This window comes from Escherichia sp. E4736, from assembly GCF_005781225.1.
Classification (GTDB): Bacteria; Pseudomonadota; Gammaproteobacteria; order Enterobacterales; family Enterobacteriaceae; genus Escherichia.
Map to the genome: position 1 here is coordinate 1 of NZ_VATT01000008.1, position 57,671 is coordinate 57,671.

50 protein-coding genes and 1 pseudogene (1 of these 51 running past the window's edge) are annotated in these 57,671 nt (G+C 51.7%); 37 read left to right on the plus strand and 14 right to left on the minus strand.

Translation table 11 applies throughout. The features are described 5' to 3' along the window. Window positions 1-21: 21 nt before the first annotated feature. The 3 genes and pseudogenes from FEK46_RS06175 to yqhD form a co-directional block, all read right to left on the minus strand. A pseudogene (locus FEK46_RS06175) lies at window positions 22-555 on the minus strand (YbjP/YqhG family protein); the annotation flags it as partial. Window positions 556-754: 199 nt separating this feature from the next. Next, a complete protein-coding gene (gene dkgA, locus FEK46_RS06185) occupies window positions 755-1,582 on the minus strand; it encodes a 2,5-didehydrogluconate reductase DkgA (RefSeq protein ID WP_135559841.1) in 828 nt (275 codons plus the stop codon). A 103-nt stretch (window positions 1,583-1,685) separates the two neighbouring features. Next, on the minus strand, window positions 1,686-2,849 hold the full coding sequence (yqhD, locus tag FEK46_RS06190; RefSeq protein WP_131162515.1) for an alcohol dehydrogenase: 1,164 nt from the start codon (window positions 2,847-2,849) through the stop codon (window positions 1,686-1,688). Between the two features lie 193 nt (window positions 2,850-3,042). Between yqhD and yqhC the strand changes: the two genes are divergently transcribed. Next, the gene (gene yqhC, locus FEK46_RS06195) at window positions 3,043-3,942 is read left to right on the plus strand and encodes a DNA-binding transcriptional regulator YqhC (protein WP_138158408.1); all 900 of its coding nucleotides are present in this window, start codon (window positions 3,043-3,045) and stop codon (window positions 3,940-3,942) included. 39 nt (window positions 3,943-3,981) lie between these two features. Here yqhC and yghB read toward each other — a convergent pair whose 3' ends face one another. Both yghB and metC read right to left on the minus strand, forming a co-directional pair. After that, a complete protein-coding gene (yghB, locus tag FEK46_RS06200) occupies window positions 3,982-4,641 on the minus strand; it encodes a DedA family general envelope maintenance protein YghB (protein WP_064529651.1) in 660 nt (219 codons plus the stop codon). A gap of 138 nt (window positions 4,642-4,779) precedes the next feature. Continuing rightward, window positions 4,780-5,967, minus strand: a complete 1,188-nt coding sequence (gene metC / locus FEK46_RS06205; protein WP_130208039.1) for a cystathionine beta-lyase — start codon at window positions 5,965-5,967, stop codon at window positions 4,780-4,782. Window positions 5,968-6,218: 251 nt separating this feature from the next. Here metC and exbB point away from each other — a divergent pair, with 251 nt between their 5' ends. Beyond that, window positions 6,219-6,953: a tol-pal system-associated acyl-CoA thioesterase gene (gene exbB, locus FEK46_RS06210; RefSeq protein ID WP_130208037.1), complete on the plus strand. Its 735-nt coding sequence runs from the start codon at window positions 6,219-6,221 to the stop codon at window positions 6,951-6,953. Between the two features lie 6 nt (window positions 6,954-6,959). After that, complete coding sequence (exbD, locus tag FEK46_RS06215; protein ID WP_130208035.1) at window positions 6,960-7,385, plus strand: TonB system transport protein ExbD; 426 nt, start codon at window positions 6,960-6,962, stop codon at window positions 7,383-7,385. Window positions 7,386-7,543: 158 nt separating this feature from the next. On the opposite strand, the gene yghA is transcribed toward exbD, so the two are convergent. Continuing rightward, on the minus strand, window positions 7,544-8,428 hold the full coding sequence (gene yghA / locus FEK46_RS06220; protein WP_131162512.1) for an NADP(+)-dependent aldehyde reductase: 885 nt from the start codon (window positions 8,426-8,428) through the stop codon (window positions 7,544-7,546). A gap of 190 nt (window positions 8,429-8,618) precedes the next feature. Between yghA and FEK46_RS06225 the strand changes: the two genes are divergently transcribed. Further along, on the plus strand, window positions 8,619-9,113 hold the full coding sequence (locus tag FEK46_RS06225) for a TIGR00645 family protein (RefSeq protein ID WP_000439331.1): 495 nt from the start codon (window positions 8,619-8,621) through the stop codon (window positions 9,111-9,113). 39 nt (window positions 9,114-9,152) lie between these two features. Here FEK46_RS06225 and gpr read toward each other — a convergent pair whose 3' ends face one another. Further along, a complete protein-coding gene (gpr, locus tag FEK46_RS06230; protein ID WP_135410457.1) occupies window positions 9,153-10,193 on the minus strand; it encodes an L-glyceraldehyde 3-phosphate reductase in 1,041 nt (346 codons plus the stop codon). A 156-nt stretch (window positions 10,194-10,349) separates the two neighbouring features. Here gpr and yghX point away from each other — a divergent pair, with 156 nt between their 5' ends. The 10 genes from yghX to hybG all read left to right on the plus strand — a co-directional run bounded on the left by yghX (window position 10,350) and on the right by hybG (window position 18,377). Continuing rightward, the gene (gene yghX / locus FEK46_RS06235) at window positions 10,350-11,237 is read left to right on the plus strand and encodes a YghX family hydrolase (RefSeq protein WP_130259446.1); all 888 of its coding nucleotides are present in this window, start codon (window positions 10,350-10,352) and stop codon (window positions 11,235-11,237) included. A gap of 118 nt (window positions 11,238-11,355) precedes the next feature. After that, window positions 11,356-11,643: a DUF2623 family protein YghW gene (gene yghW, locus FEK46_RS06240; protein WP_001059136.1), complete on the plus strand. Its 288-nt coding sequence runs from the start codon at window positions 11,356-11,358 to the stop codon at window positions 11,641-11,643. 188 nt (window positions 11,644-11,831) lie between these two features. After that, window positions 11,832-12,950 (plus strand): hydrogenase 2 small subunit, encoded by a 1,119-nt coding sequence (gene hybO / locus FEK46_RS06245; RefSeq protein WP_130208025.1) that lies wholly within the window; start codon window positions 11,832-11,834, stop codon window positions 12,948-12,950. A gap of 2 nt (window positions 12,951-12,952) precedes the next feature. Continuing rightward, entirely contained in the window at window positions 12,953-13,939 is a 987-nt protein-coding gene (gene hybA / locus FEK46_RS06250) for a hydrogenase 2 operon protein HybA (RefSeq protein ID WP_001081870.1), read from the plus strand. Beyond that, on the plus strand, window positions 13,929-15,107 hold the full coding sequence (hybB, locus tag FEK46_RS06255; RefSeq protein ID WP_000017694.1) for a Ni/Fe-hydrogenase cytochrome b subunit: 1,179 nt from the start codon (window positions 13,929-13,931) through the stop codon (window positions 15,105-15,107). The genes hybA and hybB overlap by 11 nt, the downstream gene beginning before the upstream one ends. Further along, the gene (gene hybC / locus FEK46_RS06260) at window positions 15,104-16,807 is read left to right on the plus strand and encodes a hydrogenase 2 large subunit (protein ID WP_000083065.1); all 1,704 of its coding nucleotides are present in this window, start codon (window positions 15,104-15,106) and stop codon (window positions 16,805-16,807) included. The genes hybB and hybC overlap by 4 nt, the downstream gene beginning before the upstream one ends. Next, window positions 16,807-17,301 carry a HyaD/HybD family hydrogenase maturation endopeptidase gene (locus FEK46_RS06265; RefSeq protein WP_001221940.1) on the plus strand — a complete coding sequence of 165 codons (495 nt, stop codon included), beginning with the start codon at window positions 16,807-16,809 and terminating at the stop codon, window positions 17,299-17,301. The genes hybC and FEK46_RS06265 overlap by 1 nt, the downstream gene beginning before the upstream one ends. Further along, window positions 17,294-17,782 (plus strand): hydrogenase-2 assembly chaperone, encoded by a 489-nt coding sequence (hybE, locus tag FEK46_RS06270; RefSeq protein ID WP_000134014.1) that lies wholly within the window; start codon window positions 17,294-17,296, stop codon window positions 17,780-17,782. Before FEK46_RS06265 ends, hybE begins: the two co-directional genes overlap by 8 nt. Continuing rightward, window positions 17,775-18,116, plus strand: coding sequence for a hydrogenase maturation nickel metallochaperone HypA (gene hypA, locus FEK46_RS06275; protein ID WP_135559840.1), 342 nt, complete (start codon window positions 17,775-17,777; stop codon window positions 18,114-18,116). The genes hybE and hypA overlap by 8 nt, the downstream gene beginning before the upstream one ends. A 12-nt stretch (window positions 18,117-18,128) precedes the next feature. Further along, a complete protein-coding gene (gene hybG / locus FEK46_RS06280) occupies window positions 18,129-18,377 on the plus strand; it encodes a hydrogenase maturation factor HybG (RefSeq protein ID WP_000334896.1) in 249 nt (82 codons plus the stop codon). 131 nt (window positions 18,378-18,508) lie between these two features. On the opposite strand, the gene yghU is transcribed toward hybG, so the two are convergent. Next, on the minus strand, window positions 18,509-19,375 hold the full coding sequence (gene yghU, locus FEK46_RS06285; protein ID WP_131162508.1) for a glutathione-dependent disulfide-bond oxidoreductase: 867 nt from the start codon (window positions 19,373-19,375) through the stop codon (window positions 18,509-18,511). A gap of 204 nt (window positions 19,376-19,579) precedes the next feature. Between yghU and gss the strand changes: the two genes are divergently transcribed. Next, the gene (gss, locus tag FEK46_RS06290; protein ID WP_130208023.1) at window positions 19,580-21,439 is read left to right on the plus strand and encodes a bifunctional glutathionylspermidine amidase/synthase; all 1,860 of its coding nucleotides are present in this window, start codon (window positions 19,580-19,582) and stop codon (window positions 21,437-21,439) included. 302 nt (window positions 21,440-21,741) lie between these two features. Continuing rightward, entirely contained in the window at window positions 21,742-23,241 is a 1,500-nt protein-coding gene (gene pitB / locus FEK46_RS06295; RefSeq protein ID WP_130208021.1) for an inorganic phosphate transporter PitB, read from the plus strand. Between the two features lie 47 nt (window positions 23,242-23,288). On the opposite strand, the gene FEK46_RS06300 is transcribed toward pitB, so the two are convergent. Beyond that, window positions 23,289-23,981 carry a dTMP kinase gene (locus FEK46_RS06300; RefSeq protein ID WP_130208019.1) on the minus strand — a complete coding sequence of 231 codons (693 nt, stop codon included), beginning with the start codon at window positions 23,979-23,981 and terminating at the stop codon, window positions 23,289-23,291. Window positions 23,982-24,154: 173 nt separating this feature from the next. Between FEK46_RS06300 and FEK46_RS06305 the strand changes: the two genes are divergently transcribed. From FEK46_RS06305 to lptG, 7 genes are read left to right on the plus strand one after another with little or no spacing between them, the layout of a single operon-like run. Further along, window positions 24,155-24,868: a dTMP kinase gene (locus tag FEK46_RS06305; RefSeq protein WP_135559839.1), complete on the plus strand. Its 714-nt coding sequence runs from the start codon at window positions 24,155-24,157 to the stop codon at window positions 24,866-24,868. 31 nt (window positions 24,869-24,899) lie between these two features. Further along, a complete protein-coding gene (locus FEK46_RS06310) occupies window positions 24,900-25,658 on the plus strand; it encodes a hypothetical protein (protein WP_135559838.1) in 759 nt (252 codons plus the stop codon). A gap of 46 nt (window positions 25,659-25,704) precedes the next feature. Then, entirely contained in the window at window positions 25,705-27,057 is a 1,353-nt protein-coding gene (locus tag FEK46_RS06315; protein WP_130223985.1) for a lipopolysaccharide biosynthesis protein, read from the plus strand. Beyond that, window positions 27,054-27,878: a hypothetical protein gene (locus FEK46_RS06320; protein WP_130218126.1), complete on the plus strand. Its 825-nt coding sequence runs from the start codon at window positions 27,054-27,056 to the stop codon at window positions 27,876-27,878. Before FEK46_RS06315 ends, FEK46_RS06320 begins: the two co-directional genes overlap by 4 nt. A gap of 11 nt (window positions 27,879-27,889) precedes the next feature. Then, the gene (locus FEK46_RS06325; RefSeq protein WP_130259458.1) at window positions 27,890-28,447 is read left to right on the plus strand and encodes a YtfJ family protein; all 558 of its coding nucleotides are present in this window, start codon (window positions 27,890-27,892) and stop codon (window positions 28,445-28,447) included. A 30-nt stretch (window positions 28,448-28,477) separates the two neighbouring features. Continuing rightward, a complete protein-coding gene (gene lptF / locus FEK46_RS06330) occupies window positions 28,478-29,548 on the plus strand; it encodes an LPS export ABC transporter permease LptF (protein WP_135559837.1) in 1,071 nt (356 codons plus the stop codon). Further along, on the plus strand, window positions 29,545-30,624 hold the full coding sequence (gene lptG, locus FEK46_RS06335) for an LPS export ABC transporter permease LptG (protein WP_135559836.1): 1,080 nt from the start codon (window positions 29,545-29,547) through the stop codon (window positions 30,622-30,624). Before lptF ends, lptG begins: the two co-directional genes overlap by 4 nt. A gap of 36 nt (window positions 30,625-30,660) precedes the next feature. Here lptG and FEK46_RS06340 read toward each other — a convergent pair whose 3' ends face one another. The 4 genes from FEK46_RS06340 to FEK46_RS06355 are packed head-to-tail and all read right to left on the minus strand — an operon-like array spanning window position 30,661 to window position 34,745. Beyond that, window positions 30,661-31,833, minus strand: a complete 1,173-nt coding sequence (locus FEK46_RS06340) for an aminotransferase class I/II-fold pyridoxal phosphate-dependent enzyme (protein WP_135490353.1) — start codon at window positions 31,831-31,833, stop codon at window positions 30,661-30,663. Further along, a complete protein-coding gene (locus FEK46_RS06345) occupies window positions 31,833-32,081 on the minus strand; it encodes an acyl carrier protein (protein WP_001697422.1) in 249 nt (82 codons plus the stop codon). The genes FEK46_RS06340 and FEK46_RS06345 overlap by 1 nt, the downstream gene beginning before the upstream one ends. A gap of 31 nt (window positions 32,082-32,112) precedes the next feature. After that, window positions 32,113-33,027: an NAD-dependent epimerase/dehydratase family protein gene (locus tag FEK46_RS06350; RefSeq protein ID WP_135559835.1), complete on the minus strand. Its 915-nt coding sequence runs from the start codon at window positions 33,025-33,027 to the stop codon at window positions 32,113-32,115. Next, complete coding sequence (locus FEK46_RS06355; protein WP_214251105.1) at window positions 33,024-34,745, minus strand: fatty acyl-AMP ligase; 1,722 nt, start codon at window positions 34,743-34,745, stop codon at window positions 33,024-33,026. Before FEK46_RS06355 ends, FEK46_RS06350 begins: the two co-directional genes overlap by 4 nt. A gap of 371 nt (window positions 34,746-35,116) precedes the next feature. Between FEK46_RS06355 and yghO the strand changes: the two genes are divergently transcribed. Beyond that, window positions 35,117-36,259: a protein YghO gene (gene yghO, locus FEK46_RS06360; RefSeq protein WP_171021371.1), complete on the plus strand. Its 1,143-nt coding sequence runs from the start codon at window positions 35,117-35,119 to the stop codon at window positions 36,257-36,259. A gap of 6 nt (window positions 36,260-36,265) precedes the next feature. On the opposite strand, the gene glcC is transcribed toward yghO, so the two are convergent. Continuing rightward, on the minus strand, window positions 36,266-37,030 hold the full coding sequence (gene glcC, locus FEK46_RS06365) for a transcriptional regulator GlcC (RefSeq protein ID WP_135559834.1): 765 nt from the start codon (window positions 37,028-37,030) through the stop codon (window positions 36,266-36,268). A gap of 250 nt (window positions 37,031-37,280) precedes the next feature. On the opposite strand from glcC, the gene glcD reads away from it, so the two are divergent. The 13 genes from glcD to gspF all read left to right on the plus strand — a co-directional run. Beyond that, on the plus strand, window positions 37,281-38,780 hold the full coding sequence (gene glcD, locus FEK46_RS06370; RefSeq protein ID WP_135559833.1) for a glycolate oxidase subunit GlcD: 1,500 nt from the start codon (window positions 37,281-37,283) through the stop codon (window positions 38,778-38,780). After that, window positions 38,780-39,832 carry a glycolate oxidase subunit GlcE gene (gene glcE, locus FEK46_RS06375; RefSeq protein ID WP_135559832.1) on the plus strand — a complete coding sequence of 351 codons (1,053 nt, stop codon included), beginning with the start codon at window positions 38,780-38,782 and terminating at the stop codon, window positions 39,830-39,832. The genes glcD and glcE overlap by 1 nt, the downstream gene beginning before the upstream one ends. A 10-nt stretch (window positions 39,833-39,842) precedes the next feature. Beyond that, the gene (gene glcF / locus FEK46_RS06380; RefSeq protein ID WP_135559831.1) at window positions 39,843-41,066 is read left to right on the plus strand and encodes a glycolate oxidase subunit GlcF; all 1,224 of its coding nucleotides are present in this window, start codon (window positions 39,843-39,845) and stop codon (window positions 41,064-41,066) included. 4 nt (window positions 41,067-41,070) lie between these two features. Then, window positions 41,071-41,475 carry a GlcG family protein gene (locus FEK46_RS06385; RefSeq protein ID WP_000853256.1) on the plus strand — a complete coding sequence of 135 codons (405 nt, stop codon included), beginning with the start codon at window positions 41,071-41,073 and terminating at the stop codon, window positions 41,473-41,475. 21 nt (window positions 41,476-41,496) lie between these two features. Continuing rightward, complete coding sequence (gene glcB / locus FEK46_RS06390) at window positions 41,497-43,668, plus strand: malate synthase G (protein WP_135559830.1); 2,172 nt, start codon at window positions 41,497-41,499, stop codon at window positions 43,666-43,668. A 355-nt stretch (window positions 43,669-44,023) separates the two neighbouring features. Then, window positions 44,024-45,706 carry a glycolate permease GlcA gene (gene glcA, locus FEK46_RS06395; protein ID WP_130207997.1) on the plus strand — a complete coding sequence of 561 codons (1,683 nt, stop codon included), beginning with the start codon at window positions 44,024-44,026 and terminating at the stop codon, window positions 45,704-45,706. Between the two features lie 495 nt (window positions 45,707-46,201). Further along, a complete protein-coding gene (gene sslE / locus FEK46_RS06400) occupies window positions 46,202-50,746 on the plus strand; it encodes a lipoprotein metalloprotease SslE (RefSeq protein ID WP_135559829.1) in 4,545 nt (1,514 codons plus the stop codon). 193 nt (window positions 50,747-50,939) lie between these two features. Then, window positions 50,940-51,749, plus strand: a complete 810-nt coding sequence (pppA, locus tag FEK46_RS06410) for a prepilin peptidase PppA (RefSeq protein ID WP_135559828.1) — start codon at window positions 50,940-50,942, stop codon at window positions 51,747-51,749. A 65-nt stretch (window positions 51,750-51,814) separates the two neighbouring features. Further along, entirely contained in the window at window positions 51,815-52,225 is a 411-nt protein-coding gene (gspS2, locus tag FEK46_RS06415; RefSeq protein ID WP_001324279.1) for a type II secretion system pilot lipoprotein GspS-beta, read from the plus strand. Window positions 52,226-52,240: 15 nt separating this feature from the next. After that, window positions 52,241-53,200 (plus strand): type II secretion system protein GspC, encoded by a 960-nt coding sequence (gene gspC / locus FEK46_RS06420; RefSeq protein WP_135559827.1) that lies wholly within the window; start codon window positions 52,241-52,243, stop codon window positions 53,198-53,200. A gap of 29 nt (window positions 53,201-53,229) precedes the next feature. Next, window positions 53,230-55,290 carry a type II secretion system secretin GspD gene (gene gspD, locus FEK46_RS06425; protein ID WP_000498829.1) on the plus strand — a complete coding sequence of 687 codons (2,061 nt, stop codon included), beginning with the start codon at window positions 53,230-53,232 and terminating at the stop codon, window positions 55,288-55,290. Continuing rightward, entirely contained in the window at window positions 55,290-56,783 is a 1,494-nt protein-coding gene (gspE, locus tag FEK46_RS06430; protein ID WP_000249355.1) for a type II secretion system ATPase GspE, read from the plus strand. Before gspD ends, gspE begins: the two co-directional genes overlap by 1 nt. After that, window positions 56,783-57,671, plus strand: the 5' portion of a protein-coding gene (gene gspF / locus FEK46_RS06435) for a type II secretion system inner membrane protein GspF (RefSeq protein ID WP_135559826.1). 335 nt of this gene lie beyond the right edge of the window; the window shows 889 of its 1,224 coding nt (coding positions 1-889); it begins with the start codon at window positions 56,783-56,785; its stop codon lies beyond the right edge, outside the window. Before gspE ends, gspF begins: the two co-directional genes overlap by 1 nt.

Here is a 57,671-nt window from a genome sequence, read left to right on the forward strand (position 1 = left end):
CTGTTTTCAGGGAGGAGATCAAAACAACTCGGCGACATAGGCTTCAGGCTGCTCTTTTTGCAGCGATGCCAGTAGCGCCAATATTTTTTCATTCTCACCATTAACCGACTGCCAGACGCTGCCATGATTGCTGACAATATCATCAATCACCCAACGACCATTTTCTGCCACCATTTTCAGTGTTTGCGTGGTCTTTTCTTTATCGTCTTTATAGGGACGAAAGCGCACAAGGGCATCTACGTGATCGGCATCCGTTTGAGTAACCGCGACATTTTCTAACACCAGATCGCCGTAATCCTGACAATCGCAAACCGGATCGTAATCCAGCCAGCCAATATTACCCGGCAGTGTGAGATTGTCATTCAAGGTTAGTGCCTTTTGCATTCGCGTTGATGTTATTGCTTGCTCACTGTTATCAGCGAAATAAGGAACGCTAGCCCCACCGGTATAGTGTTGATAAATCTGCCTGACTGTTTGTTCAGCGGTTAGCGAGGGGGATTGCGCCTGGAGGGTAAAACTTAAAAAGGCTGCCAAAAACAGAACCATTATTTTCATCTGTTTTTCACCTCTCCATCGCGTTTATCCCTGGTGTAGATGAGTTGTTCCTTTAAGAGCTTCCAGCTCCGCATGATGATGTCCTTACATCTGGTGTTCCTGAACAGGGGAGAGTAACAACGGGCGGGAGGCTAGGGGAATAAATGATTTCTGAAAAGTCCGGTAGCGGAACATTACCGCTACCGGGAGAATTTGTGCGTTAGCCGCTGAACTGGTCGGGATCGGGGCCGAGGCGTTTACCCTGGTCGAGTTTTGCAATGTCACCAAGTTCGTCTTTGTCGAGACGGAAATCCCAGACATCGAAGTTTTCAGCAATTCGTGAAGGGGTGACCGATTTCGGGATTACGACCAGTCCGCTATCCAGATGCCAGCGGATAACAATCTGTGCCGGGGTTTTGCCATACTTATCTGCCAGATCGCGAATGATTTTCTGATCGAATACGCCTTTCCCGCCCTGGGCTAATGGGCTCCAGGATTCGGTCTGGATTTTGTGTGTGGCGTTCCAGGCATGCAACTGACGTTGCTGCATCAGCGGGTGAAGTTCTATCTGGTTAATAACAGGCGCCACGCCAGTTTCATCAATCAGGCGCTGAAGATGGTGGATCTGGAAATTGCAGACGCCGATACTTTTGATTAATCCCTCTTTTTGCAGCTCAATCATTCCTTTCCATGCTTCGACATAATGGTCGATTGCGGGAACGGGCCAGTGCATTAAGTAGAGGTCGATATAATCAAGCTGGAGTTTTTTCAGACTGTCGAGTAGGGCTTCGCGAGGGCGCTTGTGGTTGTCGTTCCACAGTTTAGTGGTGATGAACAGATCTTCTCTGTTACGTGCGGAATTTTTCAGGGCTTTGCCGACACCTTCTTCGTTCTTGTAGGCTGCGGCGGTATCAATCGAACGATAACCCACTTCTAACGCTTTTTGAATAGCGGTGATAACTTCCTCATTACTTGCTTGCCAGACGCCCAGTCCCAGCTGGGGCATGACATTGCCGTCCTGTAGCTTAATAACGGTTGGATTAGCCATACGTTCCTCCTTATATGAACTCACCGGAGCAGGCCCCGGTGAGATGTTGTGAACTTAAGTCTGGACGAAATGCCCGAAAACGAAAGTTTGAGGCGTAAAAAGCTTAACGGGCGGCTTCGTAGATGCGGCGGCTGACTTCCAGTGTAATGTCATGATTTTCGCCCAGTTGGGTCATGCCGTGTTCTTCCAGTTTTTTCAGCAATGCCGGGATAGAGCTGCCGTCCAGACCGTAGTCGGAAAGATGCGTCGGCACGCCTAATTGCTCGAAGAAGTTACGGGTAGCGGCAATCGCGGCGTCAATGCGCTCGTCGTCGGAACCTTCGGTGATGTTCCAGACGCGTTCAGCGTATTGCAGCAGTTTCGCACGCTTGGTGTCGCGTTTTTCATTCCACAGAGCAGGCAGGACGATAGCCAGAGTTTGTGCGTGATCCAGACCGTGCATAGCGGTCAGTTCGTGGCCCAGCATATGCGTTGCCCAGTCCTGAGGTACGCCAGCGCCGATCAAACCGTTCAGCGCTTGGGTCGCCGCCCACATAACGTTGGCGCGCACATCGTAGTTTTCTGGTTCTTTCAGGGCCTTCGGACCATCTTCGATCAGCGTCAGCAAAATACCTTCTGCGAAGCGATCCTGGATTTTGGCATCAACCGGTTTGGTCACATACTGTTCTACGGTGTGCACAAAGGCGTCCACTACGCCGTTAGCCACCTGGCGCGGCGGCAGGGTATAGGTATAAACCGGATCGAGTACGGCAAATACCGGCTGAACATGGGCAGAATGGAACGCCTGTTTGTCGCCAGTGGTTTTACGGGAGATAACCGCGCCCGCGTTAGATTCAGAACCGGTCGCTGGCAGCGTCAGCACACAGCCCATCGGGATAGCGCTTTTAATCTCTTTACCGCCCGTTTGCAGAATGTGCCACGGATCAATATTTTCCGGATAGTTAGCCGCTGCGGCGATAAATTTGGTGCCATCCAGCACGGACCCGCCGCCAACCGCCAACAGGAAAGTCACTTTCTGTTCGCGAACCAGTTTTACGGCGTTCATCAGCGTTTCATAAGCCGGGTTTGGTTCGATACCGCCAAACTCCAGTACGTCCATACCTTTCAGTGCATCCAGAACTTGATCGAGGACGCCGGTTTTTTTCACACTACCACCGCCGTAGGTAATCAATACGCGGGCACCATGAGGAATTTGCTCGCGTAAACCAGCGATAGCGCCTTTACCAAACAGAATGCGGGTTGGGGTGTGCAGATTAAAGTTGTTCATTACTTGCTCCCTTTGCTGGGTCAATATGAGGGCAGAGATCGGTCTGCCTGATGTTTTTCATTGTGGTCGCCTGCGTCGTGGCTCTCAATGCTCATTTCTGTCAATGTCTTGCCTATTTCTCCAGGGTACTGGAGAAATGGTACAAAATTGCGCACAATCAAATTGCCGCATTATTCCTAAGAAATTACGCGATATGAAACGTGAAGAGATATGCCGCCTACTGACGGATAAAATTAATAGACTGAAAGATAAAGAAAATAGTTTGTCAGATATGTTGCCTGATGTGCGCTTATTGTATGGCGAGAACCCCGGTGCGCGTACGCCAGTGATGTATGAACCTGGCATCATAATTCTCTTTTCCGGGCATAAAATCGGTTATATCAATGAACGCGTGTTTCGCTATGACGCCAATGAATACCTGCTGCTGACGGTGCCCTTGCCGTTTGAGTGCGAAACCTATGCCACGCCAGAGGTGCCGCTGGCGGGGGTGCGTCTCAATGTCGATATTTTGCAGTTACAAGAGCTATTGATGGACATTGGCGAAGATGAACATTTCCAGCCGTCGATGGCTGCCAGCGGTATAAATTCCGCTACATTGTCCGAAGAGATTTTATGCGCGGCGGAGCGGTTACTGGATGTGATGGAACGACCGCTGGATGCGCGCATTCTCGGTAAACAGATTATCCGCGAAATTCTTTACTATGTGCTGACGGGGCCTTGCGGCGGCGCGTTACTGGCACTGGTCAGTCGCCAGACGCATTTCAGCCTGATTAGCCGCGTGCTGAAACGAATTGAGAATAAATACACCGAAAACCTGAGCGTTGAGCAACTGGCAGCAGAAGCCAATATGAGCGTTTCGGCGTTCCACCATAATTTTAAGTCTGTCACCAGTACCTCGCCGTTGCAGTATCTGAAGAATTACCGTCTGCATAAGGCGCGAATGATGATAATCCACGACGGCATGAAGGCCAGCGCGGCGGCGATGCGCGTCGGCTATGAAAGCGCGTCGCAATTTAGCCGTGAGTTTAAACGTTATTTCGGTGTGACGCCGGGAGAAGATGCCGCCAGAATGCGGGCGATGCAGGGGAGTTAAATGCGTTCCCGGCATGGCCACCGGGAACGGAGGAAATCGTCAGGCACTAGAGTACTTTTTTTTAATCACCACGAACAGCGTGCCTAGCAAGCCAGCGGTTAGCAAGGCAATCGGCAGGATCATCAGGAACGTCATCACCTGATCTTCATGGCGTTTTACAAACGGGATCATGCTTAAGGCATAGCCAAAACTGGTTACCACGCTGACCCATAACAACCCGCTTAACCAGTTGAAAAACTGGAAGCGGCGGTTTGGCAGTCCGGAAATCCCCGCCATGGTTGGCAGCAGCGTGCGGACAAAGGCGAGAAAACGTCCAGCAAGCAGCGCCAACAGACCGTGGCGGTCAAACATACAGGTGGCGCGCTGGTGATATTTGGCCGGAAGCTGTGCCAGCCAGCCTTTCACCGTTTTGGTATTACCCAGCCAGCGCCCCTGAATATAACTCAACCAACAACCCAGGCTGGCTGCGGCAGTCAGAATCGTGATTGTTGGCAGAAAATCCATAACCCCCTGGGCAATCAATGCGCCAGCCAGAATCAACAAGCTGTCGCCAGGCAAAAATGAGGCGGGCAGCAGGCCGTTTTCTAAAAACAGCGTGGCAAACATGACAAAGTAAACAACGCTAACAATGTGAGGGTCCGCCAGCGCGGCAAAGTCATGTTGCCAGAGCGCAGCGATAATATCTTGAATAACAGCCATGGACTTTCCTGTGGAACAGCGTTTAAGCCTTAATTTGACTATTGTACTCCTGAATCGTCCGGGACGCCTTGATCCCGGACGCAACAATTTAAGACTATTCACAATTAAATGTCTGCAAAATTGTCCAAATTGGCAACGTTACACAATTCGCGCGAAGCCGGCGTCCAGATCGGCAATCAGATCGTCGACGTTTTCCAGACCAATATGCAGGCGAATCAAGGTGCCGCTAAAATCGATCTTACCTTGTGGGCGGATGGCGGCGAGATGTTCTGGCTGGTTCGCGAGGATCAAGGATTCATACCCGCCCCATGAGAAGGCCATGCTGAATAACCTGAAGTTATCCAGATAGTTCGCCAGTTCTTCATCATTAAGTTTTTTCTTCAGTACAAAGGAAAATAGTCCGCTGCTACCTGTAAAGTCTCGTTTCCAGAACTCATGGCCTTTACTGCCTGGCAGAGCAGGGTGGTTAACTCGCTCAACCTGCGGATGTGCGGCCAGCCATTCTGCCACTTTCAGGCTGCTTTCATGATGTTGGCGCAGACGCACGCCCAGTGTACGCAGGCCACGACTGGTCATATAGGCGGTATCGGCGTCGACCATCTGCCCCATCAGATAGGCATTTTCCCGCAGTTGCTCCCAGCAACGGGCATTGCACACAGCAGTGCCAATCATCGCATCCGAATGCCCTACCAGATATTTGGTGGCGGCCTGAATAGAAACATCAATACCAAAATCAAGAGCTTTGAACAGCACTCCGGCAGCCCAGGTGTTATCGATCATAATGATGGCGTCCGGCACCACACTGCGTACGGCGGCAACAATCGCCGGAACGTCGTGGACTTCCATGGTGATGGAGCCTGGCGATTCCAGAAACACGATTTTAGTGTTTGGCTGCAGATGTTTAACGATATCGGCACCAATCAGCGGATCAAACCATGATGTCGTTACGCCCAACTTGCTGAGGATTTTGCTACAGAAATCCTGGCTCGGCTCGTAGGCGGTATTGGTCATCAACACATGATCGCCCTGTTCAACAAAAGCAAGAATGGAATTGGCAACCGCTGCCGCCCCGCAAGGAAACAGCGCGCAACCTGCGCCACCTTCCAGTTCGCACATCGCTTCTTGTAAGGAGAAATGGGTTAACGTTCCGCGCCGTCCATAGAACAACTCGCCATTGGCGCGATTGCGCGTCGCATGTTTTTTGGCTTCCACACTGTCAAAAACCAGCGAAGAGGCGCGCTGAATCACGCTATTTACCGCGCCGAGAGTGTATTTTTTGCTGCGTCCTGCATTGACCAGTTGAGTATCAAGTTGTTTGTCTGCCATGTTGGGATTCCTGTTTTTATACGTCTGGATGTCTAAACTAGCACGAATGAGGTCATGCGCATCCTGAAGAATTGGCATAAAGCAGAAAAATTTCGCAAAAGGTGTACTGGTGACTTTTTTACTGCGTAAACGCAAAGAAAAGAAAGCAAAGGTACGGCAGTATGCAAATAGTAATGAGAACGACTATCAATTCGACGTCGTTTTGATATTATTGTGCGCAGATTTTGTGACTTGCGTCCTGGAGATACACAGTGGGTAATAATTTAATGCAGACGGACCTTTCCGTCTGGGGTATGTATCAGCACGCCGATATTGTGGTTAAGTGCGTGATGATTGGGCTTATTCTGGCCTCCGTAGTCACCTGGGCAATCTTTTTCAGTAAGAGCGTAGAGTTCTTCAACCAGAAGCGTCGCCTGAAGCGCGAGCAGCAACTGCTGGCTGAAGCACGCTCTTTAAACCAGGCCAGCGATATCGCCGCTGATTTTGGTAGCAAAAGCTTAAGCCTGCATTTGCTCAATGAAGCGCAGAACGAGCTGGAACTGTCAGAAGGCAGCGACGATAACGAAGGTATTAAAGAGCGTACCAGTTTCCGCCTTGAGCGTCGGGTCGCCGCAGTAGGTCGTCAAATGGGCCGCGGTAACGGTTATCTTGCTACCATCGGCGCAATTTCGCCGTTCGTTGGTCTGTTTGGTACGGTCTGGGGCATCATGAACAGCTTTATTGGTATCGCGCAAACGCAAACTACCAACCTGGCAGTGGTTGCACCGGGTATTGCAGAAGCGTTGCTGGCAACGGCAATCGGTCTGGTGGCAGCGATTCCGGCGGTCGTTATCTATAACGTATTTGCACGCCAGATTGGCGGCTTTAAAGCGATGCTTGGCGATGTCGCAGCGCAGGTATTGTTGCTGCAAAGCCGTGACCTGGATCTGGAAGCCAGCGCCGCTGCGCATCCGGTTCGTGTTGCACAAAAATTACGCGCAGGATAATGTCCGATGGCAATGCATCTTAACGAAAACCTCGACGATAACGGCGAAATGCATGATATCAACGTGACGCCGTTTATCGACGTGATGTTGGTTCTGCTGATTATCTTTATGGTGGCGGCACCGTTAGCGACGGTAGATGTGAAGGTGAACTTGCCTGCTTCTACCAGCACGCCGCAGCCGCGCCCGGAAAAACCGGTTTATCTGTCGGTGAAGGCGGACAACTCAATGTTTATCGGTAACGATCCGGTCACCGATGAAACGATGGTTACGGCGCTGAATGCGTTAACCGAAGGTAAGAAAGATACCACCATCTTCTTCCGTGCAGATAAGACCGTCGACTACGAGATGTTGATGAAGGTAATGGATAAGCTGCATCAGGCAGGTTACCTGAAGATTGGTCTGGTCGGCGAAGAAACTGCCAAAGCGAAGTAAAGCGAATTGCCTGATGCGCTACACTTATCTGGCCTACAAAATTTATCGCAACGTGTTGAGTTTTCATGAGTTTGTAGGTCGGATAAGGCGTTTACGCCGCATCCGGCAAGGTTAAAAGCACAATGATGCCCGGTTGCTATCACACAACCGGGTATTTTTTAGCCTAAATGTTCGCCGCCACACACGCCGTGCACTTCTGCGGTGACATAGCTCGACTCCTGACTTGCCAGATAAACATATACAGGGGCCAGCTCCGCCGGTTGCCCCGCACGTTTCATCGGTGTTTTCTGACCAAACTGCGGGATCTTATCCTGCGTCTGTCCGCCGGAAATTTGCAGTGCTGTCCAGATAGGGCCTGGCGCGACAATATTCACCCGAATACCTTTCTCCGCGACTTGTTTTGCCAGGCCACGGCTGTAGTTCAGAATCGCCGCCTTCGTAGCCGCATAGTCCAGCAAATGCGGGCTTGGCTGGTAGGCCTGGATTGACGAAGTGGTGATGATACTGGCGCCTTTCGGTAGCAGGGGAATTGCTTCCTGGGTTAGCCAGAACAGCGCGAAAACGTTAATGGCAAAGGTCTTTTGAAACTGTTCGCTGGTGAGGTCTGCAATATCAGGAATGGCAACCTGTTTCCCGGCGACCAGCGCCATAATATCCAGCCCGCCTAATGCCTTATGCGCGTCGTGAACCAGCGAACGGGCAAATTTCTCATCGCTTAAATCGCCCGGCAGCAGAATGGCTTTGCGTCCGCATTCTTCAATGATCTTTTTCACATCCTGAGCATCTTCTTCTTCCACGGGAAGATAACTGATCGCCACGTCAGCCCCTTCACGGGCGTAAGCGATGGCGGCAGCGCGACCGATTCCGGAATCGCCCCCTGTCACCAGTGCTTTACGATCTTTCAGGCGACCGCTACCGACATAGGTTTTCTCGCCGCAATCTGGCACGGGCGTCATCTTCGCCTGGATGCCGGGCGCTGGTTGTTTCTGTTTGGGATATTCACCAGTGTAATACTGTGTGGTCGGGTCTTTTAAATGAGACATCGCTTTTCTCCCTTCAGGTTCAACGTCCTTTAAGGGTAGACGCACGCGCCACGGTAATCAGGGAACCAGGAAGATCCCTAAACCTCGGATTTATGCGATAACGGGTTAACGTATATGTTGATTTGCTGTTGCGTGCTGTTAACTCAATTGCGATATACTGTTGCCCGTTTTAACTACACGACAGGAATGTATGGAACGTTTTCTTGAAAATGCAATGTATGCTTCTCGCTGGCTGCTTGCCCCCGTGTACTTTGGCCTTTCGCTGGCGCTGGTTGCCCTGGCGCTGAAGTTCTTTCAGGAGATTATTCACGTCCTGCCGAATATCTTCTCAATGGCAGAATCAGATTTGATCCTCGTGTTGCTGTCGCTGGTGGATATGACGCTGGTTGGCGGTTTGCTGGTGATGGTGATGTTTTCCGGTTATGAGAATTTCGTCTCGCAGCTGGATATCTCCGAGAACAAAGAGAAACTGAACTGGCTGGGGAAAATGGACGCAACGTCGCTAAAAAACAAAGTGGCAGCGTCGATTGTGGCAATCTCTTCCATTCACTTACTGCGCGTCTTTATGGATGCGAAAAATGTCCCGGATAACAAACTGATGTGGTACGTCATTATCCATCTGACGTTTGTGCTTTCTGCATTTGTGATGGGCTATCTTGACCGACTGACTCGTCATAATCACTGATCTTATTCGGGCGCGGTTCTCGCGCCCGGTATGAACTTGTTATTTATCGGAAGATGCTTGCCACAGGTTTAGCTCGCCATCGGCAATATGCTGGTCAATCTGCGCCAGTTCTTCGGCACTAAACGCCAGATTATTCAATGCCTGCACGTTCTCCTCCAGTTGCTCTGGACGACTGGCACCAATCAATACCGACGTCACTCGCTCATCTTTCAGCAACCAGCTTAACGCCATTTGCGCCATCGACTGACCGCGCTGCTGCGCCATTTCATTCAATAACCGCAGGCTGTTGAGGTTAGCGTCGGTGAGCATTTTCGGTGTCAGGCCGCGCACTTTATGACCTTCGCGATGCATCCGTGAATCTTCAGGAATGCCGTTGAGATATTTTCCGGTCAGCAATCCCTGGGCCAGTGGAGTGAAGGCAATGCAGCCCACGCCGTTATTTTGCAGGGTATCCAGCAGGCCACTTTTATCCACCCAGCGGTTCAGTAAATTGTATGAAGGCTGATGAATTAACAGCGGAATTTTCCACTCGCGCAGCAACTCGACCATTTTTTGCGTCCGCTCTGGCGAGTATGAAGAGATCCCAACATACAGCGCCTTACCACTTTGCACCGCATGGGCAAGCGCAGAGGCGGTTTCTTCCATTGGCGTATTTTCATCGACGCGATGAGAGTAAAAGATATCGACATACTCAAGCCCCATACGCTTCAGGCTTTGGTCGAGACTGGCAAGCAGGTATTTACGCGATCCGCCAGAGCCGTAAGGGCCGGGCCACATATCGTAGCCAGCTTTAGTGGAGATGATTAATTCGTCACGATAAGCAGCAAAATCTTCCCGCAGCAGGCGGCCAAAGTTCTCTTCTGCACTGCCTGGAGGCGGGCCGTAGTTGTTGGCTAAATCAAAGTGCGTAATGCCCAAATCAAACGCTTTACGCAGAATCGCACGCTGTGATTCCAGCGCGTTAACGTGACCGAAATTGTGCCATAAACCGAGCGATAACGCGGGCAGGCGTAATCCGCTTTTTCCGCAATAGCGGTACTGCATTTGCCCGTAACGTTCGGGATTCGCTAACCAGACCATGACATCTCCTTTCCACCATTCAATTTCGAAACAATGTTTCTAGTCTAGCGATTTACCAGGGCGTATCCCGTAGCATCGCTCACAGAGTGACGAAAAACTGGGCAAAAACACACGCTTATGCTTTGCTTAAAAAAACAACAGTTGAGGAATAAAACGATGCCGCGTTTGACCGCCAAAGATTTTCCGCAAGAGTTGCTGGATTACTACGACTATTACGCTCATGGGAAAATATCAAAACGTGAGTTTCTCAACCTGGCAGCGAAGTACGCGGTGGGCGGGATGACGGCGTTAGCGTTGTTTGATTTGCTCAAGCCAAATTACGCGTGGGCGACCCAGGTGGAGTTTACCGACCCGGAGATTGTCGCTGAGTACATCACATATCCTTCGCCAAATGGTCACGGCGAGGTTCGTGGTTATCTGGTGAAGCCTGCGAAGATGAGCGACAAAACACCCGCTGTGGTGGTCGTGCATGAAAATCGTGGGCTGAATCCGTATATCGAAGATGTAGCACGGCGGGTGGCTAAAGCGGGATACATCGCTCTGGCACCCGACGGTTTAAGTTCCGTTGGTGGTTACCCGGGAAATGATGATAAAGGCCGCGAACTGCAACAGCAGGTTGATCCAACCAAACTGATGAATGATTTCTTTGCCGCAATTGAGTTTATGCAACGCTATCCCCAAGCCTCGGGCAAAGTTGGCATAACCGGATTTTGCTATGGCGGTGGTGTCTCGAACGCGGCTGCCGTGGCGTATCCGGAACTGGCCTGCGCGGTGCCGTTTTATGGTCGCCAGGCACCTACTGCCGATGTGGCGAAGATCGAAGCGCCTTTACTGCTCCACTATGCTGAACTGGACACCCGAATCAATGAGGGCTGGCCCGCTTACGAGGCGGCGTTGAAGGCTAATAACAAAGTCTATGAAGCGTATATTTATCCGGGGGTTAACCATGGATTCCATAATGATTCCACGCCACGTTATGACAAATCAGCCGCCGATCTTGCCTGGCAAAGGACGCTGACATGGTTCGATAAATATCTTTCCTGAAGTGTTTATCCCTTAAAGGATAACGTCCTACATGTGCAGGAAAAAATAGCGTGCGTAAAAGTCGGAGTTTGCCTAAAATATCGCTATATATACTGATATATAACGTTTGAGGTAAACGATGAATAACCATTTCGGTAAAGGCTTAATGGCGGGATTAAAAGCAACGCATGCCGACAGTGCAGTTAATGTGACTAAATTTTGCGCCGATTATAAACGTGGTTTTGTATTAGGCTACTCGCACCGGATGTATGAAAAGACCGGCGATCGCCAGCTCAGCGCCTGGGAAGCGGGTATTCTGACGCGCCGTTATGGGCTGGATAAAGAGATGGTAATGGATTTCTTTCGTGAGAATAATTCCTGTTCTACGTTGCGCTTTTTTATGGCGGGTTATCGCCTCGAAAATTGATCAAACATACGTATTATCTTGCTTTAATTAATTACACTAATGCTTATTCCCTTCGTTTTAGCGCCCCGCCGCAGTATCATTGTAATGATAACCATAATAAATGTGTGGTAAATGGCGCATCGATCGCATTATTGATTTTGCGGTTGAGGCAAAATATATGCCAGGTCTTCGCAACGGAATAACTATAAATGACTGGAGATAACACCCTCATCCATTCTCACGGCATTAATCGTCGTGATTTCATGAAGCTTTGTGCAGCATTAGCCGCCACCATGGGGTTAAGTAGCAAAGCCGCCGCAGAGATGGCCGAATCGGTCACTAACCCGCAGCGCCCGCCGGTTATCTGGATTGGCGCGCAGGAATGCACTGGTTGTACGGAATCTCTGCTTCGTGCGACGCATCCAACGGTAGAAAACCTCGTGCTGGAGACTATCTCTCTGGAGTATCACGAAGTGCTTTCTGCCGCCTTCGGCCATCAGGTTGAAGAGAACAAACACAACGCGCTCGAGAAATACAAAGGGCAGTATGTGTTGGTTGTGGATGGTTCCATCCCATTAAAAGATAACGGTATTTATTGCATGGTTGCCGGTGAGCCGATTGTGGACCACATCCGCAAAGCGGCAGAAGGCGCAGCAGCCATTATCGCTATCGGTTCCTGCTCCGCGTGGGGCGGCGTCGCCGCTGCCGGGGTTAACCCGACTGGCGCGGTCAGCCTGCAAGAAGTTCTGCCAGGCAAAACCGTTATTAACATTCCAGGCTGCCCGCCGAACCCGCACAACTTCCTCGCGACCGTTGCGCACATCATCACTTACGGTAAACCGCCGAAGCTGGATAACAAAAACCGCCCGACCTTCGCTTATGGTCGTCTGATTCACGAACATTGCGAACGTCGTCCGCACTTCGATGCTGGTCGTTTTGCCAAAGAGTTCGGCGATGAAGGCCACCGCGAAGGCTGGTGCCTGTACCACCTCGGCTGTAAAGGGCCAGAAACTTACGGCAACTGCTCAACGCTGCAATTCTGCGACGTTGGCGGCGTGTGGCCGGTGGCAATTGGTCACCCATGCTATGGCTGTAACGAAGAAGGTGTCGGCTTCCATAAAGGCATCCATCAGCTTGCCAACGTCGAAAACCAGACGCCGCGTTCACAAAAACCGGATGTCAACGCTAAAGAAGGCGGCAACGTCTCTGCGGGCGCTATCGGTTTGCTCGGCGGTGTGGTTGGGCTGGTTGCCGGTGTCAGCGTGATGGCGGTGCGTGAACTGGGTCGTCAGCAAAAGAAAGATAACGCTGACTCACGGGGAGAATAACCGTGAACAGACGTAATTTTATTAAAGCAGCCTCCTGCGGGGCATTGCTGACGGGCGCACTGCCGTCTGTCAGTCATGCGGCTGCTGAAAACCGCCCGCCAATTCCGGGATCGCTGGGTATGTTGTACGACTCGACCTTGTGCGTAGGCTGTCAGGCTTGCGTCACCAAGTGTCAGGATATCAACTTCCCTGAACGTAACCCGCAAGGGGAACAGACCTGGTCGAACAACGACAAACTGTCGCCGTATACCAATAACATCATTCAGGTGTGGACCAGCGGCACGGGCGTCAACAAAGACCAGGAAGAGAACGGCTACGCGTACATTAAGAAACAGTGTATGCATTGCGTCGATCCGAACTGTGTCTCCGTGTGTCCGGTTTCTGCACTGAAAAAAGATCCGAAAACCGGCATTGTCCATTACGACAAAGATGTGTGCACCGGCTGCCGTTACTGCATGGTTGCCTGTCCGTACAACGTGCCGAAGTACGACTACAACAACCCGTTTGGTGCGCTGCATAAGTGCGAACTGTGCAACCAGAAAGGTGTGGAACGTCTCGATAAAGGCGGTCTGCCTGGCTGCGTAGAAGTATGCCCGGCGGGGGCGGTGATTTTTGGTACGCGTGAAGAGCTGATGGCGGAGGCGAAAAAACGTCTGGCGCTGAAGCCTGGCAGCGAATACCACTATCCGCGTCAGACGCTGAAATCTGGCGACACTTACCTGCATACGGTGCCGAAATATTATCCGCATCTGTACGGCGAGAAAGAGGGCGGCGGTACTCAGGTTCTGGTACTGACGGGTGTGCCTTATGAAAATCTCGACCTGCCGAAACTGGACGATCTTTCTACCGGTGCGCGTTCCGAAAATATTCAACACACCCTGTATAAAGGCATGATGCTACCACTGGCTGTGCTGGCGGGCTTAACCGTGCTGGTTCGTCGCAACACCAAAAACGACCATCACGACGGAGGAGACGATCATGAGTCATGATCCACAACCGCTGGGCGGCAAAATCATCAGTAAACCGGTCATGATTTTTGGACCGTTAATCGTCATCTGTATGCTCCTGATTGTGAAGCGTCTGGTGTTCGGTCTGGGCTCTGTCTCCGACCTGAACGGCGGCTTCCCGTGGGGCGTGTGGATCGCGTTTGACCTGTTGATCGGCACCGGCTTTGCCTGTGGCGGCTGGGCGCTGGCGTGGGCGGTATACGTCTTTAACCGTGGGCAATACCATCCGCTGGTGCGTCCGGCGCTGTTGGCAAGTCTGTTCGGTTATTCACTGGGCGGCTTGTCGATCACTATCGACGTGGGTCGCTACTGGAACCTGCCGTACTTCTACATTCCGGGTCACTTCAACGTGAACTCGGTTCTGTTTGAGACGGCGGTCTGTATGACCATCTACATCGGCGTGATGGCACTGGAGTTTGCTCCGGCACTGTTTGAACGTCTGGGCTGGAAGGTTTCTCTCAAGCGTCTGAACAAGGTGATGTTCTTCATCATTGCACTTGGCGCGCTGTTGCCGACCATGCACCAGTCTTCAATGGGGTCGCTGATGATCTCGGCGGGCTACAAAGTGCATCCGCTGTGGCAAAGCTATGAAATGTTGCCGCTGTTCTCGCTGCTGACGGCGTTCATCATGGGCTTCTCGATTGTCATCTTTGAAGGTTCGTTGGTGCAGGCGGGTCTGCGTGGCAATGGTCCAGATGAAAAGAGCCTGTTCGTCAAGCTGACCAACACCATCAGTGTGTTGCTGGCGATTTTCATCGTGCTGCGCTTTGGCGAGCTTATCTATCGCGACAAGCTGTCGTTAGCGTTTGCCGGTGACTTCTACTCCGTGATGTTCTGGATTGAAGTCCTGCTGATGCTCTTCCCGCTGGTGGTTCTGCGTGTGGCGAAGCTGCGTAATGATTCCCGCATGCTGTTCTTGTCGGCACTGAGCGCGCTGTTAGGTTGTGCAACCTGGCGTCTGACCTATTCGCTGGTGGCATTCAACCCGGGCGGCGGTTACGCCTACTTCCCGACCTGGGAAGAACTGTTGATTTCTATTGGTTTTGTGGCTATTGAGATTTGCGCTTACATCGTACTCATTCGTCTACTGCCGATACTTCCTCCTTTAAAACAAAACGATCATAATCGTCATGAGGCGAGCAAAGCATGAGCCAGAGAATTACTATTGATCCGGTAACCCGAATTGAAGGGCATTTACGCATCGATTGCGAAATCGAAAATGGCGTCGTTTCGAAAGCATGGGCTTCCGGTACCATGTGGCGCGGCATGGAAGAGATCGTGAAAAACCGCGATCCGCGCGATGCATGGATGATTGTGCAACGTATCTGTGGCGTATGTACTACCACTCACGCGCTGTCTTCCGTTCGTGCGGCAGAAAGTGCGCTGAATATCGACGTTCCGGTTAACGCGCAATACATCCGTAACATCATTCTGGCTGCGCACACCACGCATGACCATATCGTTCATTTCTATCAGCTTTCGGCGCTGGACTGGGTGGACATCACTTCTGCACTGCAAGCTGACCCAACCAAAGCCTCCGAAATGCTGAAAGGCGTTTCGACCTGGCATCTGAACAGCCCGGAAGAGTTCACCAAAGTTCAGAACAAGATCAAAGATCTGGTTGCCAGCGGTCAGTTGGGTATTTTCGCCAATGGCTACTGGGGTCACCCGGCGATGAAACTGCCGCCGGAAGTGAACCTGATTGCGGTAGCGCACTACCTGCAAGCGTTGGAGTGCCAGCGTGACGCTAACCGCGTCGTGGCACTGCTGGGCGGTAAAACGCCGCACATTCAGAACCTGGCGGTAGGTGGTGTTGCGAACCCGATCAACCTCGACGGTCTGGGTGTGCTGAACCTTGAGCGCCTGATGTACATCAAGTCTTTCATCGACAAGCTGAGCGACTTTGTTGAGCAGGTTTACAAGGTTGATACCGCAGTTATCGCCGCGTTCTACCCGGAATGGCTGACGCGCGGTAAAGGTGCGGTGAACTACCTGAGCGTGCCGGAATTCCCGACCGACAGCAAAAACGGCAGCTTCCTGTTCCCGGGCGGCTACATTGAGAATGCGGATCTGTCCTCGTATCGTCCGATCACTTCCCATTCCGATGAATACCTGATCAAAGGGATTCAGGAAAGCGCGAAGCACTCCTGGTATAAAGACGAAGCGCCGCAGGCACCGTGGGAAGGCACCACCATTCCGGCTTACGACGGTTGGTCTGACGACGGTAAATACTCCTGGGTGAAATCGCCGACTTTCTACGGCAAAACGGTAGAAGTGGGTCCGCTGGCTAACATGCTGGTGAAACTGGCGGCAGGTCGCGAGTCTACCCAGAACAAACTGAATGAAATCGTTGCGATTTATCAGAAACTGACTGGCAACACGCTGGAAGTGGCGCAGCTGCACTCCACGCTGGGCCGTATTATTGGTCGTACCGTTCACTGCTGCGAATTGCAGGATATCCTGCAAAACCAGTACAGTGCACTGATCACCAATATCGGCAAAGGAGATCACACCACCTTTGTGAAGCCGAACATTCCGGCAACGGGTGAGTTTAAAGGCGTTGGCTTCCTCGAAGCGCCGCGCGGTATGCTCTCTCACTGGATGGTGATCAAAGACGGTATCATCAGCAACTACCAGGCGGTTGTTCCATCAACCTGGAACTCCGGTCCGCGTAACTTCAATGATGACGTCGGTCCTTACGAGCAGTCGCTGGTGGGTACACCGGTTGCCGATCCGAATAAACCGCTGGAAGTGGTGCGTACCATTCACTCCTTCGACCCGTGCATGGCCTGTGCGGTACACGTAGTGGATGCCGACGGCAACGAAGTGGTTTCAGTGAAGGTTCTGTAATGCGTATTTTAGTCTTAGGGGTCGGCAATATTTTGCTGACCGATGAAGCCATCGGTGTGCGGATTGTTGAAGCGTTAGAGCAACGATACATTCTGCCGGATTATGTTGAGATCCTCGATGGCGGCACGGCGGGAATGGAGCTGCTTGGCGACATGGCAAATCGCGATCATCTGATTATTGCCGATGCCATTGTCTCGAAAAAGAACGCGCCGGGAACGATGATGATCCTGCGGGATGAAGAAGTTCCGGCGTTGTTTACCAACAAAATCTCTCCGCATCAGCTTGGCCTGGCCGACGTCTTGTCGGCCCTGCGCTTCACCGGCGAGTTTCCGAAAAAGCTGACCCTGGTCGGCGTAATTCCGGAATCACTGGAGCCGCACATCGGCTTGACGCCGACGGTCGAAGCGATGATTGAACCTGCGCTTGAGCAGGTTCTGGCTGCGCTGCGCGAATCAGGCGTGGAAGCCATCCCACGGGAGGCGACTCATGACTGAAGAGATAGCAGGTTTCCAGACCTCCCCGAAGGCGCAAGTACAGGCTGCGTTTGAAGAAATTGCCCGGCGTTCGATGCACGATCTCTCTTTTCTGCATCCTTCAATGCCGGTGTATGTTTCCGACTTTACGCTGTTCGAAGGTCAGTGGACGGGGTGTGTGATCACCCCGTGGATGCTGAGTGCAGTTATCTTCCCCGGCCCGGATCAACTCTGGCCGCTGCGCAAAGTGAGTGAAAAAATCGGTCTGCAACTGCCGTATGGCACTATGACCTTTACCGTTGGCGAACTGGACGGTGTGTCGCAATACCTCTCCTGTTCGCTGATGTCGCCGCTTTCGCACAGCATGTCGATTGAAGAGGGCCAACGCCTGACGGATGACTGCGCGCGAATGATCCTTTCGCTGCCAGTCACTAATCCGGATGTACCACATGCAGGGCGTCGCGCCCTGCTGTTTGGTCGCAGGAGTGGCGAAAATGCATGAGTTGTCGCTTTGCCAGAGCGCCGTTGAGATTATCCAACGGCAGGCGGAGCAGCACGATGTTAAGCGCGTCACCGCCGTGTGGCTGGAAATTGGCGCGCTCTCCTGCGTTGAGGAGAGCGCCGTCCGTTTTAGTTTTGAAATTGTCTGCCAGGGAACGGTGGCGCAAGGGTGCGATTTACATATCGTCTATAAATCCGCCCAGGCCTGGTGTTGGGATTGCAGCCAGGTGGTGGAGATTCATCAGCACGATGCGCAGTGTCCGCTCTGTCACGGCGAGCGGTTGCGTGTCGATACCGGCGATTCGCTGATCGTCAAAAGTATTGAAGTTGAATAACCGGAGTTAACAATGTGTATTGGCGTTCCAGGCCAGGTGCTGGCTGTCGGTGAAGATATTCACCAGCTTGCGCAGGTTGAAGTATGTGGTATCAAGCGCGACGTGAATATCGCCCTGATTTGCGAAGGTAACCCTGCCGATCTGCTGGGCCAGTGGGTACTGGTGCACGTCGGATTTGCCATGAGCATCATCGACGAAGACGAAGCCAAAGCCACATTAGACGCACTGCGCCAAATGGATTACGACATTACCAGCGCGTGATGATTAAAACCGGATGCTTTCGTAGGCCTGATAAGACGCGCGAGCGTCGCATCAGGCATTGTGCTTGATTGCCGGATGCGGCGTGAACGCCTTGTCCGGCCTACATGGCTTGCTGCGATATGCACCAACCATTACCCCTGACGCTTATCTTCCGTATTTGTCTCGAAATCACTGGCGTCATGGCGCTCATGCAACTGCTCGTTCAGCGGCCCGTTGGTGCGGTTAACAATACGCCCACGTTTCACTGCCGGACGTTCGCCCACTTCTTTCGCCCAGCGTTGCACATGCTTATAACTGCCCGCATCAAGAAACTCTGCGGCATCATACACGCCACCTAACACCACGTTGCCAAACCACGGCCAAATCGCCATATCCGCAATGGTGTACTCGTCTCCCGCAACAAACTTGTGCTGCGCCAGCTGCTTATCCAGCACGTCGAGAAGACGCTTGGCTTCCATGGTAAAGCGGTTAATGGCGTACTCAATTTTCACTGGCGCGTAATGATAAAAGTGACCAAAACCACCGCCGAGGAACGGCGCAGCCCCTTGTAACCAGAACAGCCAGTTCAGCGTTTCAGTTCGCTTCGCCAGATCCTGCGGCAGGAAGTAGCCAAATTTCTCGGCCAGATAAAGCAGAATCGATCCTGACTCAAACACGCGGATTGGCGGGTTATGCGTATGATCGCGCAGAGCGGGAATTTTCGAGTTCGGGTTCACTTCGACAAAACCGCTGGAGAATTGATCGCCATCGCCAATGCGAATCAGCCACGCGTCGTACTCTGCGCCGGTGACGCCCAGCGCCAGCAGCTCCTCAAGCATAATCGTTACTTTCTGACCGTTCGGCGTTCCCAGCGAATAGAGTTGCAATGGGTGTTTGCCAACGGGCAGCGTTTTTTCATGTGTCGGACCAGAAACCGGGCGATTGATATTGGCGAACGCGCCGCCAGCGGATTTATCCCACGTCCAGACTTTCGCGGGCTGATAAGTATTGTCTGCCATAGTGAGTTGCCTTCTGAGTGGTAGTGTTGAAGCAGTGTAGCAGGTCACTTGCTGTACAGAATGTGAATTTTTTAACCCTTTGCGCCAGCCGCTGCGTTGAGGTGTATGATAAGTCTAACCTCTGTCCGGTTAATGTCGCTGAGCAGGTAATCAGAGCACAACAATTACGCCAACTGCTTAGGTTGTATTGTTAAAGGTAAAGTGATGAGCAAAGGAACGACCAGCCAGGATGCCCCGTTCGGGACGTTATTGGGCTACGCCCCCGGTGGTGTAGCAATCTACTCTTCAGATTACAGTTCTCTCGATCCGCAGGAATACGAAGATGATGCCGTATTCCGTAGCTATATCGACGACGAATATATGGGCCACAAATGGCAATGCGTTGAGTTTGCTCGCCGTTTTCTCTTTCTGAACTACGGTGTGGTCTTCACTGACGTGGGCATGGCGTGGGAGATTTTCTCGCTGCGCTTCTTGCGTGAAGTGGTTAATGACAACATTCTGCCATTGCAGGCATTTCCTAACGGTTCGCCGCGTGCGCCGGTCGCGGGCGCGCTTCTTATCTGGGATAAAGGCGGTGAATTTAAAGATACCGGCCATGTCGCCATCATTACGCAATTACATGGCAACAAAGTCCGTATTGCCGAACAGAACGTGATTCATTCCCCGTTGCCGCAAGGGCAACAGTGGACGCGCGAGCTGGAGATGGTGGTAGAAAACGGCTGCTATACCCTCAAAGACACCTTTGATGACACCACTATTCTGGGTTGGATGATTCAGACGGAAGATACCGAATACAGCTTGCCACAGCCGGAAATTGCAGGCGATTTGTTGAAGATCAGCGGAGCGCGCCTGGAAGACAAAGGCCAGTTTGACGGTAAATGGCTGGATGAAAAAGATCCGCTGCAAAACGCCTACGTGCAGGCGAACGGTCAGGTGATCAATCAGGATCCGTATCATTACTACACCATTACGGAGAGCGCCGAACAGGAACTGGTTAAAGCCACCAACGAGCTGCATCTGATGTATCTTCACGCTACCGATAAAGTGCTGAAAGATGACAACCTGCTGGCACTGTTCGATATTCCGAAAATCCTCTGGCCGCGTTTGCGTCTCTCCTGGCAGCGTCGTCGCCACCATATGATCACCGGTCGTATGGATTTTTGTATGGATGAGCGTGGCCTGAAGGTCTATGAATACAACGCCGACTCCGCCTCCTGTCATACTGAAGCGGGCTTGATCCTCGAACGTTGGGCGGAGCAGGGCTATAAAGGCAACGGCTTCAATCCGGCGGAAGGTCTGATTACCGAACTGGCTGGCGCGTGGAAACACAGTCGCGCGCGTCCGTTTGTCCATATCATGCAGGACAAAGATATTGAAGAGAACTATCACGCTCAGTTTATGGAGCAGGCGCTGCAACAGGCGGGCTTTGAAACGCGTATCTTGCGCGGGCTAGATGAACTGGGCTGGGATGCTGCCGGACAACTAATTGATGGGGAAGGGCGACTGGTTAACTGCGTTTGGAAGACCTGGGCGTGGGAAACGGCGTTTGATCAGATTCGCGAAGTCAGCGACCGTGAATTTGCTGCGGTCCCGATTCGCACTGGTCACCCGCAAAATGAAGTGCGCCTGATCGACGTTCTGCTGCGTCCGGAAGTGCTGGTCTTTGAACCGCTTTGGACGGTTATCCCTGGCAACAAAGCGATTCTGCCAATTCTCTGGTCGCTGTTCCCGCATCATCGTTATCTGCTGGATACCGATTTCACTGTTAATGATGAACTGGTGAAAACCGGTTACGCCGTGAAACCGATTGCCGGTCGCTGTGGTAGCAATATCGACCTGGTCAGCCATCATGAAGAGGTGCTCGACCAAACCAGCGGTAAATTTGCCGAGCAGAAAAATATCTACCAGCAACTGTGGTGTCTGCCAAAAGTGGACGGTAAATACATTCAGGTATGTACTTTCACCGTGGGCGGCAACTACGGTGGGACGTGTTTGCGCGGCGATGAATCTCTGGTCATCAAAAAAGAGAGTGATATTGAGCCGTTAATTGTGCTGAAAGAGTAATAGACTTTTTCGCAAACCCGTGCTGATTATCAAAAATAGTCAGCACGGAAAATCGTTCATGGAATGCTCAAGATATTGAATATTGAAATACATTAAGTTAATAAATTCACTATATGAATGTATTAATGATTGAAATGATTCGCCATTAATTATTTCTTAAAATTTTGAATGGCAACTTATTATCTGATACTAAAGAAATAACACTCTTTTTATCGTTAAAAAATGATATTTCACTTTGCCCGCGCCGTTAAAGTCACTGATAATGCGTCCGTTCGTAAATTCAAAATGGCGTAATCTAATATATGCTAAATTTATTTGTTGGCCTTGATATATACACAGGGCTTTTGTTATTACTTGCTCTGGCATTTGTGTTGTTCTACGAAGCAATTAATGGTTTTCATGACACGGCGAATGCGGTGGCAACCGTTATTTATACTCGTGCCATGCAGCCACAACTTGCCGTGGTGATGGCGGCATTTTTTAACTTTTTTGGCGTATTGCTTGGCGGACTTAGCGTCGCCTATGCCATCGTCCATATGTTGCCAACTGATTTGTTGCTGAATATGGGGTCAACCCACGGTCTGGCGATGGTCTTTTCCATGCTGCTGGCGGCGATTATCTGGAACCTGGGAACGTGGTTCTTTGGTTTACCGGCCTCCAGTTCACACACATTGATTGGCGCGATTATCGGCATCGGCTTAACCAACGCGCTATTGACCGGCTCGTCGGTGATGGATGCGTTAAACCTGCGTGAAGTGACCAAGATTTTCTCCTCGTTAATTGTCTCCCCCATCGTCGGCCTGGTCATTGCGGGTGGTCTGATTTTCCTGCTGCGCCGTTTCTGGAGCGGGACGAAAAAGCGTGACCGTATTCACCGCATTCCTGAAGATCGCAAAAAGAAAAAAGGCAAACGTAAGCCGCCATTCTGGACGCGTATTGCGCTGATTGTTTCCGCTGCGGGCGTGGCGTTTTCGCACGGCGCGAACGACGGGCAGAAAGGGATCGGCCTGGTGATGCTGGTACTGGTGGGGATTGCCCCTGCAGGTTTCGTCGTCAATATGAACGCGTCCGGCTATGAAATTACCCGTACCCGCGATGCCGTCATCAATTTCGAACACTATCTGCAACAGCATCCTGAACTACCGCAGAAGTTGATTGCGATGGAACCTCCATTGCCTGCGGCATCGACTGATGGCACGCAAGTGACGGAGTTCCATTGTCATCCGGCAAATACCTTTGATGCGATTGCGCGCGTTAAAACGATGCTGCCGGGCAATATGGAAAGCTACGAGCCGTTAAACGTAAGTCAACGCAGTCAGCTGCGCCGTATTATGCTTTGTATCTCTGATACCTCTGCGAAGCTGGCGAAACTGCCAGGCGTTAGCAAAGAAGACCAGAGCCTGCTGAAAAAACTGCGCAGCGATATGTTAAGCACCATTGAATATGCTCCAGTGTGGATCATCATGGCGGTGGCTTTAGCACTCGGTATTGGCACCATGATTGGCTGGCGCCGTGTAGCGATGACCATCGGTGAGAAAATTGGTAAGCGCGGCATGACTTATGCACAAGGGATGGCGGCGCAGATGACGGCGGCGGTATCTATCGGTCTTGCCAGTTATATTGGGATGCCTGTTTCCACAACTCACGTACTCTCTTCTGCGGTGGCGGGGACGATGGTGGTAGATGGCGGTGGGTTACAGCGTAAAACGGTAACCAGTATCCTGATGGCGTGGGTGTTTACCTTACCGGCGGCAATTTTTCTGTCTGGTAGTCTGTACTGGATTGCATTGCAGCTTATCTAACCTTCCTGTTAATGCCCGGTCCTGCGATCGGGCATTATCACTTCTGACTAGCGATAACCTCGCGCTGTCATAAAATCCATTATCGCTTTTTCCGCATCAACCAGCACTTGTTCCAGCGGTTGATTGGCATCGATATCAACCAGTTGCGCGCCTCCAAAGGTTAACTTTGGCGTTATGGCAATTTTCTTCGCCAGAGATTCTCGTTTGTGGTCAGGCTTACGCGCGCAGGCCACGTCCAGGGAGACATTGAGTTTGATGACCAGATCAGGCTTATGGCTCGCCATCCAGTGAAATGCTTTACGTTCCTGACTTGCCAGCCATGACACAAAACGACCACCTTCAACGTTAGGCGGGAACACCGTACCATCATAAGCGCCAGGAATCTGGTCCTGTGGATAACGGTCGGTCAAAACAATTAACCCGCGACGACGACAGGCAAGCATATGACGAAAGCGCAGTAAGCGGCGGGCGACAAACGCTGTAATTACCAGCGCCGGAACTGGCCCAGGCAATTTTTTCGCTGTTTTCACTTTATTGCGTTCAATTGATTTATTAAGCGATTTTCCCATTAAGGGCAGTTTTACCACTGCACGACCGACATTTCCGGCTTGCTTTCCTAAATGAACTCTTTCTGCGGCACCATATTTTTCGACAACGGTAATGAGATGTTCACAAACCGTTGACTTGCCTGAACCATCACTACCAATAACGGCTATTAATGGAGGTGTTATAGACTGCATGAATATATCCTTAAATTTAAATATCCATCCCAAATATTTATCTGGTTAATATGTTTTAATGAAAGCGTAATTCAGGTCAATGTCACAATTAACCATTGTCACAATAAGGTTGAACGGATATTCTGAGCACGGACCACGTAATATTCAATACATTATTTGCTGCCGGGTTTTTCGTGAATCAACGTAATATGTCAATAATTAATTCCATGCCAGTGCGTGTTATTGCCATTGTGGGATGTGATGGTTCAGGTAAATCGACCCTCACGGCAAGCCTGGTGAATGAACTGGCAGCAATAATGCCAACAGAACAAATTTATCTTGGGCAGTCTTCCGGACGAATTGGCGAATGGATTTCACAGTTCCCTATAATTGGCGCCCCTTTTGGGCGTTATCTGCGGGGTAAGGCAGCTCATGTACATGAAAAGCCCTCAACACCGCCTGGCAATATTACCGCGCTGGTTATCTATTTGCTTTCCTGCTGGCGGGCGTACAAGTTTCGAAAAATGTTGAGAAAAAGCCAGCATGGCTTTTTGTTGATTACCGACCGCTACCCGCAGGTTGAAGTCCCTGGCTTTCGTTTTGATGGTCCACAACTGGCTAAAACTAAAGGCGGTAATGGCTGGGTAAAAATGTTAAGGCAGCGCGAGCTGAAGCTGTACCAATGGATGGCGTCTTATTTGCCCGTATTGTTGATTCGTCTTGGCATTGATGAACAAACCGCGTTTTCGCGTAAACCTGACCATCAACTGGCAGCGTTACAGGAAAAAATCGCCATTACGCCGCAACTGACTTTCAACGGCGCCAGGATCCTTGAACTGGATGGTCGGCAACCAGCCGATGAAATCCTGCAAGCGTCACTACGTGCAATTCACGCCGCACTTTCCTGATCACCAAAATGGATAGGGGATGATTTAAAGAATGGATGCACTACAAACGCAAGCTGTTAACAGCACTACCGCGCCGCAGCCCAGCTACATTCCGGGGCTAATTGCGGTGGTCGGGTGCGATGGCACCGGCAAATCCACGCTGACCACCGATCTGGTGAAATCATTGCAACAGCACTGGCAAACCGAGCGGCGCTATCTGGGGCTACTGTCCGGTGAAGACGGCGACAAAATCAAACGATTACCGTTGGTTGGTGTCTGGCTGGAGCGGCGACTGGCGGCAAAATCCTCGAAAACCCAAAGCATGAAAACTCGCTCTCCGGCGCTCTGGGCGGCGGTGATTATGTACGGCTTCTCGCTGCGAAGAATGGCGAACCTTCGTAAGGTTCAGCGACTGGCGCAAAGCGGCGTACTGGTGGTCAGCGATCGCTTTCCGCAGGCGGAAATTTCCGGTTTTTATTATGACGGGCCGGGGATTGGCGTCGAGCGCGCGACCGGGAAAATCAACCAATTTCTGGCGCAGCGCGAGCGACAGTTATACCAACAAATGGCGCAGTACCGTCCTGAATTAATCATTCGTTTGGGGATTGATATTGATACTGCCATCTCCCGCAAGCCTGACCATGACTATGCCGAGTTGCAGGACAAAATCGGCGTCATGTCGAAGATTGGCTATAACGGCACAAAAATTTTAGAGATTGATTCCAGAGCGCCCTACAGCGAAGTGCTGGAACAGGCACAGAAAGCGATTTCTCTGGTTGCCATCGTTTCTGACCGCCGAAGCTTGACTTAAGGCAGACGGGATATTTTTCATTTTTCAACGATAAGGTCTGGCTGAATTGGCAGGTTTTAACATCAAACATTGGTTTGCAGATGGAGCCTTTCGCACCATTATTCGTAACAGCGCTTGGTTAGGTTCCAGCAATGTCGTGAGTGCCTTGCTGGGCTTACTGGCGCTTTCGTGCGCCGGTAAAGGAATGACGCCAGCGATGTTTGGCGTACTTGTCGTCATACAGTCTTATGCCAAGTCGATTAGTGATTTTATTAAGTTTCAGACATGGCAGTTGGTGGTGCAGTACGGAACGCCAGCATTAACCAACAATAATCCTCAGCAATTCCGTAATGTTGTCTCATTTTCCTTCTCGCTGGATATCGTCAGCGGCGCGGTGGCGATTGTCGGCGGCATTGCCTTACTGCCATTCCTTTCCCATTCATTAGGTCTGGATGACCAAAGCTTTTGGCTGGCGGCGCTCTATTGCACACTTATTCCTTCAATGGCTTCCTCCACGCCGACCGGCATTTTGCGTGCGGTTGATCGCTTCGACTTAATTGCTGTACAGCAGGCGACGAAACCTTTTCTGCGTGCGGCGGGCAGCGTCATCGCCTGGTATTTTAACTTTGGCTTTGCCGGATTTGTTATCGCCTGGTACGCATCGAATCTGGTTGGCGGCACCATGTACTGGTGGTTTGCCGCGCGCGAATTACGCCGCAGAAATATCCATAACGCGTTCAAATTGAATCTGTTTGAGTCTGCCCGACACATCAAAGGCGCATGGAGTTTTGTCTGGTCAACCAACATTGCCCATTCCATTTGGTCGGCGCGTAATTCATGTAGCACGGTACTGGTGGGGATCGTATTAGGGCCAGCTGCTGCCGGGTTATTTAAAATCGCCATGACATTCTTCGATGCTGCCGGGACGCCCGCCAGTTTGTTGGGTAAGAGTTTTTACCCTGAAGTCATGCGCTTAGATCCACGAACTACCAGACCGTGGCTCCTGGGTGTGAAGTCTGGATTACTGGCTGGTGGGATTGGCATTCTGGTGGCGCTGGCCGTGTTAATCGTTGGCAAGCCACTTATTTCACTGGTGTTTGGTGTTAAGTATCTCGAAGCGTATGACCTGATCCAGGTGATGCTCGGAGCCATTGTTATTTCGATGCTGGGCTTCCCACAGGAGTCATTATTGCTAATGGCAGGGAAACAGCGTGCTTTTCTCGTGGCGCAAACCATCGCCTCTATCGGCTACATCGTGTTGCTGTTCATGTTCTGCCATCTGTTTGGCGTGCTGGGGGCAGCATTTGCTTACTTCGGTGGGCAATGTCTTGATGTGGTGCTCTCGTTAATTCCGACATTAAAGGCGTTCTTTCAACGCCATTTATTGGCCTATAACGCAGTGGGAGAAAAATCCCAATGATGAAAAAATATTTTCCACTTGAGGTCAGTGAGCGTTTATTTATCGCGGTCGAAGAAGATGATGTTGTTGACGCTCAAGTTAGCTTACCACCAACGATCGCACTGCGTTGTTCATCGGAAATTATTCATGATAATTATGCATTATGCCTGAGATTCTGGTTGGACGGAGTCAATCGCAAGGCGTTACTCCACCTGACCCTGAAGCAGGCTAAAGGTGACCCTCTTACCGACGAAGAACGCAAACAGTATAAATACATGCGAGCGCGCTACAAGCATCTGCGTTTTGCGCAACGGCTGTATTTAAAGAAGCATCAGGCTGGTTTTTTATTTGGCAAAACGACCGTTTTTCTGGGGCGTTTTCAGGATGGTTTTCGTAACGGTAAGAAAAATATTGTGTCGTATTACGGCAACCTGTTACGTATTTATTTAAGCTCTCCTGTCTGGTGGCTGGTGAACTATTCATTACGCCATAGCCAGCTAGAAAGCGTTAATGGTTTTATCGCTTATCGGCAGAAGCAAATGCGCATCCTGAAAGAAATTATTGCCAGGCCGCAGCTAACCGGCAGGGAATTTCATGATGTGCGAAAAATCATCAGTCAGCAGGTTTCTTATTACGACACTCTAAGATCGCTTGATCCCGAAAATACAGAGGCGTTGCAGATTTCCCGCTTCCTGGCGGCCATTAATGGCCTGATGGGGGATAAGCACGACGACATGGTGGCGGATGATTTGGACAATCGCCAATCGTATGATGCGCCAGTGGCACTCGACAGCGATATTCGTCAGCGCTTAGAACTGCTGATTTCGCGTTTTCCGCTATAACCGGAGTAATGATGTCCTCTCGTCTGATTACTGCGCTGATATTTTCACTCTTCTCGTTCGGCGCTACTGCGCACAATTTCGTCATCGGAAAACCGGTCACACCTGTTTATATTCAGGACGGTGGCGAATTACTGCTCAAAAATGACGAAATTTACTATCAAAAGTGGAACAGCACGCAGCTGAAGGGAAAAGTCCGCATTATTCAGTATATCGCCGGACGAAAGTCAGCGAAGAAGAAGAACTCTCTGTTAATCAAAGCAGTAGAAACAGCAAACTTTCCTCAGGATCGTTTTCAGCCCACCACCATTGTGAACACCGATGATGCCATCTTCGGCACCGGCTATTTTGTGACAGGTAAAATTGAAAAAAATAAACGTCGTTATCCGTGGGCGCAATTCGTAATCGACGGCAGCGGTCTGGGGCGCGTTGCCTGGCAACTGCCGGAACAGAGTTCAACCATTCTGGTGCTGAATAAATACGGGCAAATTCAGTGGGCGAAGGACGGCAGCCTGACGCCAGAAGAGGTTGATCAGGTCATTGCGTTGGCGCAGAAGCTGATCAATGAATAAAAAACTCAAAGGATTGAGGACGTTAGTGAGATGAAGCTGGTTGAACACTACATCATGCGTGGTACGCGCCGTCTGGTGCTGATTATCGTTGGTTTTTTGATCTTTATCTTCGCCAGTTACTCTGCACAGCGTTACCTGACCGAAGCAGCCAATGGGACTTTAGCGCTTGATGTAGTACTTAATGTTGTTTTCTACAAAGTGCTGATAGCGCTTGAAATGTTACTTCCAGTGGGCCTGTATGTGTCGGTTGGTGTGACTCTTGGGCAGATGTATACCGACTCAGAAATTACCGCTATCTCTGCGGCGGGCGCCAGTCCCACACGTTTGTATAAAGCCGTTATGTATCTGGCAATTCCATTAAGCATTTTTGTCACGCTGTTGTCGATGTATGGTCGGCCCTGGGCTTATGCGCAGATTTATCAACTGGAACAACAGTCGCAGTCGGAGCTGGATGTTCGCCAGTTGCGGGCAAAGAAATTTAACACTAACGATAACGGACGAATGATCATTTCGCAGACGGTTGATCAGGATAATAATCGCCTGACTGACGCGCTGATTTATACTTCTACTGCCAATCGAACCCGTGTTTTCCGCGCCCGTTCGGTTGATGTGGTTGACCCATCACCCGAGAAACCGACCGTTATGTTGCACAACGGGACCGCCTATCTTCTTGATCATCAGGGTCGTGACGACAACGAACAGATCTACCGTAATCTGCAATTACATCTTAATCCACTGGATCAAAGTGCCAACGTCAAACGTAAAGCGAAATCGGTCGCGGAACTGGCGCGCTCTGTATTTCCTGCCGATCATGCCGAACTGCAATGGCGACAAAGCCGTGGCCTGACAGCGTTGTTGATGGCTCTGCTGGCCATCTCTTTAAGTCGGGTAAAACCGCGGCAAGGGCGATTTTCAACGTTACTGCCACTGACGTTGCTGTTTGTTGCCATTTTTTATGGTGGTGACGTCTGCCGTACGCTGGTGGCTAACGGCACGATTCCCCTCATTCCTGGTTTGTGGTTAGTGCCCGGACTCATGCTAATGGGCCTGTTGATGCTGGTCGCACGCGACTTCTCCTTGCTGCAGAAATTTTCCCGATGAATGTTTTCAGTCGCTATTTAATCCGCCATCTCTTCCTCGGTTTTGCTGCCGCTGCCGGGCTACTGCTGCCGCTTTTTACCACCTTCAACTTGATTAACGAACTGGATGATGTCAGTCCGGGTGGTTATCTCTGGACTCAGGCGGTGCTGGTGGTACTGATGACCTTACCGCGCACACTGGTCGAACTTTCGCCGTTTATCGCGTTATTGGGTGGGATTGTTGGTCTCGGGCAGTTATCGAAAAATAGTGAACTTACCGCCATTCGCAGCACGGGGTTTTCTATCTTCCGTATTGCACTGGTGGCGCTGGTCGCCGGGATACTGTGGACTGTTTCGTTAGGCGCGATTGATGAGTGGGTGGCGTCGCCATTGCAGCAACAGGCGCTGCAAATCAAATCGACTGCCACCGTGTTGGGGGAGGACGATGACATTACCGGCAATATGCTGTGGGCCAGGCGCGGCAATGAATTTGTAACGGTGAAATCGCTAAATGAACAGGGCCAGCCGGTAGGCATAGAGATATTTCACTATCGCGACGATCTCTCGCTCGAATCCTACATTTATGCACGCAGTGCCACCATTGAAGACGGCAAAACGTGGATCCTGCACGGCGTGAATCATAAAAAATGGCTGAATGGCAAAGAAACGCAGGAAACATTAGCCAATCTTGGCTGGCAATCGGCATTCACCAGTATGAACCTTGAAGAGTTATCGATGCCGGGGAATACTTTTTCTGTCCGTCAGCTCAATCATTACATCCATTATTTGCAGGAAACCGGACAACCCAGCAGCGAATACCGCCTTGCACTGTGGGAGAAGCTGGGGCAACCCATTTTAACTCTGGCAATGATTTTACTGGCTGTGCCCTTTACCTTTAGCGCCCCGCGCTCACCGGGGATGGGTAGCCGTCTCGCTGTAGGCGTCATCGTTGGCTTGCTTACCTGGATTAGCTATCAAATCATGGTCAATCTGGGATTGCTATTTGCGTTGAGTGCGCCCGCTACCGCACTCGGTTTACCAGTAGCGTTTGTGCTGGTGGCGTTAATGTTGGTGTATTGGTACGACAGGCAACATTAATAATCCCGCCGTGGGGTAACACCACGGCGGCCAATATTACTGCTTCAGGGTCGCAAATGCCTGAATGATGGCATCAATTTGCTCGCGACTGTGGGCAGCATTAACGCTACAGCGCAACAGCGTAATACCCGCAGGCGCGGCAGGTGGCAGGATAAGATTCACATACACGCCCAGCGAAATAAGCTCACGCCAGATGCGTAAACCTTCCTCTTTCGAACCGATTATTACCGGCACTACCGGACTAATATGTGAGCTTAACTCGTAACCCAGTTTTTGCAGCCCGTCATACAGATGGTTGGCATTATCCATCAGTTTTTGCCGCAGCTCTGGTTGAGTGGCAATGGTTCTTAACGACGAGCGCACGGTTGCAATGCAGGAAGGAGAAGGGGAGGCGGTAAAAATATACGGACGGCTGCCGTAGCGCAGCACTTCCATCGCTTCCGAACCCACGGCAAAACCACCAATAGAAGCCAGGCTTTTACTGAAGGTGCCAACGATAATATCCACATCATCTTCAACGCCAACGGCTTCAACCAGTCCGCGCCCCGTTGCGCCTAACACGCCAAATGAATGCGCTTCATCGACAATCAAATAACCGCCGAGACGACGTTTGATATCAACGATTTCCGCCAGTGGTGCGACGTCACCGAGCATACTGTAGATGCCTTCAACGATGATAATCGCCTCTTTTGCCCGTTCACCGAGGCGAACCATGCGACGTTCCAGATCTTTAGCATCATTATGGCGGAAACGAATAATTTCCGCGCCGCCGAGAGAACAGGCGTCATAAATACTGGCGTGGCTGTCAGCATCCAACAACACCACGGCGTTATGGTCGGCAAGTGCGCTGATGACACCTAAATTAGCGGTATAACCGGTTGAAAAAACGATAGCGGTAGGACGATTGAAAAACTCGGCGATCTCTTTCTCTAACGCCAGATGCGGCGCATAACTACCATTAGCCATACGTGAACCGGTGGTGCCGGTGCCTTGCGTTGCTAACGCTGCCTGACCATCGGCGATGGCATTATGATTGAAGGTTAAACCGAGATAATTATTGGTCCCGGCCAGAATCACTTTTTTATCGCCAATGCGCCCTTCGGTGGCGGAATACACTTCATCAATACAGGTGCCAAACGGCGTTAACCCGTTATCGCTAAATTGCAGTCGCTCGCCCGCAAGACGCGCATATTTATCGTATAGCCCCATTATTTATTCTCCAGCCATGGAAGTAGTGTTTCCATTAATTGCACAGGGGTTTTGACATCCAGCAGAATATTAATAGGAATGGAAATATCAAATCTGTCTTCCAGCATCATTAAGAGATCCATCACTTTAATCGACTCCAGGCCGAGATCGTTGACGAGATCGCTGTCAGGCTTAATTTCCACACCGTTTTCGACCAAATCCTGTAAACAGGAAAGGATGTAATCCATTACTATTTCACGATTTACCATAGAAACGTTAACACACCTTTAAACAAGACAATCAAAATAGCCCGTTGCGTAATGCGTGTTCCAGGCTAATCCCGGGAAACCAATTAATATCTTCAGAAATACGGTTATTACTTGCCGACCAGTCGGCGTGGGTTAATTCACGAATTTTCGAGCGGGTCAGCATAGGTTCTTTACCGGCCAGGCGACTCAACGCGGTACTGACATCTGCAAGGCAGGTGAGCAACGGCAGAGGAATGCCGACCATCCGTACAGCTCCTTGACGGGCGGCGGCGGCCAGTTGTTGCACGCGCTGCCAGTCATAGCCACCGGCGACACCATCACATAATTCATAGGTTTGCATCTGTACGGAATCGGTGCTTAACCACTGACCCACGGCTTGCGCAAAATCGGTGACGTGCAGGAAAGAGAGCTGCGTCTCTGGTGCGCCCAGCCGTGGCAGCAGGCCACGCAGCATCCAGTCAAACAGTGGTTTTAACTCTTTATCGCCGGGGCCATAGACTGCTGTTGGGCGAAAAATGCCCAGCGTAATTTCGTCCGCCATTGCTGCTAGTCGTTGTTCGGCGACGTGTTTGGATTTCGCGTACCAGGAGAGTTCGGGATGGCGCGCCGCCAGCGAAGAGATAAAAAGAAAACGTTGGCAAAAGCCACTCTCTTTTGCCGCCTGCATCAGGCGCAGACTGCCGTCAACGTTACAGCGAGTAAAGACATCCTCTTTGTGTCCGCGTACTTGCCCGGCGCAATGGACCACAGCACCGGCACCGGCAACCAACTCGCTAAGTGAATGCGTATCTTCCAGCGAACCGCGTACCCAGATGAGATTATCGCTGACGTGAGCGCGGGAAGTACGCGTCAATGCGCGGACGTGAAAGCCGCGGGCGAGCAGGTTATCGACAATATATTTACCGATAAACCCGGTAGCGCCCGTTACCGCGACAGTTTGATTCATGCGAGAGATTCCTGCACATGGAAACTGGCGGCAACGGCCTTCTGATAACGTTTTTTGGCTTCTGCGCGGGCGGGCTTGCCGGAAGATGTGCGAGGAATGCTGTGGGGCGGTAACAGGTCGATAGCCGCGGTTACGCCAAATTCGCTTTGTATCCGCGCCGCCAGCGAGTGGATAAGCTGCGTGCGGCGCTCTGCGTCGCTGATCCGACACTGGATCTGCAAAATGATTTTTTCCTGGGCGGTAACAAACGCAATGGCATCGCCAGAGTGAATTTCTGGCTCCTGTTCCGCAATGTATTCAATATCCTGCGGCCAGATATTACGCCCACGAATAATAATCAGGTCTTTAATGCGCCCGGTGACATACAGATAACCGTCCAGCAGATAGCCGAGATCGCCGGTATCTAACCAGCCCGTCGCGGTAATTTCGTCTTGTGAAGCCTGATCGCCAAAGTAACCGCTCATCAGGCTGGGGCCGGAGATGCAAATATGGCCCACCACACGTTCCGCTACTGGTATACCTGCTTCATTACGGATTTCAATGCCATGTTCCGGCAACGCCTTACCACAGTTGACGAAAGTTGATACGGCACGTGTTTCAACACCTGGCGTCACGGCTTTACCCTGGTATTCGAGGATATCGCGATCCACTTCGTTGACCACAACTCCGGAGGCTTCATCTGAGAAACTGACAGCCAGCGCGTTTTCTGCCAGTCCGTAGCAGGGCATAAACGTTTTATCGTCAAAGTTAACCTGACGGAAACATTCAGCAAATTGATGGAGTTGTTCTGCGGAGATGGGTTCAGCGCCAATACCCGCGACGCGCCAGCAGGAGAGATCCAGCTCAGCGAGATCTTTTTCATTCACGCGGCGCTGGCACAATTCATAGCCAAACGGCGGCGCAACGGAAACAGTGCCACGATTTTTACTGATCAATTTAAGCCATTGCAGTGGGCGCATGGCGAAATCCTGGGTGCGCAAATAATCCACCGAAAGCTGCGTGGCAACAGGCGTCAGGAGAAAACCGACCAGCCCCATATCATGGTAGAAAGGCAGCCAGGAGACGCAGCGGTCGCCAGGGCGTAATTTAATGCCATCGTGGCTGATGGCCCGTAGATTAGCCATCACTTCGCGGTGAGTGATGATAACGCCACGGGGAAAACGGGTGCTGCCGGAGGTGTACTGGAGGTAGGCGATATCGTCTAAAACTGGACGCTGGAGCGCAACATCGGCTTCCGGCAATGCCTTAAACCAGGTGTGGCTTAAAACATGTAATTCGGGGTTATCATGCGTCGCGGCATTGACCAGCGGCAACCATTCATCACCGGTGATTATCGCGGCTGGTTGGCAGCTTGCCAGTAAACCCTGCAGTTTGGTGCTCCAGGAATCCCTCTGACCGACGCCCATTGGAATCGCCAATGGTACGGCAACTAATCCAGCATACTGGCAGGCAAAAAATGCCTCGACAAACCCGCTACTGGTTTCGGCAATCAGCGCCACGCGATCGCCTTTTTTCAGGTTCAGCGATAGCAGCCGCCTGGCTCCCGTTTCCGCGCGCACTTTTAAAGTGTGATATTCCAGTTCATCTTCAAGCTGGCTACGCCTGTCATAAAAATTCATTCCGGCGTTACTCAGAGCGGCATAGTCCAAAGCATCAACCAGCGTTGGAAAATCGGCATAGCGCATAGGCAAAGAATGCGTAAAGATTTTATTGGACATATACACCACAAGAAAATTGGATATCAAAAATAAAATGACAATAATGCGGTGGATTATATATGCATAAAAGATAAATGAGATAGTATTTTCATCGTTGTGATATTGAACATTGATTAAGATAATAAGTTCTGCTCTGTTATTTTTTATTGTGAATAATATTTAATTTATGAATGTATTAAGGTGATGCCTTGTCGGGTCGCTTAAGTCTATAAGAGACATTATTGACTGTTTAACGCAGTCACTGGTTTTATCAACATCATTAATAAATATTGTTTTGTCTTCGTTTGTATTCATTGGGTGGATTATTAAGGTGCCGTTCGTTGTGGTTACTGCCTGTTTTTCACCGTTAATTATTTGTTGTCCACGTAAATATGGAATGCGATCTGCTGATGATTAAAATTGAAAAAGTAATAAATAAAAACGACTTAAAAGCATTTATCGCTTTTCCGTCGTCACTTTATCTCGATGATCCAAACTGGATCCCTCCTTTATGCATTGAACGCAGTGAGCATTTGTCACAAAAGAATCCGGGAACGGACCATATCATCTGGCAGGCATGGGTGGCGAAAAAAGAGGGGCAGGTAGTAGGGCGCATTACCGCGCAAATCGATACCTTGCACCGCGAGCGTTACGGCGAGGATACCGGTCATTTCGGCATGATTGACGCCATTGATGATTTGCAGGTTTTTAAAGCTTTATTTGGCGCAGCGGAAGCATGGCTGAAGTCACAAGGTGCACGCAACATCACCGGGCCTTTTAGCCTGAATATCAATCAGGAAAGCGGATTACTGATTGAAGGTTTTGACACACCACCCAGTGCGATGATGCCGCACGGTAAACCGTGGTATGCCGCGCATATTGAACAACTGGGTTATCACAAAGGTATTGATTTACTGGCGTGGTGGATGCAGCGAACCGATCTCACTTTCTCTCCGGCGCTAAAAAAACTGATGGATCAGGTGCGCAAAAAGGTGACCATTCGCTGCATCAATCGTCAGCGGTTTGCCGAAGAGATGCAGATCCTGCGTGAGATTTTCAACTCCGGCTGGCAGCACAACTGGGGATTTGTGCCGTTTACCGAACATGAATTTGCGACCATGGGCGATCAACTTAAGTATCTGGTGCCGGACGATATGATCTACATCGCCGAGATTGATTCTGCACCCTGCGCGTTTATTGTCGGCTTACCGAACATCAACGAGGCGATTGCCGATCTGAACGGATCGCTCTTTCCCTTCGGCTGGGCAAAATTGCTGTGGCGCTTGAAAGTCAGCGGTGTGCGGACCGCGCGAGTGCCGCTAATGGGGGTTCGCGACGAGTATCAGTTCAGCCGCATCGGCCCGGTGATTGCTCTGTTATTGATTGAAGCCTTACATGATCCGTTTGCTCGCCGGAAGATCGATGCGCTGGAAATGTCATGGATCCTCGAAACCAATACAGGCATGAATAACATGCTGGAACGCATTGGGGCGGAGCCGTACAAGCGTTACCGCTTGTATGAAAAGCAGATTTGACTCCAGCTAACTCTGGTTCATTTCCAGCGGCACCGCCGAACGAATCAAATGGTGGCCTTCCAGTTCGATATCGTGGAGATTCTTTTTCACGGTCATCACATGATCGCGGGCGGCGCGCTGGGCGACATGCGGGAGTCGCTGCAACACCGCGTTATAGATCCGCGCATGCTGGCGATCGATCTGCTTTTTTTGCTGTGGTCGATGGTAGAGATTATTCACGCTGGCAAACACCGAATTAAACATTAGATCGGTCAATGATTGCAGCGTAAACACCAGCACCTGATTGTGGGAAGCCTGACAAATGGCGAGATGGAAAGCGTGATCCAGCTGTGCATGTTCGATCAGCGAAAGCGCTTTGTTGTGCTCACTGGCAGCGAGCATTTTTTCATAACAGCGGGTTATCAAAACAAAATCAGCCTGGGTTCCCAGCGTAGCCGCCAACCTTGCCGATTCGCCCTCCAGCAATGCGCGAACGTCAAGCAGATCGTACAGCGTTCGCGGCTGCGTGCTGAACAGATGAATTAGCGGGCTGGTGTCCTGGACCCGATTAAGCCGCGCGACCCGAGAATCGCGACCCTGCGCTGTTTCAATAATCCCGCGCCCGCGCAGCACGGTCAGTCCTTCACGCAGTGCGGAACGCGAGAAGCCGAGCTTTTCGCACAGCCGACGCTCCGAGGGAAGAGGCTGACCGACCTTCAGTACGCCGTCGATAATTAACCGTTCGATACTCTCAGCAACTACTTCGCAAATAGGGCGACGTTCATCTTTCATTCCCGGACCTCGTGCACAGGTAGGACCAATTTTTCTGTTCTTAACTCGCGAAACACGTACATCACGTAAGTGATTATGTTACATCAATTTAACATTGAGTTAACCAACGCGAAGTCACAGAGATGGAAAAAAAATGGTCTGACCGGTAGCTAAAGAGATAGACGAAAACGAAAACCCCGCTTAATAACTGTTCACAGAAGCAGCGCGCAAAAATCAGCTGCCACACAACACAACAAAGCGAACCCTACTCATGAGCATCTTGTACGAAGAGCGTCTTGATGGCGCTTTACCCGATGTCGACCGCACATCGGTACTGATGGCACTGCGTGAGCATGTCCCTGGACTGGAGATCCTGCATACCGATGAGGAGATCACTCCTTACGAATGTGACGGGTTGAGCGCGTATCGCACGCGTCCATTACTGGTTGTTCTGCCTAAGCAGATGGAACAGGTGACGGCGATTCTGGCCGTTTGCCACCGCCTGCGTGTGCCGGTGGTGACCCGTGGCGCAGGCACCGGGCTTTCTGGCGGCGCGCTGCCGCTGGAAAAAGGTGTGTTGTTGGTGATGGCGCGCTTTAAAGAGATCCTCGACATTAACCCCGTCGGACGCCGTGCGCGCGTGCAGCCGGGCGTGCGTAACCTGGCGATCTCCCAGGCCGTTGCGCGGCATAATCTCTATTACGCGCCGGACCCCTCCTCACAAATTGCCTGTTCCATTGGCGGCAATGTGGCGGAAAACGCGGGGGGCGTCCACTGCCTGAAATATGGGCTTACTGTACATAACCTGCTGAAAATTGAAGTGCAAACGCTGGACGGCGAGGCGCTGACGCTGGGATCGGACGCGCTGGATTCGCCTGGTTTTGACCTGCTGGCGCTGTTCACCGGATCGGAAGGTATGCTCGGTGTGACCACCGAAGTGACGGTAAAACTGCTGCCGAAGCCGCCCGTGGCGCGTGTGTTGTTAGCCAGCTTTGACTCGGTAGAAAAAGCCGGACTTGCGGTTGGTGACATCATCGCCAATGGCATTATCCCCGGCGGGCTGGAGATGATGGATAACCTGTCGATCCGCGCGGCAGAAGATTTTATTCATGCCGGTTATCCCGTCGACGCCGAAGCGATTTTGTTATGCGAGCTGGACGGCGTGGAGTCTGACGTACAGGAAGACTGCGAGCGAGTTAACGACATCTTACTGAAAGCGGGCGCGACTGACGTCCGTCTGGCACAGGATGAAGCAGAGCGCGTACGTTTCTGGGCTGGCCGCAAGAACGCTTTTCCGGCGGTGGGGCGCATCTCTCCCGATTACTACTGCATGGACGGCACCATCCCACGCCGCGCGCTACCTGGCGTACTGGAAGGCATTGCCCGTTTATCGCAGCAATATGATTTACGCGTCGCCAACGTCTTTCATGCCGGAGACGGCAACATGCACCCGTTAATCCTTTTCGATGCCAACGAACCCGGTGAATTTGCCCGCGCGGAAGAGCTGGGCGGGAAGATCCTCGAACTCTGCGTTGAAGTGGGCGGCAGCATCAGTGGGGAACATGGCATCGGGCGCGAAAAAATCAATCAAATGTGCGCCCAGTTCAACAGCGATGAAATCACGACCTTCCATGCAGTCAAGGCGGCGTTTGATCCCGATGGTTTGCTGAACCCAGGAAAAAACATCCCCACGCTACACCGCTGTGCTGAATTTGGTGCCATGCACGTGCATCACGGTCATTTACCTTTCCCTGAACTGGAGCGTTTCTGATGCTACGCGAGTGTGATTACAGCCAGGCGCTGCTGGAGCAGGTGAATCAGGCGATTAGTAATAAAACGCCGCTGGTGATTCAGGGAAGCAATAGCAAAGCCTTTTTAGGCCGTCCTGTCGCCGGGCAAACGCTGGATGTGCGTTGTCATCGCGGCATTGTTAATTACGACCCGACCGAACTGGTGATTACCGCGCGTGCCGGAACGCCGCTGGTGGCGATTGAAGCGGCGCTGGAAAGCGCGGGGCAAATGCTCCCCTGCGAGCCGCCGCATTATGGTGAAGAAGCTACCTGGGGCGGGATGGTCGCCTGCGGGCTGGCGGGGCCGCGTCGCCCGTGGAGCGGTTCGGTCCGCGATTTTGTCCTCGGCACGCGCATCATTACCGGCACAGGAAAACATCTGCGTTTTGGCGGCGAAGTGATGAAAAACGTTGCCGGATACGATCTCTCGCGATTAATGGCCGGAAGCTACGGTTGTCTTGGCGTGCTCACTGAAATCTCAATGAAAGTGTTACCGCGACCGCGCGCCACCCTGAGCCTGCGTCGGGAAATCAGCCTGCAAGAAGCCATGAGTGAAATCGCCCAGTGGCAACTTCAGCCGCTACCCATTAGTGGCTTATGTTACTTCGACAACGCGTTGTGGATCCGCCTTGAAGGCGGTGAAGGATCGGTGAAAGCGGCGCGTGAACTGCTGGGGGGCGAAGAGGTTGCGGGTCAGTTCTGGCAGCAATTGCGTGAACAACAACTGCCGTTCTTCTCGTTACCAGGTACCTTATGGCGCATTTCATTACCCAGCGATGCGCCAATGATGGATTTACCCGGCGAGCAACTGATCGACTGGGGCGGGGCGTTACACTGGCTGAAATCGACAGCCGATGACAATCAAATCCATCGCATCGCCCGCAACGCTGGCGGTCATGCGACCCGCTTTAGTGCCGGAGATGGCGGCTTTGCCCCGCTACCGGCTCCTTTATTCCGCTATCACCAGCAGCTTAAACAGCAGCTCGATCCTTGCGGCGTGTTTAACCCCGGTCGCATGTACGCGGAACTTTAAGGAGCAGGCTATGCAAACCCGGTTAACCGAAGAGATGCGGCAGAACGCGCGAGCGCAGGAAGCCGACAGCATCCTGCGCGCCTGTGTTCACTGCGGATTTTGTACCGCAACTTGCCCAACTTATCAGCTATTGGGCGATGAACTGGACGGGCCGCGCGGGCGCATCTATCTGATTAAACAGGTGCTGGAAGGCAACGAAGTTACGCTTAAAACAAAGGAGCATCTCGATCGCTGTCTCACTTGCCGCAATTGTGAAACCACCTGTCCTTCTGGTGTGCGCTATCACAATTTGCTGGACATCGGGCGTGATATTGTCGAGCAGAAAGTGAAACGCCCACTGCCGGAGCGAATGCTGCGCGAAGGGCTGCGTCAGGTGGTGCCGCGTCCGGCGGTCTTTCGCGCATTGACGCAGGTAGGGCTGGTGCTGCGACCGTTTTTGCCAGAACAGATAAGAGCAAAATTACCCGCCGAAATGGTGAAAGCCAAACCGCGTCCACCGCTGCGCCATAAGCGCCGGGTTTTAATGCTGGAAGGTTGCGCCCAGCCTACACTTTCGCCCAACACTAACGCGGCAACCGCGCGGGTGCTGGATCGTCTGGGGATCAGCGTCATGCCAGCTAACGAAGCAGGCTGTTGTGGCGCGGTGGACTATCATCTTAATGCGCAAGAGAAAGGGTTAGCGCGGGCGCGAAATAACATTGATGCCTGGTGGCCCGCGCTTGAAGCAGGTGCCGAGGCAATTTTGCAAACCGCCAGCGGCTGCGGCGCGTTCGTTAAAGAGTATGGGCAGATGCTGAAAAACGATGCGTTGTATGCCGATAAAGCGCGTCAGGTCAGTGAGCTGGCGGTCGATTTAGTCGAACTTCTGCGCGAGGAACCGCTGGAAAAACTGGCAATTCGCGGCGATAAAAAACTGGCCTTCCACTGCCCGTGTACCCTGCAACATGCGCAAAAGCTCAATGGCGAAGTGGAAAAAGTGTTGCTTCGTCTTGGATTTACCTTAACCGATGTTCCCGACAGCCATCTGTGCTGCGGGTCGGCGGGAACATATGCGTTAACGCATCCCGATCTGGCGCGCCAGCTGCGGGATAACAAAATGAATGCGCTGGAAAGCGGCAAACCGGAAATGATCGTCACCGCCAACATTGGTTGCCAGACGCATCTGGCGAGCGCCGGTCGAACCTCTGTGCGTCACTGGATTGAAATTGTAGAACAAGCCCTTGAAAAGGAATAACAAAATGAAAACTAAAGTCATTCTTAGCCAGCAAATGGCGAGTGCAATTATTGCCGCAGGTCAGGAAGAAGCGCAGAAAAATAACTGGTCTGTTTCCATTGCTGTTGCCGATGACGGCGGTCATCTGCTGGCGTTAAGTCGCATGGACGATTGCGCGCCGATAGCGGCCTACATCTCTCAGGAGAAAGCGCGTACTGCCGCGCTGGGGCGTCGTGAAACTAAGGGCTATGAAGAGATGGTGAACAACGGACGTACCGCGTTCGTGACTGCGCCGTTACTGACGTCGCTGGAAGGTGGCGTACCGGTTGTTGTTGATGGACAAATTATTGGTGCCGTGGGCGTTTCTGGTTTAACCGGAGCACAGGATGCGCAGGTCGCGAAAGCGGCAGCAGCGGTGTTGGCGAAATAAGCGAAAACGAGGAGATAAACAATGAGTCAAACCATAACCCAGGGCCGTTTACGCATTGACGCCAATTTTAAACGTTTTGTGGATGAAGAAGTTTTACCGGGAACAGGGCTGGACGCTGCGGCGTTCTGGCGCAATTTTGATGAGATCGTTCACGATCTGGCGCCAGAAAATCGTCAAGTACTGGCAGAGCGCGATCGCATTCAGGCGGCGCTGGACGAATGGCATCGCAGCAATCCGGGGCCGGTAAAAGACAAAGCGGCTTATAAATCTTTCCTGCGTGAACTGGGCTATCTCGTGCCGCAGCCTGACCACGTTACGGTGGAAACCACGGGCATCGATAGCGAAATCACCAGTCAGGCGGGGCCACAGCTGGTGGTTCCGGCGATGAACGCCCGCTACGCGCTGAACGCGGCAAACGCTCGCTGGGGCTCACTGTACGATGCGTTATACGGCAGCGACATCATCCCACAGGAAGGGGCGATGGTCAGCGGCTACGATCCGCAGCGCGGTGAGCAGGTTATCGCCTGGGTTCGGCGTTTCCTTGATGAATCTCTACCGCTGGAAAACGGCAGCTATCAGGATGTGGTGGCGTTTAAGGTGGTCGACAAACAATTACGTATCCAGTTGAAAAATGGTAAAGAAACCACGTTACGTACTCCGGCACAGTTTGTCGGTTACCGTGGCAATGCCGCTGCGCCGACCTGCATTTTGCTGAAAAATAACGGCCTGCATATTGAGCTGCAAATCGATGCCAACGGGCGAATTGGCAAAGACGATCCGGCGCACATCAACGACGTTATCGTTGAAGCCGCCATCAGTACCATTCTCGACTGTGAAGATTCAGTCGCGGCGGTTGATGCGGAAGATAAAATCCTGCTGTACCGCAACCTGCTGGGCCTGATGCAGGGGACTCTGCAAGAGAAAATGGAGAAAAACGGTCGGCAAATCGTGCGTAAACTGAATGACGATCGTCAGTACACCGCCGCCGATGGCTCTGAAATTTCTCTGCACGGACGCTCGTTGCTGTTTATCCGCAACGTAGGTCATTTGATGACCATTCCCGTAATTTGGGACAGCGAAGGCAATGAAATCCCGGAAGGCATTCTTGATGGCGTCATGACTGGCGCGATTGCCCTCTATGATTTAAAAGTGCAGAAAAACTCGCGCACTGGCAGCGTCTATATTGTGAAGCCGAAAATGCACGGTCCGCAGGAAGTGGCGTTCGCCAACAAACTGTTTACCCGCGTTGAGGCAATGCTCGGTATGGCACCGAATACCCTGAAAATGGGCATTATGGATGAAGAACGCCGGACCTCGCTGAACTTGCGTAGCTGTATCGCTCAGGCGCGCAACCGCGTGGCGTTCATCAATACCGGTTTCCTCGACCGTACTGGCGATGAGATGCATTCGGTGATGGAAGCTGGCCCGATGCTGCGTAAAAACCAGATGAAATCGACGCCGTGGATCAAAGCCTACGAGCGCAATAACGTGCTTTCCGGTCTGTTCTGCGGGCTGCGCGGTAAAGCGCAAATCGGCAAAGGCATGTGGGCAATGCCGGACCTGATGGCAGACATGTACAGCCAGAAGGGCGACCAGTTACGTGCCGGGGCAAACACGGCCTGGGTTCCGTCGCCAACTGCCGCTACGCTCCATGCGCTGCACTACCACCAAACCAACGTACAGAGCGTGCAAGCCAACATAGCCCAGACCGAGTTCAATGCTGAATTTGAACCGCTGCTGGACGATCTGCTGACTATTCCGGTTGCTGAAAACGCTAACTGGTCGGCGCAAGAGATCCAACAAGAGCTGGATAACAACGTGCAGGGAATTCTGGGCTACGTGGTGCGTTGGGTAGAGCAGGGGATTGGTTGTTCAAAAGTGCCGGATATTCACAACGTGGCGTTGATGGAAGACCGTGCAACGCTGCGCATCTCCAGCCAGCATATTGCCAACTGGTTACGCCACGGCATTCTGACCAAAGAGCAGGTGCAGGCGTCACTGGAGAATATGGCGAAAGTGGTTGATCAGCAAAACGCTGGCGATCCGGCTTATCGTCCGATGGCGGGGAATTTCGCTAACTCGTGTGCCTTTAAAGCTGCCAGCGATTTGATCTTCCTCGGCGTGAAACAGCCAAACGGTTATACCGAACCGTTATTACACGCCTGGCGTTTACGCGAAAAAGAAAGTCATTAATAGCGTCAAAAAAAGCCCCGGCAAGTTTTATTGTCGGGGCTATTATAGTAACTGCGGTAGTACATTTATCCCGGAAATAACCGGAGCGATTATCAGGGTTTAACAAAATTAAATACCCGCAGCGCATTACTAGCGGGCCTAAAACAACAATATGGACATCTTAACGATACTCTGCACCTGCGTGTGCGGAACAGAAACCCTTACCCGATATACTTGTTATGCCAGAGGTAGCAATTGCGTTAGCAGCGTACTGTTGCTGTAAAGTATAACGCCTATATTTTACAGTTCAGTCCTCTTTTGCTTATTACAACCTTAATCATATCAAGCATATAAAGATAATAAGAGACTGAACAATATGGTTACCTGGACCCAAATGTATATGCCGATGGGAGGACTGGGGCTATCCGCTCTGGTTGCCCTGATCCCAATAATATTCTTCTTCGTTGCACTTGCGGTATTACGTCTGAAAGGGCATGTCGCTGGAGCAATAACCCTTATATTATCTATCCTGATTGCGATATTCGCCTTTAAAATGCCGATTGATATGGCATTTGCTGCTGCGGGCTATGGCTTTATTTATGGATTATGGCCAATTGCCTGGATTATTGTCGCGGCGGTTTTCCTGTATAAATTAACCGTTGCCAGCGGTCAGTTTGATATTATCCGCAGCTCGGTTATCTCCATCACCGACGATCAGCGTTTGCAGGTGTTACTGATTGGTTTCTCCTTTGGCGCGTTGCTGGAAGGGGCGGCAGGCTTTGGCGCACCGGTGGCAATTACAGGGGCATTGCTGGTGGGCCTGGGCTTCAAACCGTTATACGCGGCGGGGCTGTGTCTGATTGCTAACACTGCGCCGGTGGCGTTTGGTGCGTTGGGCGTGCCGATACTGGTCGCCGGTCAGGTGACCGGAATCGATCCGTTCCACATTGGTGCAATGGCGGGACGTCAGTTGCCGTTCCTGTCGGTGCTGGTGCCGTTCTGGCTGGTAGCGATGATGGATGGCTGGAAAGGGGTGAAAGAGACGTGGCCAGCGGCGCTGGTTGCGGGTGGTAGCTTTGCGGTTACCCAGTTCTTTACCTCTAACTACATTGGTCCTGAGCTGCCGGATATTACTTCGGCGCTGGTGAGTATCGTCTCACTGTCTTTATTCCTTAAAGTCTGGCGACCGAAAAATACCGAAACGGCAATCAGCATGGGGCAATCCGCAGGTGCGATGGTGGTGAATAAACCGTCTTCTGGCGGTCCCGTGCCTTCAGAATATAGTCTGGGGCAAATCATTCGCGCGTGGTCACCCTTTTTAATCTTAACGGTACTGGTCACCATCTGGACCATGAAACCGTTTAAAGCGTTATTTGCTCCGGGCGGCGCGTTTTATTCGCTGGTGATTAATTTCCAGATCCCTCATTTGCATCAACAAGTCTTGAAAGCGGCCCCCATTGTCGCCCAGCCGACGCCAATGGACGCGGTGTTTAAATTCGACCCGCTCTCTGCTGGCGGCACCGCTATTTTCATTGCAGCGATTATCTCTATCTTCATCCTCGGCGTGGGGATCAAGAAAGGTATTAGTGTCTTTGCCGAAACACTAATTAGCCTGAAGTGGCCGATACTGTCGATTGGCATGGTGCTGGCATTTGCCTTCGTGACCAACTATTCCGGTATGTCTACCACACTGGCGCTGGTACTGGCGGGTACTGGTGTGATGTTCCCGTTCTTTTCGCCATTCCTCGGCTGGCTGGGGGTATTCCTTACCGGCTCGGACACCTCCTCGAACGCTCTGTTTGGTTCACTACAATCAACCACGGCGCAGCAAATCAACGTCTCTGACACTCTGCTGGTGGCAGCAAATACCAGCGGCGGCGTAACTGGCAAGATGATCTCCCCGCAATCTATCGCCGTGGCCTGCGCCGCGACGGGCATGGTGGGCCGAGAATCTGAACTGTTCCGCTACACCGTGAAGCACAGTCTGATTTTTGCCAGCGTTATCGGCATTATCACCCTGTTGCAGGCATATGTGTTTACCGGAATGTTAGTTTCGTAAGTCAATAATGCCGGATGATCGTCAATATCATCCGGCTTCTTTCTACTCACGTTTCATTATCCTGACTAAATAATTGTAAAATCATTTCGTTGTTTATTATCCATGCATAAATAATATTTCGTGTTCAGATAACTCGCTAAATAATTAAGGGGGTGAGAATATCTATTTTTTTGTCACGCAAAACAAGTCTGTATTAATTGTGTTCGCTTGATGAGCAAACACCGTGCTATCTGTTGCTTTTGCAATCGCAATCGTTAAAACTATCAACAACTTGGGATAGTTACATTGTGAATAATTGTTACTTTTTTGTTTGTTGAATCATTTTATAAATACCCCGTCTGACATCGAATAGGGGATATTCTTATAAATTTCACCTGTTTCGTTATCAATAATGCAGTTTTCTTAAGAATGGAGGAAGTTACTAGAGAAGGTAAAACATAAAACTATTTCCCCAGTTACGAATTTTTTAACTATATTTTGTCACTTGCGTTATTAATGAATAAGAAATTTAAATATAAAAAATCGCTTTTAGCGGCTATTTTAAGCGCAACCTTATTAACCGGTTGTGATGGCGGCGGTTCAGGTTCTTCCTCCGATACTCCGCCTGTAGATTCTGGAACCGGGTCTTTGCCGGAAGTGAAACCCGATCCAACGCCAACCCCGGAGCCGACGCCGGAGCCTGAACCTACTCCGGACCCGACACCTGAGCCAGAGCCAACGCCAGAACCGGAGCCAGAACCTGTTCCTACGAAAACAGGTTATCTGACCCTGGGCGGAAGCCAGCGGGTAATCGGTGCTAAATGTAATGGTGAATCCAGCGACGGCTTTACTTTTACACCTGGCGAGAACGTTACTTGCGTGGCGGGTAACACGACAATTGCCACCTTCAACACTCAGTCAGAAGCTGCGCGTAGCTTGCGTGCGGTTGAAAAAGTGTCGTTTAGCCTTGAGGATGCGCAAGAACTGGCGGGGTCCGATGACAAGAAAAGCAATGCGCTGTCGCTGGTAACCTCCATGAACAGTTGTCCGGCGGATACAGAACAGGTTTGCCTGACGTTCTCCTCGGTGATCGAGAGTAAACGCTTTGACTCGCTGTATAAGCAAATCGATCTGGCACCGGAAGAGTTCAAAAAGCTGGTCAATGAAGAGGTGGAAAACAATGCCGCGACTGATAAAGCGCCATCCACTCATACTTCACCGGTTGTGCCAGTCACCACACCGGGAACAAAACCGGATCTGAACGCTTCCTTCGTGTCGGCTAACGCGGAACAGTTTTATCAGTATCAACCTACGGAAATTATTCTCTCCGAAGGCCGACTGGTAGATAGCATGGGCAATGGTGTGGTTGGCGTAAATTACTACACCAGCTCAGGCCGTGGCGTGACTGGCGAAAACGGCAAATTCAACTTCAGCTGGGGCGAAACCATCTCCTTTGGTATCGACACCTTTGAACTGGGCTCAGTACGCGGCAATAAGTCGACCATTGCGTTGACTGAGCTGGGCGACGAAGTTCGTGGAGCGAATATTGATCAGCTTATTCATCGTTACTCCCAGACTGGAGATAATAACGACCGTCAGATCCCGGATGTGGTCCGCAAGGTCTTTGCCGAGTATCCCAACGTGATCAACGAGATTATCAATCTCTCGTTATCCAATGGCGCGACGCTGAACGAAGGCGATCAAACCGTTGAGCTGCCAAACGAATTTCTTGCACAGCTTAAATCCGGGCAGGCAAAAGAGATCGATACCGCGATTTGCAACACAACCGGGAGCTGTAACTCTCCGCGCTGGTTCTCGCTGACGGCGCGCAACGTTAATGAAGGTCAAATTCAGGGCGTTATCAACAAGTTGTGGGGAGTGGACGAGGATTACAAATCCGTGTCGAAATTCCACGTTTTCCATGACTCCACCAACTTCTATGGCAGTACGGGTAACGCACGTGGTCAGGCGGTGATTAATATCTCCAACGCGGCCTTCCCGATTCTGATGGCGCGTAATGATAAAAACTACTGGCTGGCCTTCGGCGAGAAACGTGCCTGGGATAAAAATGAGCTGGCGTACATTACTGAAGCGCCTTCCATTGTGCGACCAGAGAACGTGACACGAGAAACCGCCACCTTCAACCTGCCGTTTATCTCGCTGGGGCAAGTGGGCGATGGCAAGCTGATGGTTATCGGTAACCCACACTACAACAGCATCCTGCGTTGCCCGAACGGTTACAGCTGGAACGGGGGCGTTAATAAAGACGGGCAGTGTACGCTCAACAGCGACCCGGATGACATGAAGAACTTCATGGAGAACGTGCTGCGCTATCTGTCAAATGATCGCTGGTTGCCGGATGCAAAATCCAATATGACCGTGGGTACTAACCTGGACACGGTATATTTCAAAAAACATGGTCAGGTGCTGGGAAATAGCGCACCGTTTGCGTTCCACAAGGATTTCGCTGGCATCACGGTCAAACCAATGACCAGCTATGGCAATCTGAATCCAGATGAAGTTCCTCTGTTGATCCTCAATGGCTTTGAATACGTCACACAATGGGGTAGCGATCCTTACTCCATTCCTCTGCGAGCAGATACCAGTAAACCGAAGCTGACTCAGCAGGATGTGACCGATTTGATCGCCTATATGAACAAAGGTGGATCGGTGCTGATCATGGAAAACGTGATGAGCAATCTTAAGGAAGAGAGCGCATCTGGCTTTGTACGTCTGCTTGATGCCGCAGGTCTGTCGATGGCGCTTAACAAGTCGGTAGTAAATAACGATCCGCAAGGCTACCCGGACCGCGTTCGTCAACGACGTTCAACACCAATTTGGGTCTATGAGCGTTATCCGGCTGTCGATGGTAAACCACCGTATACCATTGATGACACCACGAAAGAAGTTATCTGGAAATATCAGCAAGAAAACAAACCTGATGACAAACCGAAGTTGGAAGTTGCCAGCTGGCAGGAAGAAGTTGAGGGTAAACAGGTAACCCAATTTGCCTTTATTGATGAAGCCGACCACAAAACGCCTGAGTCACTGGCTGCGGCGAAGAAGAGAATTCTGGACGCGTTCCCAGGGCTGGAAGAGTGTAAGGATTCTGACTACCACTATGAGGTCAACTGTCTGGAATACCGCCCAGGCACAGATGTACCGGTAACCGGTGGCATGTATGTTCCGCAGTATACGCAGCTGGATCTGGGAGCTGACACCGCGAAAGCGATGCTGCAGGCTGCGGATTTAGGCACCAATATTCAGCGCCTGTATCAGCATGAGCTTTATTTCCGTACCAATGGCCGCCAGGGTGAGCGTCTCAATAGCGTTGATCTGGAACGTTTATACCAAAACATGTCCGTCTGGCTGTGGAACGAGACGAAATATCGTTATGAAGAGGGTAAAGAAGACGAGCTGGGCTTTAAAACGTTCACTGAGTTTCTGAACTGCTACACCAACAATGCATACGTTGGCACGCAGTGTTCCGCTGAGCTGAAAAAATCGCTGATCGATAACAAGATGATTTACGGTGAAGAAAGCAGCAAAGCGGGCATGATGAACCCGAGCTACCCGCTCAACTATATGGAAAAACCGCTGACACGCCTGATGCTGGGCCGTTCCTGGTGGGATCTGAACATCAAAGTTGATGTTGAGAAGTATCCGGGAGTGGTGAATACAAACGGCGAAACCGTCACACAAAACATTAACTTGTACTCAGATCCAACCAAATGGTTTGCAGGTAACATGCAGTCAACTGGCCTGTGGGCACCTGCCCAGCAGGAAGTCAGCATTGAGTCAAAGGCGACAGTTCCTGTGACCGTGACTGTTGCGCTGGCCGACGACCTGACAGGACGAGAGAAGCATGAAGTTAGCCTGAATCGTCCACCCAGAGTGACAAAAACCTATGACCTGAAAGCCAATGATAAGGTGACGTTCAAAGTCCCTTACGGTGGTCTGATTTACATCAAGGGCGACAGCAAAGAGGTGCAATCAGCTGACTTCACCTTTACCGGTGTAGTAAAAGCGCCGTTCTATAAAGACGGTAAGTGGCAACACGATCTGAACTCCCCTGCCCCTCTGGGCGAACTGGAGTCTGCGTCGTTCGTCTATACCACTCCGAAGAAGAACCTGAATGCCAGCAATTTCACGGGTGGCGTAAAACAATTCGCTAAGGAACTGGATACCTTTGCCAGCTCAATGAATGACTTCTACGGACGTGATGGCGAAAGCGGTAAGCACCGGATGTTTACCTATAAAAACTTGACGGGCCACAAACATCGTTTCGCCAACGATGTGCAGATCTCCATTGGTGATGCGCACTCTGGTTATCCGGTAATGAACAGCAGCTTCTCGACGAACAGCACCACGCTGCCGACGACGCCGCTGAACGACTGGCTGATCTGGCACGAAGTAGGGCACAACGCTGCAGAAACACCACTGACTGTACCGGGCGCAACTGAAGTAGCGAACAACGTGCTGGCGCTGTACATGCAGGATCGCTATCTCGGCAAGATGAACCGTGTCGCTGACGATATTACCGTCGCGCCGGAATATCTGGACGAGAGCAACGGTCAGGCATGGGCGCGCGGCGGTGCGGGTGACCGTCTGCTGATGTACGCGCAGCTGAAAGAGTGGGCAGAGAAAAACTTTGATATCAAACAGTGGTATCCAGAAGGTGACCTGCCTAAGTTCTACAGCGATCGTGAAGGGATGAAAGGCTGGAACCTGTTCCAGTTGATGCACCGTAAAGCACGCGGCGATGATGTTGGCAAAACCAAGTTTGGCGAAAGAAATTACTGTGCCGAATCCAACGGTAACGCTGCCGACAAGCTGATGCTGTGTGCATCCTGGGTCGCTCAGACGGATCTTTCGGAGTTCTTTAAGAAATGGAATCCGGGCGCGAATGCTTACCAGTTGCCGGGAGCGAGCGAGATGAACTTCGAGGGCGGTGTGAGCCAGTCGGCTTACAAGACGCTGGCGTCGCTTGATCTGCCGAAACCGCAGCAAGGGCCGGAAACCATTAACAAGGTTACCGAGCATAAGATGTCTGCCGAGTAAGCCTGTATGCCGGATAAGGCGTTCACGCCGCATCCGGCATGAAATAAGGCGCACCGGGTTAACACATTTGCCCGATGCGCCAGCTTATCGGGCCTGGAGGGAAAGCCGCGATTATTTACGTTGGCAGACACCTGTAGGTCGGATAAGGCGTTTTACGCCGCATCCGGCAAGTTACAACAAACAACCTTTAACCATGCTTTTTGATGTTTTTCAGCAATACCCTGCGGCGATGCCCATACTGGCAACCGTCGGAGGATTAATCATCGGCAGTTTTTTGAATGTGGTGATTTGGCGTTACCCCATCATGCTTCGTCAACAAATGGCGGAGTTTCATGGTGAAATGCCGAGTGCGCAGTCAAAAATAAGCCTTGCGCTGCCGCGCTCGCACTGTCCGCATTGCCAGCAGACCATCCGGATACGTGACAACATTCCGCTGCTCTCCTGGCTGATGCTCAAAGGGCGCTGCCGCGACTGTCAGGCGAAAATCAGCAAGCGTTATCCGCTGGTCGAGTTATTGACGGCACTCGCTTTTTTGCTTGCGAGTCAGGTGTGGCCGGAAAGTGGATGGGGGCTGGCGGTGATGATATTATCCGCCTGGCTGATTGCCGCGAGCATCATCGACCTCGATCACCAATGGCTGCCCGATGTTTTTACTCAGGGCGTATTGTGGACCGGGCTGATTGCGGCATGGGCGCAACAGAGTCCGTTAACGCTACAAGACGCAGTCACCGGCGTACTGGTGGGGTTTATCACTTTTTACTCCCTGCGCTGGATAGCCGGAATAGTTCTGCGTAAAGAAGCATTAGGCATGGGCGATGTATTATTGTTCGCTGCGTTAGGTAGTTGGGTGGGGCCGTTGTCGCTGCCCAATGTTGCTTTAATCGCCTCATGCTGCGGCCTGATATATGCCGTTATTACAAAAAGAGGATCAACCACACTGCCTTTTGGACCGTGTTTAAGTCTGGGCGGTATAGCAACACTTTATCTACAGGCATTGTTTTAATGATAACCACGTCATTATCGAAGTGACATTTTAACTCTTATTAATAACCTTAGAGATTATTTACCATGTCGATAAAACAAATGCCAGGGAGGGTATTAATATCGCTATTGTTGAGCGTTACAGGATTATTAAGTGGCTGCGCCAGCCATAATGAAAATGCCAGTTTACTGGCGAAAAAACAGGCGCAAAATATCAGCCAAAACCTGCCGATTAAATCTGCGGGATATACCTTAGTGCTGGCGCAAAGTAGCGGCACGACGGTAAAAATGACCATTATCAGCGAAGCGGGTACTCAGACCACGCAGACGCCTGACGCCTTTTTAACCAGCTACCAACGACAAATGTGCGCTGATCCGACGGTGAAATTAATGATCACCGAGGGAATTAATTACAGCATAACGATTAATGATACACGCACAGGTAACCAGTATCAGCGGAAACTGGATCGTACCACCTGTGGAATAGTCAAAGCATAACGTTGGGTATATAAATTGGCGCGGGTTGTTTTTCGTGACGCACGAATTTATCTCATTCAATGGCTGACAAAAATTCGTCACACTCTTAGCCAGAGACAATCTCTTAATACAGACAAAGAGCATCTGCGCAAAATTGCACGCGGGATGTTCTGGCTGATGCTGCTTATTATTTCTGCAAAAGTGGCGTATTCACTCTGGCGTTATATCTCCTTTTCTGCGGAATATACGGAGGTTTCCCCATCGGCGAATAAACCGACCCGTGCAGGTGCAAAACCGTTCGATAAAAATGACGTGCAATTAATCAGCCAACAAAACTGGTTTGGCAAATATCAGCCCGTCGCCGCACCGGTAAAACAACCCAAACCTGCGCCTGTGGCAGAAACGCGTCTTAATGTGGTGCTGCGTGGGATCGCCTTTGGTGCCAGACCCGGCGCGGTTATTGAAGAAGGCGGCAAACAACAGGTTTATTTGCAGGGCGAACGGCTTGGCTCTCACAACGCGGTGATTGAGGAAATCAACCGCGACCATGTGATGCTGCGCTATCAGGGAAAAATAGAGCGCCTGAGCCTGGCTGAAGAGGAGCGTTCCACCGTAGCCGTGACCAACAAAAAAGCCGCCAGTGACGAAGCAAAGCAAGTTGTTGCTGAGCCTGCTGTCAGTGCGCCCGTTGAGATCCCGGCTGCCGTGCGTCAGGCGCTGGCGAAAGATCCGCAGAAAATTTTTAACTATATCCAGCTTACGCCTGTGCGTAAGGAGGGGATTGTCGGTTATGCAGTGAAACCGGGGGCAGATCGTTCTCTGTTCGATGCCAGCGGTTTCAGGGAAGGCGATATCGCCATTGCGCTAAATCAGCAGGATTTCACTGATCCACGAGCAATGATTGCTCTGATGCGGCAGTTACCTTCAATGGATTCCATTCAACTTACGGTTTTACGCAAGGGTGCGCGCTACGACATTTCCATCGCGCTGCGCTAACCGCATTTAATCCAGGAGAATCATTCATCGTGTTTTGGCGTGATATTACGTTGTCGGTCTGGCGTAAGAAGACAACTGGCCTCAAAACAAAAAAGCGTTTACTGCCGCTGGTGCTGGCAGCGGCATTATGTAGTTCACCGGTCTGGGCGGAAGAAGCCACTTTCACCGCTAATTTTAAAGATACCGACCTGAAATCGTTCATCGAAACCGTCGGCGCTAACCTTAATAAGACCATCATTATGGGGCCGGGCGTACAGGGGAAAGTGAGTATTCGCACCATGACCCCGCTCAATGAACGTCAGTATTACCAGCTATTCCTTAACCTGCTGGAAGCACAGGGGTATGCCGTCGTACCGATGGAAAACGACGTGCTGAAGGTGGTGAAATCCAGTGCCGCGAAAGTCGAGCCGCTGCCGCTGGTCGGTGAAGGCAGCGACAATTATGCGGGCGATGAAATGGTCACCAAAGTGGTGCCGGTACGTAATGTGTCGGTACGCGAGCTGGCGCCGATTTTGCGCCAGATGATCGACAGTGCGGGGTCCGGCAACGTCGTCAATTACGATCCCTCCAACGTAATTATGCTCACCGGACGTGCCTCCGTCGTGGAGCGCCTGACGGAAGTGATCCAGCGTGTGGATCATGCGGGAAATCGCACTGAAGAGGTAATCCCGCTGGATAACGCCTCGGCTTCGGAAATCGCCCGCGTGCTGGAAAGCCTGACTAAAAATAGCGGCGAGAACCAGCCAGCAACGCTGAAATCTCAAATTGTCGCCGACGAACGCACCAACAGTGTGATTGTCAGCGGTGACCCCGCCACGCGAGACAAAATGCGCCGCCTGATCCGTCGGCTGGACTCAGAAATGGAGCGCAGCGGCAACAGCCAGGTTTTCTATCTCAAATACAGCAAAGCCGAAGATCTGGTCGATGTGCTGAAGCAGGTCAGCGGCACGCTCACGGCGGCTAAAGAAGAGGCGGAAGGCACGGTCGGTAGCGGGCGTGAGGTTGTCTCCATCGCCGCCAGCAAACACAGTAATGCCCTGATTGTTACCGCGCCGCAGGACATCATGCAGTCGCTGCAAAGCGTGATTGAACAACTGGATATTCGCCGTGCTCAGGTGCATGTCGAGGCGTTGATCGTGGAAGTTGCCGAAGGCAGCAATATCAACTTCGGCGTGCAGTGGGCGTCGAAAGATGCCGGATTAATGCAGTTTGCTAACGGTACGCAGATCCCTATCGGTACGCTGGGGGCGGCGATTTCTCAGGCGAAACCGCAGAAAGGCTCCACGGTGATCAGCGAAAACGGTGCCACCACCATTAACCCGGATACCAACGGTGATCTCTCCACGCTCGCCCAGCTTCTTTCTGGATTTAGCGGTACGGCGGTTGGCGTGGTGAAAGGCGACTGGATGGCGCTGGTACAGGCGGTCAAAAACGACTCCAGCTCGAACGTCCTCTCCACGCCGAGTATCACCACGCTGGACAACCAGGAAGCCTTCTTCATGGTGGGCCAGGATGTTCCGGTATTAACCGGATCTACCGTTGGTTCCAATAACAGCAATCCTTTCAACACGGTAGAGAGGAAAAAAGTCGGCATCATGCTGAAAGTTACGCCGCAGATTAACGAAGGAAACGCGGTACAGATGGTGATTGAGCAGGAAGTCTCGAAGGTGGAAGGACAGACCAGCCTCGACGTCGTGTTTGGCGAGCGCAAACTGAAAACCACCGTGCTGGCTAATGATGGCGAGCTGATCGTGCTTGGCGGTCTGATGGACGACCAGGCGGGAGAAAGCGTGGCGAAGGTGCCGCTGCTGGGAGATATCCCGTTGATTGGTAACCTGTTTAAATCCACGGCGGATAAAAAAGAAAAACGCAATCTGATGGTGTTTATCCGTCCGACCATTCTGCGTGACGGTATGGCGGCAGACGGCGTGTCGCAGCGCAAATATAACTATATGCGCGCCGAGCAGATCTATCGCGATGAACAAGGCTTAAGCCTGATGCCGCACACCGCGCAGCCGGTATTGCCAGCGCAAAACCAGGCATTGCCGCCGGAAGTACGCGCGTTCCTCAATGCCGGGAGAACGCGTTAATGGTGCCTGTAGCACAGGAAACCACCGCTAACACCGTGCGTCTGCCCTACAGTTTCAGCCGTCGGTTTAGCCTGGTGGCATGGTGCGAAGCGTCGCTGGAGATCCTCCATGTTCATCCGTTGTCGCTCTCTGTTTTGCAGGAGCTGCAGCGGGGGCTGAACGCGCCCTTTACGCTGCGGCAAATCGACGAGGCCGAATTTGAACAGCGGCTGAATGCGGTCTGGCAGCGGGACTCTTCCGAGGCCCGCCAGCTGATGGAAGATCTCGGTTCCGCCGAAGACTTCTTTACCCTCGCTGAAGAACTGCCAGAAACGGAAGATCTGCTGGAAAGTGACGACGATGCGCCGATCATCAAACTGATCAACGCCATGCTGGCAGAGGCGATTAAAGAAGGCGCTTCGGATATTCACATCGAGACATTTGAAAAGAGTCTGGTGATCCGTTTTCGTGTTGACGGCACATTACATGAAATGCTGCGCCCGGGGCGCAAACTGGCCTCGCTGCTGGTATCGCGTATCAAGGTGATGGCACGGCTGGATATTGCCGAAAAGCGCGTACCGCAGGATGGACGCATTGCGCTGCTGCTGGGCGGTCGGGCGATTGATGTGCGTGTCTCCACCATGCCTTCCGCCTGGGGCGAGCGCGTGGTGCTGCGACTGCTGGACAAAAACCAGGCCCGCCTGACGCTGGAGCGTCTGGGGTTGAGTCAGCAACTGACAGTGCAGTTGCGCCAGCTGTTACACAAACCGCACGGCATCTTTCTGGTGACGGGGCCGACGGGTTCCGGCAAAAGCACCACGCTGTACGCCGGATTGCAGGAGCTGAACAACCACTCGCGCAACATTCTCACGGTTGAAGACCCCATCGAATACATGATTGAAGGGATCGGTCAGACGCAGGTCAACACCCGCGTCGGTATGACCTTCGCCCGTGGCCTGCGCGCGATTTTGCGTCAGGACCCGGATGTGGTGATGGTCGGTGAGATCCGCGATACCGAAACCGCAGAAATCGCCGTTCAGGCGTCATTGACCGGGCACCTGGTACTTTCCACGCTGCATACCAACACGGCGGTGGGGGCGATTACGCGTTTGCAGGATATGGGCGTGGAGCCTTTCCTGCTCTCTTCCAGTCTGACGGGCGTGATGGCGCAGCGACTGGTCCGCACTCTGTGTCCCGACTGCCGCCAGGCTGCGCCTGCCACTGACGAAGAAAAACGCCTGCTGGGGATTACCGACGCGCGTACTGTCACTCTGTACCATCCGCAGGGTTGCCCCGCCTGTAATCACAAAGGTTTTCGCGGACGTACTGCCATCCATGAGCTGATCGTGGTAGACGCCACATTGCGTGATTTGATCCACCGTCAGGCCGGGGAACTGGAGCTGGAACGTTATGTCCGGCAACACTCTGCGGGCATCCGCAGCAACGGCATTGAGAAAGTGCTCGCCGGAGAAACCTCACTCGATGAAGTGCTGCGGGTCACGATGGAGGCGTAATGGCACTGTTTTACTATCAGGCGCTGGAGCGTAATGGTCGCAAAACCAAAGGCATGATTGAGGCGGATTCCGCGCGTCATGCCCGCCAGTTGTTGCGCGCTAAAGAGCTTATCCCTGTGAACATTGAAGCCCGGATGAATGCTTCTACAGGGGGAATGTTGCAGCGTCGGCGACACGCACATCGTCGTGTGGTGGCGGCAGATCTGGCGCTGTTCACGCGCCAACTGGCAACGCTGGTGCAGGCAGCAATGCCGCTGGAAACCTGCTTACAGGCGGTCAGTGAGCAAAGTGAAAAACTGCATGTGAAAAGCCTCGGAATGGCGCTGCGCAGCCGGATTCAGGAAGGTTACACCCTGTCGGACAGCCTGCGCGAACATCCCCGCGTCTTTGATTCCCTGTTTTGTTCGATGGTGGCTGCCGGAGAAAAATCCGGGCATCTCGACGTGGTGCTTAATCGCCTGGCGGATTACACCGAACAACGCCAGCGCCTGAAATCACGACTGTTGCAGGCCATGCTCTATCCGCTGGTATTGCTGGTAGTGGCAACGGGCGTGGTCACTATTTTGTTGACGGCGGTAGTGCCAAAAATTATCGAACAGTTTGATCATCTCGGACACGCGCTACCCGCCTCTACCCGAATGCTCATCGCTATGAGCGACGCGTTACAGGCCAGCGGCGTGTACTGGCTGGCGGGTTTGCTGGGGCTTCTGGTGTTGGGGCAACGGCTACTCAAAAATCCCGCTATGCGCCTGCGCTGGGATAAAACCTTGCTGCGCCTGCCCGTGACGGGGCGTGTTGCGCGCGGGCTGAATACGGCGCGTTTTTCCCGCACCTTAAGCATCCTCACCGCCAGCAGTGTTCCGCTACTGGAAGGCATTCAGACCGCTG

What these genes read in the sequence shown, in the direction of transcription:
- glcA (WP_130207997.1), top strand. Translation starts at nt 44,024, where the DNA reads ATGGTTACCTGGACCCAAATGTATATGCCGATGGGAGGACTGGGGCTA.
- glcD (WP_135559833.1), top strand. Translation starts at nt 37,281, where the DNA reads ATGAGCATCTTGTACGAAGAGCGTCTTGATGGCGCTTTACCCGATGTC.
- hybC (WP_000083065.1), top strand. Translation starts at nt 15,104, where the DNA reads ATGAGCCAGAGAATTACTATTGATCCGGTAACCCGAATTGAAGGGCAT.
- exbD (WP_130208035.1), top strand. Translation starts at nt 6,960, where the DNA reads ATGGCAATGCATCTTAACGAAAACCTCGACGATAACGGCGAAATGCAT.
- yghW (WP_001059136.1), top strand. Translation starts at nt 11,356, where the DNA reads ATGAATAACCATTTCGGTAAAGGCTTAATGGCGGGATTAAAAGCAACG.
- glcB (WP_135559830.1), top strand. Translation starts at nt 41,497, where the DNA reads ATGAGTCAAACCATAACCCAGGGCCGTTTACGCATTGACGCCAATTTT.
- FEK46_RS06325 (WP_130259458.1), top strand. Translation starts at nt 27,890, where the DNA reads ATGTCCTCTCGTCTGATTACTGCGCTGATATTTTCACTCTTCTCGTTC.
- yghA (WP_131162512.1), bottom strand. Translation starts at nt 8,428, where the DNA reads ATGTCTCATTTAAAAGACCCGACCACACAGTATTACACTGGTGAATAT.
- gpr (WP_135410457.1), bottom strand. Translation starts at nt 10,193, where the DNA reads ATGGTCTGGTTAGCGAATCCCGAACGTTACGGGCAAATGCAGTACCGC.
- gspS2 (WP_001324279.1), top strand. Translation starts at nt 51,815, where the DNA reads ATGTCGATAAAACAAATGCCAGGGAGGGTATTAATATCGCTATTGTTG.
- lptF (WP_135559837.1), top strand. Translation starts at nt 28,478, where the DNA reads ATGAAGCTGGTTGAACACTACATCATGCGTGGTACGCGCCGTCTGGTG.
- FEK46_RS06320 (WP_130218126.1), top strand. Translation starts at nt 27,054, where the DNA reads ATGATGAAAAAATATTTTCCACTTGAGGTCAGTGAGCGTTTATTTATC.
- gss (WP_130208023.1), top strand. Translation starts at nt 19,580, where the DNA reads ATGAGCAAAGGAACGACCAGCCAGGATGCCCCGTTCGGGACGTTATTG.
- hybO (WP_130208025.1), top strand. Translation starts at nt 11,832, where the DNA reads ATGACTGGAGATAACACCCTCATCCATTCTCACGGCATTAATCGTCGT.
- lptG (WP_135559836.1), top strand. Translation starts at nt 29,545, where the DNA reads ATGAATGTTTTCAGTCGCTATTTAATCCGCCATCTCTTCCTCGGTTTT.
- FEK46_RS06350 (WP_135559835.1), bottom strand. Translation starts at nt 33,027, where the DNA reads ATGAATCAAACTGTCGCGGTAACGGGCGCTACCGGGTTTATCGGTAAA.
- FEK46_RS06300 (WP_130208019.1), bottom strand. Translation starts at nt 23,981, where the DNA reads ATGCAGTCTATAACACCTCCATTAATAGCCGTTATTGGTAGTGATGGT.
- glcF (WP_135559831.1), top strand. Translation starts at nt 39,843, where the DNA reads ATGCAAACCCGGTTAACCGAAGAGATGCGGCAGAACGCGCGAGCGCAG.
- sslE (WP_135559829.1), top strand. Translation starts at nt 46,202, where the DNA reads ATGAATAAGAAATTTAAATATAAAAAATCGCTTTTAGCGGCTATTTTA.
- hypA (WP_135559840.1), top strand. Translation starts at nt 17,775, where the DNA reads ATGCATGAGTTGTCGCTTTGCCAGAGCGCCGTTGAGATTATCCAACGG.
- pitB (WP_130208021.1), top strand. Translation starts at nt 21,742, where the DNA reads ATGCTAAATTTATTTGTTGGCCTTGATATATACACAGGGCTTTTGTTA.
- pppA (WP_135559828.1), top strand. Translation starts at nt 50,940, where the DNA reads ATGCTTTTTGATGTTTTTCAGCAATACCCTGCGGCGATGCCCATACTG.
- yghX (WP_130259446.1), top strand. Translation starts at nt 10,350, where the DNA reads ATGCCGCGTTTGACCGCCAAAGATTTTCCGCAAGAGTTGCTGGATTAC.
- yghO (WP_171021371.1), top strand. Translation starts at nt 35,117, where the DNA reads ATGGAATGCGATCTGCTGATGATTAAAATTGAAAAAGTAATAAATAAA.
- dkgA (WP_135559841.1), bottom strand. Translation starts at nt 1,582, where the DNA reads ATGGCTAATCCAACCGTTATTAAGCTACAGGACGGCAATGTCATGCCC.
- hybG (WP_000334896.1), top strand. Translation starts at nt 18,129, where the DNA reads ATGTGTATTGGCGTTCCAGGCCAGGTGCTGGCTGTCGGTGAAGATATT.
- metC (WP_130208039.1), bottom strand. Translation starts at nt 5,967, where the DNA reads ATGGCAGACAAACAACTTGATACTCAACTGGTCAATGCAGGACGCAGC.
- glcC (WP_135559834.1), bottom strand. Translation starts at nt 37,030, where the DNA reads ATGAAAGATGAACGTCGCCCTATTTGCGAAGTAGTTGCTGAGAGTATC.
- FEK46_RS06225 (WP_000439331.1), top strand. Translation starts at nt 8,619, where the DNA reads ATGGAACGTTTTCTTGAAAATGCAATGTATGCTTCTCGCTGGCTGCTT.
- hybE (WP_000134014.1), top strand. Translation starts at nt 17,294, where the DNA reads ATGACTGAAGAGATAGCAGGTTTCCAGACCTCCCCGAAGGCGCAAGTA.
- FEK46_RS06355 (WP_214251105.1), bottom strand. Translation starts at nt 34,745, where the DNA reads ATGTCCAATAAAATCTTTACGCATTCTTTGCCTATGCGCTATGCCGAT.
- FEK46_RS06310 (WP_135559838.1), top strand. Translation starts at nt 24,900, where the DNA reads ATGGATGCACTACAAACGCAAGCTGTTAACAGCACTACCGCGCCGCAG.
- yghU (WP_131162508.1), bottom strand. Translation starts at nt 19,375, where the DNA reads ATGGCAGACAATACTTATCAGCCCGCGAAAGTCTGGACGTGGGATAAA.
- gspE (WP_000249355.1), top strand. Translation starts at nt 55,290, where the DNA reads ATGGTGCCTGTAGCACAGGAAACCACCGCTAACACCGTGCGTCTGCCC.
- glcE (WP_135559832.1), top strand. Translation starts at nt 38,780, where the DNA reads ATGCTACGCGAGTGTGATTACAGCCAGGCGCTGCTGGAGCAGGTGAAT.
- hybB (WP_000017694.1), top strand. Translation starts at nt 13,929, where the DNA reads ATGAGTCATGATCCACAACCGCTGGGCGGCAAAATCATCAGTAAACCG.
- FEK46_RS06265 (WP_001221940.1), top strand. Translation starts at nt 16,807, where the DNA reads ATGCGTATTTTAGTCTTAGGGGTCGGCAATATTTTGCTGACCGATGAA.
- yqhD (WP_131162515.1), bottom strand. Translation starts at nt 2,849, where the DNA reads ATGAACAACTTTAATCTGCACACCCCAACCCGCATTCTGTTTGGTAAA.
- yghB (WP_064529651.1), bottom strand. Translation starts at nt 4,641, where the DNA reads ATGGCTGTTATTCAAGATATTATCGCTGCGCTCTGGCAACATGACTTT.
- yqhC (WP_138158408.1), top strand. Translation starts at nt 3,043, where the DNA reads ATGAAACGTGAAGAGATATGCCGCCTACTGACGGATAAAATTAATAGA.
- FEK46_RS06385 (WP_000853256.1), top strand. Translation starts at nt 41,071, where the DNA reads ATGAAAACTAAAGTCATTCTTAGCCAGCAAATGGCGAGTGCAATTATT.
- FEK46_RS06340 (WP_135490353.1), bottom strand. Translation starts at nt 31,833, where the DNA reads ATGGGGCTATACGATAAATATGCGCGTCTTGCGGGCGAGCGACTGCAA.
- FEK46_RS06345 (WP_001697422.1), bottom strand. Translation starts at nt 32,081, where the DNA reads ATGGTAAATCGTGAAATAGTAATGGATTACATCCTTTCCTGTTTACAG.